38 protein-coding genes and 1 pseudogene (2 of these 39 cut by a window edge) are annotated in these 57,671 nt (G+C 42.9%); 28 read left to right on the top strand and 11 right to left on the bottom strand.

Annotated features, from left to right (window positions below; all coding sequences use genetic code 11):
- Window positions 1-103, bottom strand: partial view of a DUF4890 domain-containing protein gene (locus BWI44_RS12555; protein WP_138292642.1) — the 5' end (the start) only. It extends 233 nt beyond the left edge of the window; the window shows 103 of its 336 coding nt (coding positions 1-103); its start codon is at window positions 101-103; its stop codon lies beyond the left edge, outside the window.
- A 1,073-nt stretch (window positions 104-1,176) separates the two neighbouring features.
- Here BWI44_RS12555 and BWI44_RS12560 point away from each other — a divergent pair.
- Both BWI44_RS12560 and BWI44_RS12565 read left to right on the top strand, forming a co-directional pair.
- A complete protein-coding gene (locus tag BWI44_RS12560) occupies window positions 1,177-2,487 on the top strand; it encodes an ATP-binding protein (RefSeq protein ID WP_138292643.1) in 1,311 nt (436 codons plus the stop codon).
- Window positions 2,488-2,728: 241 nt separating this feature from the next.
- Window positions 2,729-3,256, top strand: a complete 528-nt coding sequence (locus BWI44_RS12565; protein ID WP_138292644.1) for a hypothetical protein — start codon at window positions 2,729-2,731, stop codon at window positions 3,254-3,256.
- Between the two features lie 76 nt (window positions 3,257-3,332).
- Here the strand turns inward: BWI44_RS12565 and BWI44_RS12570 are convergent, their stop codons facing one another.
- Window positions 3,333-7,139, bottom strand: coding sequence for a hypothetical protein (locus BWI44_RS12570; RefSeq protein ID WP_286814275.1), 3,807 nt, complete (start codon window positions 7,137-7,139; stop codon window positions 3,333-3,335).
- 217 nt (window positions 7,140-7,356) lie between these two features.
- Between BWI44_RS12570 and BWI44_RS12575 the strand changes: the two genes are divergently transcribed.
- The 5 genes and pseudogenes from BWI44_RS12575 to BWI44_RS12595 all read left to right on the top strand — a co-directional run bounded on the left by BWI44_RS12575 (window position 7,357) and on the right by BWI44_RS12595 (window position 17,292).
- Window positions 7,357-10,728, top strand: a complete 3,372-nt coding sequence (locus BWI44_RS12575) for a family 43 glycosylhydrolase (RefSeq protein WP_195209317.1) — start codon at window positions 7,357-7,359, stop codon at window positions 10,726-10,728.
- Between the two features lie 234 nt (window positions 10,729-10,962).
- Window positions 10,963-13,308: an alpha-L-arabinofuranosidase family protein gene (locus BWI44_RS12580; protein ID WP_229036186.1), complete on the top strand. Its 2,346-nt coding sequence runs from the start codon at window positions 10,963-10,965 to the stop codon at window positions 13,306-13,308.
- Window positions 13,309-13,494: 186 nt separating this feature from the next.
- Window positions 13,495-14,052: pseudogene (locus tag BWI44_RS12585) on the top strand (glycosyl hydrolase family 28 protein); the annotation flags it as partial.
- A gap of 93 nt (window positions 14,053-14,145) precedes the next feature.
- The gene (locus tag BWI44_RS12590; RefSeq protein ID WP_195209318.1) at window positions 14,146-15,588 is read left to right on the top strand and encodes a TlpA family protein disulfide reductase; all 1,443 of its coding nucleotides are present in this window, start codon (window positions 14,146-14,148) and stop codon (window positions 15,586-15,588) included.
- A 90-nt stretch (window positions 15,589-15,678) separates the two neighbouring features.
- A complete protein-coding gene (locus tag BWI44_RS12595) occupies window positions 15,679-17,292 on the top strand; it encodes a hypothetical protein (protein ID WP_117707179.1) in 1,614 nt (537 codons plus the stop codon).
- A gap of 124 nt (window positions 17,293-17,416) precedes the next feature.
- On the opposite strand, the gene BWI44_RS12600 is transcribed toward BWI44_RS12595, so the two are convergent.
- Complete coding sequence (locus BWI44_RS12600; RefSeq protein ID WP_195209320.1) at window positions 17,417-19,348, bottom strand: glycoside hydrolase family 97 protein; 1,932 nt, start codon at window positions 19,346-19,348, stop codon at window positions 17,417-17,419.
- A 340-nt stretch (window positions 19,349-19,688) separates the two neighbouring features.
- Between BWI44_RS12600 and BWI44_RS12605 the strand changes: the two genes are divergently transcribed.
- The 5 genes from BWI44_RS12605 (at window position 19,689) to BWI44_RS12625 (ending at window position 28,262) form a co-directional block, all read left to right on the top strand.
- Window positions 19,689-21,287, top strand: a complete 1,599-nt coding sequence (locus BWI44_RS12605) for an alginate lyase family protein (protein ID WP_195209321.1) — start codon at window positions 19,689-19,691, stop codon at window positions 21,285-21,287.
- A gap of 52 nt (window positions 21,288-21,339) precedes the next feature.
- Window positions 21,340-23,265 (top strand): glycoside hydrolase family 127 protein, encoded by a 1,926-nt coding sequence (locus BWI44_RS12610; RefSeq protein ID WP_195209322.1) that lies wholly within the window; start codon window positions 21,340-21,342, stop codon window positions 23,263-23,265.
- A gap of 21 nt (window positions 23,266-23,286) precedes the next feature.
- Window positions 23,287-25,230 carry a glycoside hydrolase family 97 protein gene (locus BWI44_RS12615; RefSeq protein ID WP_195209323.1) on the top strand — a complete coding sequence of 648 codons (1,944 nt, stop codon included), beginning with the start codon at window positions 23,287-23,289 and terminating at the stop codon, window positions 25,228-25,230.
- Window positions 25,231-25,375: 145 nt separating this feature from the next.
- Window positions 25,376-27,025 (top strand): glycoside hydrolase family 43 protein, encoded by a 1,650-nt coding sequence (locus BWI44_RS12620; RefSeq protein ID WP_195209324.1) that lies wholly within the window; start codon window positions 25,376-25,378, stop codon window positions 27,023-27,025.
- Between the two features lie 13 nt (window positions 27,026-27,038).
- The gene (locus BWI44_RS12625; protein ID WP_195209325.1) at window positions 27,039-28,262 is read left to right on the top strand and encodes a glycoside hydrolase family 88 protein; all 1,224 of its coding nucleotides are present in this window, start codon (window positions 27,039-27,041) and stop codon (window positions 28,260-28,262) included.
- A gap of 18 nt (window positions 28,263-28,280) precedes the next feature.
- Here BWI44_RS12625 and BWI44_RS12630 read toward each other — a convergent pair whose 3' ends face one another.
- Window positions 28,281-30,608: a sensor histidine kinase gene (locus BWI44_RS12630; protein WP_138292655.1), complete on the bottom strand. Its 2,328-nt coding sequence runs from the start codon at window positions 30,606-30,608 to the stop codon at window positions 28,281-28,283.
- Window positions 30,609-30,747: 139 nt separating this feature from the next.
- Between BWI44_RS12630 and BWI44_RS12635 the strand changes: the two genes are divergently transcribed.
- On the top strand, window positions 30,748-31,041 hold the full coding sequence (locus BWI44_RS12635) for a hypothetical protein (RefSeq protein WP_007665187.1): 294 nt from the start codon (window positions 30,748-30,750) through the stop codon (window positions 31,039-31,041).
- 47 nt (window positions 31,042-31,088) lie between these two features.
- Here the strand turns inward: BWI44_RS12635 and queF are convergent, their stop codons facing one another.
- From queF to BWI44_RS12650, 3 genes are read right to left on the bottom strand one after another with little or no spacing between them, the layout of a single operon-like run.
- The gene (gene queF, locus BWI44_RS12640) at window positions 31,089-31,544 is read right to left on the bottom strand and encodes a preQ(1) synthase (RefSeq protein ID WP_021967186.1); all 456 of its coding nucleotides are present in this window, start codon (window positions 31,542-31,544) and stop codon (window positions 31,089-31,091) included.
- A gap of 11 nt (window positions 31,545-31,555) precedes the next feature.
- Window positions 31,556-32,212, bottom strand: a complete 657-nt coding sequence (gene queC / locus BWI44_RS12645; protein ID WP_021967187.1) for a 7-cyano-7-deazaguanine synthase QueC — start codon at window positions 32,210-32,212, stop codon at window positions 31,556-31,558.
- Between the two features lie 6 nt (window positions 32,213-32,218).
- Window positions 32,219-32,899 carry a queuosine precursor transporter gene (locus BWI44_RS12650; RefSeq protein ID WP_007665191.1) on the bottom strand — a complete coding sequence of 227 codons (681 nt, stop codon included), beginning with the start codon at window positions 32,897-32,899 and terminating at the stop codon, window positions 32,219-32,221.
- Window positions 32,900-33,734: 835 nt separating this feature from the next.
- Here BWI44_RS12650 and BWI44_RS12655 point away from each other — a divergent pair.
- The 8 genes from BWI44_RS12655 (at window position 33,735) to BWI44_RS12690 (ending at window position 46,883) form a co-directional block, all read left to right on the top strand.
- Window positions 33,735-36,953 (top strand): SusC/RagA family TonB-linked outer membrane protein, encoded by a 3,219-nt coding sequence (locus BWI44_RS12655; RefSeq protein ID WP_115502874.1) that lies wholly within the window; start codon window positions 33,735-33,737, stop codon window positions 36,951-36,953.
- A gap of 12 nt (window positions 36,954-36,965) precedes the next feature.
- Window positions 36,966-38,771 (top strand): RagB/SusD family nutrient uptake outer membrane protein, encoded by a 1,806-nt coding sequence (locus tag BWI44_RS12660; protein ID WP_007665195.1) that lies wholly within the window; start codon window positions 36,966-36,968, stop codon window positions 38,769-38,771.
- A 22-nt stretch (window positions 38,772-38,793) separates the two neighbouring features.
- Complete coding sequence (locus tag BWI44_RS12665) at window positions 38,794-39,699, top strand: hypothetical protein (protein ID WP_021967188.1); 906 nt, start codon at window positions 38,794-38,796, stop codon at window positions 39,697-39,699.
- A 6-nt stretch (window positions 39,700-39,705) separates the two neighbouring features.
- Window positions 39,706-41,577 (top strand): glycosyl hydrolase family 18 protein, encoded by a 1,872-nt coding sequence (locus tag BWI44_RS12670; RefSeq protein ID WP_195209326.1) that lies wholly within the window; start codon window positions 39,706-39,708, stop codon window positions 41,575-41,577.
- A gap of 132 nt (window positions 41,578-41,709) precedes the next feature.
- Window positions 41,710-42,339, top strand: coding sequence for a DUF4369 domain-containing protein (locus BWI44_RS12675; protein WP_007665200.1), 630 nt, complete (start codon window positions 41,710-41,712; stop codon window positions 42,337-42,339).
- Window positions 42,336-44,066 (top strand): DUF6057 family protein, encoded by a 1,731-nt coding sequence (locus BWI44_RS12680; RefSeq protein WP_195209327.1) that lies wholly within the window; start codon window positions 42,336-42,338, stop codon window positions 44,064-44,066. Before BWI44_RS12675 ends, BWI44_RS12680 begins: the two co-directional genes overlap by 4 nt.
- Window positions 44,063-45,526, top strand: coding sequence for a TolB family protein (locus BWI44_RS12685; RefSeq protein WP_195209328.1), 1,464 nt, complete (start codon window positions 44,063-44,065; stop codon window positions 45,524-45,526). The genes BWI44_RS12680 and BWI44_RS12685 overlap by 4 nt, the downstream gene beginning before the upstream one ends.
- 76 nt (window positions 45,527-45,602) lie before the next feature.
- The gene (locus BWI44_RS12690; protein WP_286814349.1) at window positions 45,603-46,883 is read left to right on the top strand and encodes a DcaP family trimeric outer membrane transporter; all 1,281 of its coding nucleotides are present in this window, start codon (window positions 45,603-45,605) and stop codon (window positions 46,881-46,883) included.
- A gap of 79 nt (window positions 46,884-46,962) precedes the next feature.
- Here the strand turns inward: BWI44_RS12690 and BWI44_RS12695 are convergent, their stop codons facing one another.
- Entirely contained in the window at window positions 46,963-48,294 is a 1,332-nt protein-coding gene (locus tag BWI44_RS12695) for an OmpP1/FadL family transporter (protein WP_007665204.1), read from the bottom strand.
- A gap of 604 nt (window positions 48,295-48,898) precedes the next feature.
- On the opposite strand from BWI44_RS12695, the gene BWI44_RS12700 reads away from it, so the two are divergent.
- From BWI44_RS12700 to BWI44_RS12720, 5 genes are all read left to right on the top strand, one after another.
- The gene (locus tag BWI44_RS12700) at window positions 48,899-49,906 is read left to right on the top strand and encodes a 2-hydroxyacid dehydrogenase (RefSeq protein ID WP_117692591.1); all 1,008 of its coding nucleotides are present in this window, start codon (window positions 48,899-48,901) and stop codon (window positions 49,904-49,906) included.
- Window positions 49,907-50,009: 103 nt separating this feature from the next.
- Entirely contained in the window at window positions 50,010-50,714 is a 705-nt protein-coding gene (locus tag BWI44_RS12705) for a pirin family protein (RefSeq protein ID WP_138291629.1), read from the top strand.
- Between the two features lie 81 nt (window positions 50,715-50,795).
- Entirely contained in the window at window positions 50,796-51,527 is a 732-nt protein-coding gene (locus BWI44_RS12710) for an MBL fold metallo-hydrolase (protein WP_138291630.1), read from the top strand.
- Window positions 51,528-51,539: 12 nt separating this feature from the next.
- Entirely contained in the window at window positions 51,540-52,670 is a 1,131-nt protein-coding gene (locus BWI44_RS12715; RefSeq protein WP_195209330.1) for a DUF4468 domain-containing protein, read from the top strand.
- A gap of 19 nt (window positions 52,671-52,689) precedes the next feature.
- The gene (locus BWI44_RS12720) at window positions 52,690-53,067 is read left to right on the top strand and encodes a VOC family protein (protein WP_117694197.1); all 378 of its coding nucleotides are present in this window, start codon (window positions 52,690-52,692) and stop codon (window positions 53,065-53,067) included.
- A gap of 101 nt (window positions 53,068-53,168) precedes the next feature.
- On the opposite strand, the gene BWI44_RS12725 is transcribed toward BWI44_RS12720, so the two are convergent.
- On the bottom strand, window positions 53,169-53,351 hold the full coding sequence (locus BWI44_RS12725; RefSeq protein WP_044155084.1) for a hypothetical protein: 183 nt from the start codon (window positions 53,349-53,351) through the stop codon (window positions 53,169-53,171).
- A gap of 111 nt (window positions 53,352-53,462) precedes the next feature.
- Between BWI44_RS12725 and BWI44_RS12730 the strand changes: the two genes are divergently transcribed.
- Window positions 53,463-54,194 carry a class I SAM-dependent methyltransferase gene (locus tag BWI44_RS12730; protein WP_044534191.1) on the top strand — a complete coding sequence of 244 codons (732 nt, stop codon included), beginning with the start codon at window positions 53,463-53,465 and terminating at the stop codon, window positions 54,192-54,194.
- Window positions 54,195-54,217: 23 nt separating this feature from the next.
- On the opposite strand, the gene BWI44_RS12735 is transcribed toward BWI44_RS12730, so the two are convergent.
- Complete coding sequence (locus tag BWI44_RS12735; protein WP_138291631.1) at window positions 54,218-54,757, bottom strand: TlpA family protein disulfide reductase; 540 nt, start codon at window positions 54,755-54,757, stop codon at window positions 54,218-54,220.
- 24 nt (window positions 54,758-54,781) lie between these two features.
- Window positions 54,782-56,647 carry an SLC13 family permease gene (locus tag BWI44_RS12740; protein ID WP_195209331.1) on the bottom strand — a complete coding sequence of 622 codons (1,866 nt, stop codon included), beginning with the start codon at window positions 56,645-56,647 and terminating at the stop codon, window positions 54,782-54,784.
- Between the two features lie 241 nt (window positions 56,648-56,888).
- Here BWI44_RS12740 and proA point away from each other — a divergent pair, with 241 nt between their 5' ends.
- A protein-coding gene (gene proA / locus BWI44_RS12745; protein WP_229036187.1) for an anti-phage protein ProA crosses the window boundary here: on the top strand, window positions 56,889-57,671 show its start. The gene runs 5,010 nt beyond the window's last position; 783 of the gene's 5,793 nt are visible here — the first part of the coding sequence; the start codon lies at window positions 56,889-56,891; its stop codon lies beyond the right edge, outside the window.

Consider the following 57,671-nt stretch of genomic DNA (forward strand, 5'->3'; position numbering starts at 1 on the left):
TGCGTTTTGATGGATCAGGACGTTCTCCTCTGTTTTCCTGTGCCATACCTACAGCCGTTCCCAAAAACAGGGCAAGGGCCAAACTTAAAATTTGCTTCTTCATAATTCTATTCTTTTAAAAGTGAGTTAATTCCATTCTATATATGAAACACGTATCTATGACAATATTCCCGGGATATAGTTTAATCCATAAATAGAAAAATCGACTAACAGAAGTTTTTTATCGATGAAAAAGAAAGTATTTATAACCAAAAACAGCATTCAGTCAGCAGGGCTACAAATAAAAGTTAGCCTCAACCTACTCCCACTACTCTCACTTTAAAAATAAGCCACTGATAATAAAAATATTAAGTGTGAGTGAGAGTAAAAAGCAGCGTGAGGGCAAGTGCCTTACTCTCACGTTTTTTTTATATTTTCATGTCACAACTTCCTCTGTTATAACGTAGTACCCTACATTTGGCGCATATATCGGATAGGTCTGAATCCAACGTTTTTCAGCCTTCCTTCCCCGCGTAAACGGCAGATATGCCCCATTGCAGTCAATTTCATCATGCCACACCCCTTTGGAAGTCACTTCTTGTCATCATGTGGTACTGACTAAAAGCAAAGGTATTAATTTGTTTTGCATTAGGGACTATTCTGTTTCCTCCTAAGGAACATCCCGTTCACCCTTAGGAATGATTGGGTGTTAACCTTGGTCAACCGCCCTGTTAACCTTGGTTGCTCGGCCTGTCAACCTTCATTAACGAGCCTGTTGACCAAGGTTAACACCCAATAAGACTTACTACAAAGACACAAAAGAAGCAGGGCAAAGTCAAGTGACTCCCTGCATATTTCTCAATTACTATTGAAGCTTTTACTCTGATATAAAGGGGATTTCAACTCCTACTCCACTTTATCATTCAGGAAACTTTCAAGCTGCCCTGCATAATAAAATGAAAGGTTATACAACTTAGAGCTAATCGTTGAAGTATAGACAAACATTTAATATAAAAAGACTGAATAAAGTCTAAAACCAAAGGGAAAATAGAGTTATTTTAGGTCAAAACCAAAGCTAAACTCAAGAAGAAAGAGCTCCACATTCTATTTTTGGCAACAAAACATAGAAAAACACTGAGTATTTCCTTTCATTTAGGAAAGAATTTCATATTTTTGTCCTAAATAAAAGGAAATCCCATGAGAAAAGATGTTATTAAGTCGCTTTTTGCTATCAAGCAGAGTGAAATTCCTTTCGATGTAATTGAACGCGATACAAAGTTACCGATAGATCGCAAAAAAATTATCACTATCCCCGGTGTGCGGCGCTGTGGTAAATCTACTTTGATGGAGATTGCCATAAATACGCTTGTCGAAAAAGGTGTGCCAAAAGAATATATTTTATGGTTGGGATTCGATGATGAACGTCTGAGAAGTATGACATCCGAAGAATTGGATGATGTCATTGCTTCATATATGGAGATGTATCCCAATATACCTATTAAAGATGTATATATGTTCTTTGATGAAATCCAACTCATCAAGGATTGGGAATATTTTATATTGCGAGTTTACAAAACTTACTGCAAAAATATCTATGTATGTGGTAGCAATGCAACAATGCTCTCAACGGAACTGAGTTCGGCATTGAGGGGATATCCACTTGAATATGAAACATATCCACTTTCATTCAATGAGTATTGCCGTTTCAGAGGAATCAGTACAAACAGCTACCTCGAACAGGACAGGGCAAAGTTGAGAGTCGCTTTCGAAGAATATAACCAAGAAAGTGCATTCCCAGAAATTGTACTGACCACCTCCCAATCAGACCGATTGAAACTGTTGCATGGCTATTTTGATACAATGTTATTGAAAGATTTGGTTGAACACTACAAAATATCAAATATAAGTGTAGTAAGATATTTTGTAAAGCGTATTATGGCGAATCTCACAAAACCAACATCAATAAATGCAATATATAAAGATATCAAGTCACAGGGGTTGAAAGTTGGCAAAGATGATCTATATCTATGGGCAAACTACATTTGTGACATATTTATGTTTGTTCGTATTTCCAAATATGATCGATCTTTGATTAAGGAACAAAAATCACTCGATAAGTATTACTGTATAGACAACGGCATACGGGGTGCAGTACTCCTGCCGCAAAGTAATGATAACGGAAAAAATTTAGAGAATACTGTTTTCATGCAACTGAATCGGGCAAAATTACCCTCAGATAAGATTTCTTATTACCAGAGTAATGGTGAATGTGATTTTGTACTCCAACGCAATGATGCCGTAGTGCAACTGATACAAGTAACCTGGGATATGTCAGATGAAAATACTCGCGAAAGAGAGATTGACGGAATTCTGGAAGCTTCAACTGCAACCGGATGTGCCAATCTGCTTATCATCACCAAGGATGAAGAGACAGTTATCGTACGAAAAAGTAAGCAAATCGGTGTTGTGCCAGCCTGGAAATGGCTATTACAAAACAAGTCTATTTAGGACTAAAACCAAAGCTAAACTCAATTTGCCAAATAAAAATAATTAGCAGAATAGTGAAACAAATCTATGTTTTCATTGTTGGATTGTGAAAAAACGTATCTTTGCAACTGAACGTGCGACATGATGTATCTTGTATATATACATGTCCTCTTCCGATGATTGAGTAACGCCCCGTACCTTTATAATATAAAACCATTATAGCCGTATAGGGATTGATTTAAAACTTATAATCAAACACTATATGGCTAATTGGGTATCTATAAAATCAGTAGCCGAAAAATACGGCATACCGGAAGAGCAAATCCACGAATGGATCAGGCTCCGTTATTTGACATGTTCCTCTATAGACACAGAACCTTACGAAGACGAGAATCCGTTAGTAGATACTGACGAACTTGACAAGGCTCTTGAATTTAACTCACTAAAATCTTGTCCTGACGATGCCCTTATGGAGAGAGTGCGAAAAGAGCACTTGAGTTGGCTCTATCAGGAGAAAGCACGCTTAGAAAAAATCAACAACTGTTTATTTGAGATCAATGATTATCACACCCAACGGGAAGCTGAGTTGGAAGAGAATTTTGAAAAGTTGATGAATTATACCAATGAAATCCTCGCGTTACATAAGAAAATAATAGAAGATTATGAGAACATGATGAAAAATCACGAGAACATAATGAAAGATTGCGAGAACATGATGCCTGAAAAAGGGGGATTTTGGTCTTCCCTCTGCCACTTGTTTGTCACGAAAAAGAACAAAGCCCTCATCTAACCAATATATACCCCGTTTTTACAATCCTTTTCATCTTGTGAATACGGAGCTCGTGATGAACTCCGCATTCTTTTTTTTAATCGCATACTGTATGTTCTTCACGCAGCAGCACACCTTCTTTCCATTCTGCCATTTTTACAGCAGGTATACCTCCCTCCTCTTCCATTCTTGAAAAATAGAACCGTTGTTCCCTGCCATCCTTCAGTGTTACAATCAGTTCATCTGCCGAAGGAGCAAATACAGACTGTACGCTATTCTCTTTTTCAAAAGGCTCTATAACAGTCAGGTAACGAACTTGAGCAGCGTCCATGCGCACCCCGAAAGTAATGCGCCTTTCAGCCTCATCACCCAGAGGATAATCTCCACCGATAACTGTTTTCAGACGGACGGCCTGAAGCCCATCCAAATCAAAGGTATATTGAGCAGGAGTTTCAAAACCTGCATTCACAGGCTCGGCAGGAAGCCCCCAACTGTAGTTTTCTCCACTGATATTGATGCGGCCATCGGCATAGTCTCTAGTATTCCCAAAAGGATTCTCTTGCACGTTGTTCTTGACAACCGGAAGATCAGCAAGGCGAATTTGTTTACCGTCTTTCGTTTCCAGAATGGCTTCTGCCCAGAACAGAGTTTTAGAACGGTTGGCATGTTGAGTAGCGGAGGACAGAGTTAGTTTCCGGATACCCGTAATATCAACATCCACCTTTCCTTCGCCCAGAATCCAAGCACCGAAACTACCTTCGGCAAGTAGTTTACCATCTCCCTCTACCATGTACTTCAGGTTGCGCTGCGTTCCGTGATCTTCGGGAGCACGCCCAGTGAAAGCTGTGCGTTGGGTATTGGGCCAGGCATTGTAAATGTCCATATAAAGATTTCCCGTTTCACCGGATATGCGCGTTCCACGGTTGTCGGCATCCGGACCGAACTTCGTCAGGAAGCTGGCTTTCAAAGTTCCTGTTACGGAATAGTGGTTGACATCCGTCACCAAAGGGGCGGCACTTAAAGGGTCAGTGCCGAGCTGTGCCGTATGAGAGATATGCTCTTTTTGATCCGCAGTAAGTCCCAGCAAGCCTTTCACTTGGAACAGTAGGTCGAAACGGTGCTGCTTGTCCTCCATGCTCTTGTCATAGTCGGCAAGAACAACATAATCATCGGTAACCACCATCAACCGGCGTTGGAAAATGGGTTCGGTAAATCCGGTCAGCACACCGAACTCCGGATGTTTATCGGGAATAGGGAAATAGCGGGCTTCCCATTCCGTCTTTTCTTTAAAATCTCTCGGACCTTTCATGCTGTGGCGGAGTCCGCCGTATGCCGGATAACTCCATGCGGCAGTGCCTTCTACACAACCCGCCTGAAACAAATCGCCCGTATGGAACAGGCTACGCTTACTATCGTCAGCTTCCTGCTGTTTCAAGTCGACGGTAACCATGTTTTTGGAGATGCTGGTCTGCACATAGAAGTTGTACATGTAGGGGGCATAGCTGTACCATACCATTTCGGGATTGTAGAAGCTACGTCCGTAGCGCATCAATGACAGTAATCCGGTCCGGTCGAAATGTCCGTGATAACCTCCATGGGTTCCATACTTCAATACAGCCTGAATCTTCTCGCGGGCATCCTTTTGAGTGGAACGCAACATCAGTGCTCCGGCATTGTCGGCATAAGCTCCGCGCACTTCGGCGGGTTCCGCATCGGGCAGTTCCGGTACACCGTAAATCAAATCGTTCCTTTTAGGCGTCATACGTATGAATGCCGCATATCGCGGATCACGAAAAGCGTAATAGGCCATTTCGAAACTGTCTCCGCCCACTTCACGTTCCGTAGCGTCGTTGATGCCGAATATCCAACCGCGATAATCAAGGAAGGGAAGCAAGGCATCGGACATCATCTTGATGGTGACATAAGGCTGATGAATAGGGCCGCGAATACGGAAACTATGACCGTGATGCAAATTACGGCGATCTGCGTCTTCATTAGCACCTACCTTATCATATTCAGGGGTAAGATTATAATCTACCGGAAATTTCTCTGTCAATAAGGAATAGCCGAAAGGATTCAAAGCCAACCCTATCTGTACATATTCACTTGCCACCCACAGGTTGTAACTGACGGTACACTCGTACCACCATCCATCGGGCATAGTGTAGGTGCGGAATTTATCTATCAGACAGGAGGGAGCATAAAGCACTTCATCCACAAGCTGGAAGTCCTGAATGGCGAGGGCGCAAAAGAAAACACCTGTCAGTTGGGATACAGCCCAGTTGGCGCCCCCAGTACTTTTATAACGGAGAAATAAGTCTATATAGAGCCGGAACGTATATTCAATTTGCGTACATTCCGCATCAGTCAGTATTCCGGCATCCTGAATCAAATCGTATGCCTGCGCCAAATGCTGGAAAAAGTGCCCCTCTTGAACAGACGACTGGTGGGAAGCTTTCCGGGTAAGCGGAAAACCGTTCTGATAATCGCTTATCATCAACAAGAACTGCTTCACTTTGCGGGCATACTCCAGGCTACGGGTCAGTTGCCAGGCTATGGCGTTATTCATCAAACCATGTTCGTGGGTGGTGGCACAAAGATAAGGAATACCGTCTCCATTAGCCACATAAGGAGGACGCAGGGGCACAATCCATGCTTTGGCATCCTGTATATAACGCTCTTTACGATCTTTCGCCCAATCATAATTTTCAGCTTTCCTTCGCACTTCATCCCATCCTTCAGCCGTATGGATGGTAAACGGATGCGGCATGCTGCGCAGGGTGGTAAACGTTAATGTCCGGACTGCGGCCGGATTGGCAGAAGGAAGAATCTGCAAAGTTTGTTTTTCCCTCCCTCCGGCAGGGATACCCGGTGGGACTATCACGCGTACATTCACTTTTCGGGTTTCACCGGAGGCTAATTCCAACTGTGCAGGTTCAACGGTGGCAGGAAAAGCCTCCCAACCATATTTCTGAATGGAAAAGTAAACAGACTGCGATGTCGGTTCACAATTGGTGACGGTCACCGGATAAACAATGGTATCGCCGGGTTCACCGGGTCTTGAATAACAGTCAGCTGTTGTTTTCACAGAATTTCCTTCCAGCAATCGGGTGGAAAGTACTTTAACTTTGCCCCCACCTTCACCGGACAGGCGGAAGGCAATGGACTTTATACGCCGGATGGTACTCTGTGACGCTTTGGGAGTATCAAAAACGGAAAAAGGAATAAGTAACCTGCACTCTCCATTCTTCTGCCTTTGCAGAGTGAAACGGGCACACCGGGTATCGTATATATTTTCCTTGTTCAAGTCCGTTCCTACTTTCAGATTTTTGGCGGAAGCAAAAACTTCCACAGGAATATTATCCACACCGGTCAGTTTCAGATTAACTTCCAGAGCGTAATAAGACATCAGATCAATGACGGACTGATTGACATAAGGATGTCGAGGCCCGTCCGGTTCCGTATAAATAAAAGTGCCATCAGAAGAGCACGTCCAGTCTTTAGCCAAGCCCTGCCAGTTCTTTCTGTCGGTAAAGATTCCGGTCTCCAACTTTTGACGAACTATGGAAACATCATAAATCTTGCCCACGGACGCCGTCTCGTCATACGCTTCAAAACGAACAAGTGCGGAAGACTTGCCCTGCAAGACAGAATCCGGAATGGGATATACTACCTCAAACAGTCCGTGACGGTTTCGGTTTAATCCTTCCGTATAAAGAAGAGTACCGTTTACGGAAATATTAAATAAGAACTTCTTTCCTTTTTCGGGTTTATCCTCACCGGAATATTGAACCACCAATAATTGCGGATCTGTGCCCGAAGTCTTCAACTGAAAGGTATTTTGGGCGGATGCACATAAAGCAACAAAGGTACATACCAACGTTAATAATGTCTTTTTCATCATGAAGTATCTATTGATTATTTCAATAAACTACGAATGAAAGCGATTTGTCACTCATTCTAATTGCTATCAAAGATACATTTTCCACCGGAAAAACAAATGATAGCCATATTATTTCAATTGGTAGTAAGTGCAATTCATTCTCAGTTCGTATTAACAAGAAGAAAGGAACCGAAAACAGATAATAACTTTAAATATAATTTTAGTACAGATGTATATCATGAAACAACTCTTACTACTTATTCTGCTTGCCTTAACGGCAATGCCGGCAGACGCACAGGAATATCCGAAAGTGATTTTGCCGGGTGATTATCCCGACCCTTCCATCATGCGCGAGGGGGAAGATTATTACATGACTCACTCCCCTTTCTTCTATGCACCGGGATTTTTAATCTGGCATTCAAAAGACCTGGTGAACTGGGAACCCGTGTGTCGTGCATGCCCCGAATACGAAGGTTCGGCCATGGCTCCCGATTTGCTGAAATATAAAGATAAGTATTACATCTACTACCCTACTTCCAAAGGCGAAAATTACGTCATTTATGCCGACAACATCCGCGGCCCGTGGAGTAAGCCTGTAAAGCTGGATGTCAGGGGAATTGACCCGGGACATGTGATAGGTGAAGACGGACGCCGTTATCTTTTTACCAATAATGGCTGGGTAGCACCACTGAGCGATGACGGGCTAAAAATAACAGGTGAAAACAAGAAGGTTTACGACGGATGGGTATATCCCAAAAACTGGGAAACAGAAGGAGATGATATGTATCTAGAATCTCCCAAACTTCTATTCAAGGATGGCTATTATTATATGACTTCCGCCGAAGGAGGTACAGCCGGACCTGCCACCAGTCACATGTGCGTAATGGCGCGTTCCAAAAGCATCCTTGGCCCTTGGGAGAACTCTCCTTACAATCCGGTGGTACATACGTACAGTGCCACCGACAACTGGTGGTCAAAAGGTCATGGCACACTGATAGATGATGTCAACGGTAATTGGTGGATGGTATATCACGCTTATGCGAAAGGTTATCACACCCTGGGACGGCAGACTTTGATAGAGCCAATGGAATATAGTCCTGATGGATGGTTCCGCCCGACCAGGACTGCTGCATCCCTCCCCGCCGATCCGAACATCAAACACGGATTAAATCTGAATGATGATTTTACGGAAACAAGTTTAGGCATGCAGTGGACTTTTTGGAAAGAGTATGCTCCCGGTCAGCTCTCCTTCAAGAATCATACACTCCGGATGAATGCTAAAGGCAGTTCGCCGGCTGACGGCCGTTTGTTACTCATTACACCCGAAGATAAATGTTACGAAACCCAGGTCGATGTACAGGTAGGCAAAGACAATAAAGCCGGATTAGTGCTCTTCTACAATGAAAAGGCTTTTGCAGGCGTGATATCTGACGGGAAGAACTTCACTGTATATAGAAACGCTGAACAGACCGAAACCATTCCCAATAAGATAGGACGAAACTTTAAGGTGAAATTGCTAAATCAGGGGAATAAAGTGAAAATGATGGTCAGCAAAGACGGTAATGCCTGGACTGTATTGGCAGAAGATGTAGACGTCTCGGATATGCACCATAATAAATACAAAGGATTCTTTGCTTTGCGCGCAGGGTTGCTTTCTTGCGGAAAAGGAGATGCCGGGTTCAGTCAATTCCGTTACCGGAATGCCGTTCCGCAAGAGAAAGACATGAGTGCGTATCTGATGGTTTTTCATAAAGATGAAACTCACGGCCTGTACATGGCTGTCAGTCATGACGGATACACTTTTACAGCCTTGAACGATGGTGAACCGGTGATTGCCGGAGATACAATTGCTTATCAACGAGGAATACGTGACCCGCATATCTATCGCGGACCGGACGGAGCTTTCTATCTTGCAATGACAGATTTACACGTCTTTGCGCAAAGAGACGGCTACCGGACCACCCAATGGGAACGGGACGGCAAATATGGCTGGGGGAATAACCGCGGACTGGTACTTATGAAATCATGGGATCTGATAAACTGGAAACGCACGAATATCCGCTTCGATAAAATGTCGGCAGGGATGAGTGAAATAGGTTGTGCCTGGGCACCCGAAGTGACTTACGATGCACAAAAAGGCAAACTGATGATTTACTTCACCATGCGTTTTCGCAATGAGGCAAACAAGTTATACTATGTTTATGTGAATGATGAATTCGACACCATCGAAACACTGCCCCAGATTCTATTCGAATATCCGAATGAAAAGACTTCGGCCATTGACGGAGACATTACGAAAGTGGGTGACAAATATCACCTGTTTTATGTTGCCCATGATGGTCCGGCGGGTATCAAACATGCTGTTTCGGACAGGACGAACGGAAATTATGAGTTCGACCCGCGATGGTATGATTTTGAACCCAAAGCATGTGAAGCTCCTAACGTATGGAAGCGTATCGGTGAAGACAAATGGGTATTGATGTATGACGTATATAGTGTTACTCCACATAATTTCGATTTCATTGAAACATTCGATTTCGTAAACTTTAAAAACCTGGGACGCTTTAACGAAGGAGTGATGAAAACCACCAACTTTACAGCTCCCAAGCATGGAGCAGTCATCCACCTGACAATGGAAGAAGCAGAAAGGTTGGAAAGCTACTGGCAGAAGAATAAAAGAAAGTATGTATCTACGGCCTCTATCCGAAAGAATCCGATACTCCCGGGATTCTACGCCGATCCGGAAGTGATGTATTCCGAAAAAACAGGAAGGTATTATATTTATCCTACGACTGACGGAATACCGAACTGGGGAAGTACAGCTTTCAAGGCGTTCTCCTCGGACGACCTCGTGAACTGGAAAGAAGAAGGAGTTATTCTGGATTTAAAGGATGTATCCTGGGCTAAGAAAAATGCATGGGCTCCCTGTATTATTGAGAAGAAACAGGCGGATGGCAATTATAAGTATTATTACTATTATACGGCAGAACAACAAATCGGAGTAGCCGTTGCCGATAGTCCGACAGGACCTTTCATAGATTCGGGCAAACCCCTGATCGACAAAGTACGCCCCGGAGGTATGAGTAAGGGACAGAACATCGACCCGGATGTCTTTACGGACCCTGCAAGTGGCAAGACGTATTTGTATTGGGGGAATTATTATATGGCTGTATGCGAACTGAATGAAGATATGGTGTCAATCAAACCAAATACAACAAAGATTCTGATAGACAATGATGCTTACTATAGCGAAGCGGCCCATGTGTTTTACAGAAACGGTTACTATTACTTTACCTGGTCTAAAAATGATACCCGCAGTCCAGAATATCAGGTACGCTATGTACGTGCCAAGTCTCCGGTCGGTCCTATTGATGCATCTAAAAGTGAAGTCATACTATGCAAAAAGCCTGAGCAGGGAATTTTCGGTACAGGACACCATTCTGTACTGCCACTTCCGAATAAGAATGAATGGCGTATAGTCTATCACCGTTTCAAATTTCCGGATGCTGTGACCATGGGAAGAAATGCCGGATTCCATAGGGAAGTATGTATTGATAAGCTGGAATTTGACGAAAACGATTCTATAATAAAAATAGTGCCTACATTGTAAATTATAACAAAATGAAAAGACATCTTTTATCTGGACTTTTATGTATATGTGGAAAAAAACGATTTTTGGGGACCAAATCCAAAGCAAGTAATACTAAATCTGACTTCAATTGCGAAGATTAACAAACAATTCCACCGATTTATTGAGTGTATTTCAAACAATAATCGTATATTTAGAGGCGAAATCTATTTGATACACTGAGGATTGACTTTATCCCACTAATAATTATACCATATGAGACACACATTTATCGCTTTAATGGCCTTGTTGGCAGCAGGCAATTTATCTGCCCAACCAGAGACTCCTATTCGCATTGACATCAATGCAGGAAAGCAGATCGCAACCGTTACCAAACGTTTTAACGGTACTAATATCGAAGACCTCAACAATCAGACTAATGGAGGAATGTTCAGCCAGCTGATTCATGGGGAAGCTTTTGAAGAAAACATTGATGTGGATTTCCTAAACCTCGAGCGGAAAGACTATTCTAAAATCTACGTCGTGCTGGATGAAAGACGTATTCCGCATCTCTTGAATCAATCTAATGTGTACAGTAGGATCAACTGGAATAATCTTGGTGAGAAATATGATTTCAACTCTAATGACATTTATTCTGCCGGAAGATATGGCGCACCTGAGAATCTTTCGGGATGGATGTTCCCCGGTCGTTTTCTGGTCTATGATTCTCTTCCCGAAAACATTCAGAAGATTATGATGACACGGATCAATGGCAACGAACAGGTTTCAAAATACTGGTCGAAGCTGACTTCCGGAAATCCTCAATATAAATACGAATTGATACGTGACGGAAAGGCTTATATGGGACGCCAGACACAACGCATCTCTTTCGCCGCCGGAAACGGTGAGGTCGGTATTACCAATCATGGCCTTTATCGCTCGGGGATTATGTTCGAAAACGGGAAGTCTTATGATGGCATCCTGCGGATAAAAGCTGATAAACCGACTACCATCTATGTATCCCTTCGTGATGAGAACAACAATATCCTAGCTGAAAAGCCTTATCAATTGAAAGGTGACGGTTCTTATGAAAAGGTTGTTTATGAACTGACACCGAACGGGGCTACTATTAATGGCAGCTTCGGCATCTCACTCAAAGCTCCCGGCACCGTTGACCTCGGATTTGCCTTCTTGCAACCGGGCACATGGGGACGCATTGAAGGTGGATGGCCTATTCAAACTAAATTCACTGATGCACTGAAGAAGCAAGGCATCACCGCCTTCCGCTATAATGGCTCTATGGTAGACGTTGGTGCGGACACCTATCTCTATCGTTGGAAACTGATGCGTGGACCGATAGACGAACGCCGGATTACCTTCCGTAGTGGTTTTAATCCTTATGCTACCCATAGCTTTGGGTTCATTGAGATGCTTCAGGCAGCCGAAGCCATTAATGCAACAGCCATCATCGGTATGAGCATGAACGAGAGTTACGAGGATATCCGCGACTTCGTAGAGTATGTCAACGGACCGATAAGCTCGAAGTGGGGAGCCTTGCGTGCAGCAGACGGACACCCTCAGCCCTATAATCTTAAATATATTCAGGTAGATAATGAACGTGGCATCTCCAGAGGGTATGTAGAGTGCATGAAGAAGTTTGCAAAGGCTGCGTGGGAAGCTGATCCCAATATGTCGATTATGACTTCGCTGAATATTGGAGGCAATGGATATAAGCGAGGTGGCACGGAGCAGCAGAAGCAGGAGATTGCACGCCTACGTACACAATTGACTGAACTCGAACAGGCACCTTCAGGTAAAGAGAGAGAAATACGCCGGATGCAACAACAGATTCGTCAGCAGGAAGAGAACCTGGGTAGACAATACGAGCTTTCTTCCGAATTGGCAGGATGGTTCGTTGCTCAAGGTAAAGGCGACAAACTGGCTTGGGACCCTCACTACTCGGGAGCTCGCGAGTTTGCCGACAGAGGAGATGCCTTCCTGAATGAAATGGGTATCAACCTGCAACGGGAACTGGCTAAGGATTATCCCGGCTTCAAGCTAAAACTGCATCCGATGGAAGAGAACGGCAGCCGTTGTGACTGGGATCGCGGATTGGCACATGCGCACAACTGGAATACCCTGCAACGTTACGGAGATTGCTTCCAGATGCTGGGTACCGCAAATACCTTCCAACCACACGGACTACAATATATGTGGGATCAGGGACGCATTCATTACACGCCCGATGCTATATGGTTCCAACCTTCCGCTCACATCGATGAGATGATGATGAAGACCTGGAAACCAAATGTGGTACAATCATCGAGCAGCGACCAAAGCCTGGACGTAACAGCTAAGATAAATGATGCAAAGACGGAAATGACCATCTATGTAGCCAATATGTCCGACCAACCTCAGGCAGCAATCCTGAATATTGAGAACTTCCGTTTCGGTAGCCGCGCAGAGGTGCAGACCATCGGTAATTGTGAACTGACGGAGTATAATACGTATGAGAATAAGGACAATGTAGTGTTTAAGTCTTCAAAGGCTTCTATTGCCCGCAAGAATGCCAAGTATGTATTCCCTAAATATTCGTATACGGTTATTACACTGAAGAAGTAGATTTCGACTTGCTTGTGATGGAACAGACAACGGTTATTCTATGTATAGGGTAACCGTTGTTGTTTTCTTGATAACTATCATTCTCACAACAGATACTAAGGAAGGATTGAGTAGACTTCGCTTTTCATTCGTATGATATAAAGTCAGAAAATCAAAGATTTATGAAACAGATATTGAAAATAGCCCTCGGATGACTGCATAGCCCTTTATAACCACCGCTGGAACTGGTGGGACGGCTCGGGCGACATCACTGTGCAGAACTCCATACTTTGGGCAGATGTAGCGCATCCTATCAACGTAGGTGGTCATGGCGATCCGGACTCTCCTACGGGAGAGGTGATTGAGAACCTGATTTTCCGTAACATAGATATTCTGGAACACGATGAAGACGCCCCTCCCTACCAAGGTTGCATGGCGATAGACTGCGGTGACAAGAACCACGTTCGCAACATTCTGTTTGAGAACATCCGGGTAGAAAGCATTCAGGAAGGACGACTGTTCTACGTGAAAGTGCGTTTCAACGAGAAGTACGACAAAGTACCGGGTAACAGCATCGACGGAATAACCTTCCGCAACATCACTTATACGGGAATTGGCGAAAATCCCTCTGTCATCGAAGGACTGGACAAAGAACGAACCGTAAAAAACGTGACATTTGAAAATGTAGTAATCAATGGAGAACGGATGAAAGACCTGAAAAGAGTAGGAACCAATGATTTTATAAAAGGGATTAGGATAAAATGAACAATCACGGAGAAATAGCAGGAAATAATTGTCCCGGTGTAACCTTATCACTATTTTAGCGTCTCAGATTATGAACCAAATGAAAAACAAATAATGAAATTTATCAAAACTTTATGCCTTGGCGGCATAGTAACCACTATGCTCTTGAGCGGATGTACCCAGAAGAGCATTACTTTAGAAGGCAAAGTAACGAATACATCCGGCGCTCCCATTGTATATAACATCACTACTGATGACATTTACTTACCGAACAAGATTGATACTTTACGTTTAAATGCAGACAGTACGTATCAGATTACCTTACCTGTAAACGGTAACGAAAAGCTGTCTCTTTTTCTATATGGTGAGCGAAACTTAGGTAGTATCTATCTTGCTCCGGGAAAACAGACGCTTGATATCGATGCTTCCAAATTTAATGAACTAAACCCGGTTGACGGTTTGACGAAAGAAAATAAAATCCTCAAGAAGTTGGCTGATCTGAATGAAAACGTATTTAATCTGCGTGCACGCCGGGGAGATATCTTTAACGTCGGTAAGGACACAGTTGCCTCATCCGTATATCAGAAGCTGACAGACTACGCCACTACATTAGAAAAAGAAGTGGCAGGGGTGGACGATCAGTTCAGGCAGAGAGCCATACAGGATATACGCTTACAGGCTTTGATGGCATATATGAATCAATATTTCGGTAACTACCGGAGAGGTTCCGAAACGGTCAAGAAGGAATGGGACGACGCTTACGCCCAGATGTTGGATTTTGCAAACGTCGGTCAGGCTGAAAGCGTGTTCTCTCCTGCATTTGCAGATGTCATATCGAATATGGCAGGCATAGATATTTTCATGCAACATGAAAGGCGCACGAATGATGACAATGAACGCAATCAGCTGTTATTCTATTGGTATAAAACAAATCTGCAAGGCCGGGTACAGGAGGCTGCAATGGGACTTCTCATTCTGGAAGACGAAAGCCGTGAGTATTTTGCAACCGGTATTCCTTCATTGTATGAGGAATTCAAGACATTATATCCCCAAAGCGTGCTAATGCCGAAATTAGAAACAGCGATACAGAAGAACAAAGCGTTCAATGAAACCGAACTTCCGAAAGACATTCATATATTGAATACGGACAGTGTACGCACCTTTAAGGAAATTACTGACTTATACCCGGGTAAAGTGATCTTCATCGACGTATGGGCTACCTGGTGCGGTCCTTGCCGTGCTTCGTTTGCACACATCAAACCTTTGCAGAAATATGCTGCTGAAAATGATATCGTGTTATTGTATGTTTCCATCGATACTCCCCAGAAAGCTGAACTCTGGAAAAAGATGACAGGGCACTATAACTTAAAAGGAGAGCATGTCATCATCAACGAGGCTTTCAAAATGGAAATTTATGAGAAGTTCGGGCGGAACAGTATGTTATCAATCCCGCATTATGCCATCGTCAATAAAGAAGGAGAGCTACAATTCCCATCGGCAGCCAGCCCGGAAGATATGGATAAGCTGACGGAACAACTGAAAGAAGCCTCTAAATGAACGATTATTAACGAATACTAAGACTCATCGAAATACAGCAAAAACAGGCTTATTCTTCGTTCGTATTAATACTGTAAAAAACAAAGAACCATGAATAGATATAGACTGCTTTTTTCAATCATCCTCTTGCTGTTCCTCTCTCCCTGTTTGCGGGCAGGGGAATGGCAATGGTCTGTGACTCTTGATGGGTTTGTCTCTAATGAAACGAACCGGAATCCTACAGCTTTCTTGTGGATACCCGCTGACTGTATGCAGGTAAAAGCAATTATTGTAGGACAACACAATATGAGCGAAGAAACTCTTTTTGATAATCCCCTTTTCCGCGAAAAGATGCAGAAGCTGGGAATCGGCTTTGTATGGATAACTCCCGGTATCGATCAGCAATGGGATGTATCGAAAGGCACACAACAGATATTTGAGAAAATGATGTTCTCCCTGGCAGACGTCAGCGGATATAGTGAACTGAAAAATGTCCCCATCGTTCCCATAGGCCATTCGGCTATGGCTACTTATCCCTGGAATTTTGCCGCATGGAATCCGGAACGTACTTTGGCTATCATTTCCCTACATGGCGATGCTCCGCGTACGAATCTTACCGGCTACGGGCGTGAGAATCTGGAATGGGGACGTACTCGTAATATCGATGGAATACCCGGACTGATGATTGAAGGAGAATATGAATGGTGGGAAGCCCGAGTAAATCCGGCACTGGCCTTCCGCATGATGTATCCTGAAAGTTGTATCTCATTTCTGTGTGACGCAGAACGGGGACATTTCGATGTGGCAGATGAAACAGCCGCATACATTGCTCTATTTCTGGAAAAAGCTATCAATCAACGGCTGACGGATGAAGTAACGAAAGACGGTAAAGTAAAACTGAATCCGGTAAACCCAACCAAAGGCTGGCTGGCAGAACGCTGGCATCCCGATCAGAAGAAGCGAGTCAAAGCCGCCCCCTATTCACAATATAAAGGTGATCCTCATGATGCTTTCTGGTATTTTGACCGTGAAATAGCGGAAGCGACTGAAGTACGGTATACGCAAAGCCGCGGAAAGAAAGAACAGTATCTGGGTTTTGAGCAAAACGGCAGTTTACTGACATACGACAAGAAACAGCATGTACGTGTACAGCCCCGCTTCAATCCGGAAGCCGATGGAATCACTTTCCACCTGAAAGCCGTATGTACGGATTCCCTGAGAACCAAACTATCTGATGAGCATACAGATGCGACACCGATAATCAGTCGCATCTGTGGACCAGTAAAAAAGGTAAATGACACCACATTTATGGTATCTTTCTATCGGATGGGTATGAATAATCTGCGCCGTACCGGTGATATATGTCTGTTGGCAAGCCAGGCAGGAGACCGGAAGTATAAAAGTGCTGTTCAGGAAGTCAGTATCCGCATCCCCTACCGGAATACGGAAGGACAAAGGCAGTATATATTATTTCCAAGATTACCCGATGTGAAAGCGGAAAGCAGTTCTTTATCTTTAAAAGCCACAAGTGATTGTGGACTGCCCGTCTCTTACTACATCAAAGAAGGTCCAGCTGAAATAGAAGGAGACCAAATTGTATTCACTCCTATCCCACCCCGCAGTAAATTTCCGGTAAAAGTAACGGTAGTTGCCTGGCAATATGGTATTGCTGGTAAAGTACAGACGGCCGAACCGGTGGAACGTAGTTTCTACATCCTGAAATAACTGTAACCACCCAATAGAGGATGTTTATTTAATAGGTTCGGCCGTTTGAATCTTAGGTGCTGCACTCCTACCATACTGCCACACCACTACCGTAACTTTTTATCTATCTCTTTTACATGTTTCATCACAACTTCTGTTGTTTATAGGTTTTCAAAGATTTATCCTTAGTCACTTCAGGCACTAAACGAATGGCAGAACCTCCCGAAGCCCTCAGATTAAAATACAGAACAGTCTTGGCATTGACACGGAATTTTGAGACTCTGACTTTCGTTCGTGTAGGAATAGATTTGTCGCCATCTGTATAAATTTCAGCTACATAATCTTTTCCTGCAGGCAGAAAACTCAAATCAACCGGTAACGTCCGTGCATCATTATTTGTAATTGAGCCTATGAACCATTCCTCTCCTCTCCGGCGAGCCACAGTAATAAACTCACCGACTTCACCTTGTAAAACCTTCGTATCATCCCAGGTGGTGTACACATCATCAAAGAACTTTAATTCCGGTTCGTCCTGCGAATCCGAAGGCTTATCATACCAATATATATATTGCAGGGGACTATAATAGACAGCTGCTAATGCCAATTGATGCGCCGGTGTAGTCTGAATGGACTTAGAACGGGGAACACCATAATTATCTTTTTCAACGTTCAGCCTGCCAAAGTCCTGGCGATAGTAACATATCGTATAATCGGCTGCTCCGGCTACAAAGCGGGTAAAAGGCAACGTAACATTATGAGTGGCATCCGGAAATTCTTCATTGCCGCGAATACCTTCCTGAGTCATCAGATTAGGATAGGTACGACTAAAACCTGTCGGACGATATTCATCATGAATGTCTACCATCAGCCCATAATCAGCACACTTTTTCACGGCTTCGTGCATCCATTTAGTCCACACCTGTGAACCTACCTGCACGAATCCAAACTTAATTCCCGAAATTCCCCATGATTTATACAAAGGGAGTATCTCATCCAACTGTTGCTGCAAAGCCCGCTGATTAACATAGAGTATAACTCCGATGCCATGCTGCTTCGCATAAGTAACCACTTCTTTCAGATTCAGAGCATCTATTTTCGGATTCCTACGCGGATCAAGTGTTACGGTAGTAGCATCTGAAGCCTTATCATACTCAAAACCATACCAACCGGCATCAAAGTGGATATATTGCAGATTCCGTTTTACAGCAAAGTCTACCAAAGCTTTTCCACCTTCTGTGGTCAAGGTCACTTCACGCATCACTTTTCCTGGTTTAATCCAGGAAGTATCCTTAATCCGACATGGCGGATTCAAATTTAACAGAATATCATTGTGTTCCAAAATCTCACCCGGATTGTCAGCACACATGATTACACGCCACGGAGTAGAATAAGGAGCAATATCTTCTACCGGACCATACATAGCCGATATAATCGTATTCTTTTTAGTCGGTGACACATTGAACTTCGTACGTACATAATCCACCACTTGGGCTTCAGCTAGGCAGACATATCCTCCATCTGCCAGTGTCAGCAGTAACGGACGGTCCGATTCACCCGGCCAGTTTTCAAGAGGCAGATAAGAATACGGGGTCTGGGCTTTGGGGGTAAAATAAGCTTTAGTACCTTCGGGCATGGTATATTCTGTATACTCATCTGTAATCTTCAGATATTGTCCGCCCGGAAAATGGTAACGGAAGGCAATTCCCTCATCATAAGCACGGACATCAAGAATCAGCTTATCACGTCCGTTCTGACGGTTGACAACTATTTTCCATGCATGATAGCAGTCTTTAATTTCACTTCTTTCCCCATAAACCGGATGCCAGATCGTATCTTTCCGACTACTATCCACAGTTCCTATTTCAACTCCATCCCGCCATTCTACATTTGCATTGATTCCCAATAAGGAAGGTTTTACTGTCTGTTTGCCATTCCAAGTCAAAGAATAGTGTAACTGTCCACCGCTATCACTCAACGTAAACTGGTATTTTCCATCCGGTGATGTCATATTCACCTCTTTGCCCTGTACACTCAGAGACAAAGCTACACATAATACGCCTACAAATAATTTTTTCATTTCAGAATTCTACTTTATATTATTACTTTACATATCAACCGCCTCAAAGATGCTTTCATACCATAATTCATATTTCAATGTTATTAAATTATAGTTCTTCCAGACCAGCATTTAAAATAAAAACGAATAAGCAAGCTCTTTTACTCAATATGGATCGTAACTAAATTCATCTATTTCCGCCTGAAAACACATTTTAACCTCATAATACACTATTCATAGAATGATTTTCCATAATAAAACTAAAAAGTATAATACTGCTTTAGGTAAATTCGCACATAATAAGCTATATAATACATATTGACTTCTATCTAATATGTATTAACCTTATTATTTTAAGAATATGATGAAAAAGAAATTTATTCCGTTATTTATTCTTCTCTTTTATATGCTGAATATAAACAGTCAAGAGTTTATTCATCCGGGCTTACTTCATTCTGAGTCCTCATTAAAAAGAATCCGGGAACTTGTTAGAAATGAGACCCAACCGGCTTACGGTTCATTCAACATCATGCGAGGAATGCCTGAGGGAAAAGCTGATTATCGCATAAAAGGACCTTTCGAAACTATCAGCCGTGCCGGTAAATATGGTTATACCAAAGATCCTTGTGAACGAGATTTTAATGCAGCTTATTACAATGCCATTCTTTGGATAGTCACAGGAAAAGAGCCTCATGCAGACAAAGCAATGGAGATTATCAGAGCGTATGCAAGTACCCTAAAGAAAATAGAAGGTCCGGACGATCCGCTTTGTGCCGGCCTTCAAGGATTTATGCTGGTAAACGCAGCAGAAATCATGAGATATACATATACAGCAGATAAATATGCCAACGGATGGGATGTAAAAGATACGCCCAAAGTAGAAAACATGTTCCGAAATGTATTCCAACCTATACTTACTACTTTCTACAATACCAAACCTTACACCAACGGTAACTGGGGAATTGCAGTAACGAAGGCACAAATGGCATTCGGAGTATTTCTAAACGATAAAAAGTTGTATGAAGACGCCATAGAGTTTTTTCTGAAAGGCCATGACAATGGAACTCTTCCCAACTACGTAGCAGAATCCGGCCAAATACAGGAAAGTGGACGTGACCAACAACATGCTATGTTAGGGTTAGGATGCCTCTCGGAAATTGCTGAAATAGCCTGGACACAAGGCAAAGATCTGTATAATGCTTTGGATAATCGCCTTATGAAAGGTTATGAATATCTGGCCAAATCCAATCTGGGTTATGAAGTACCTTTCTTTACTTGGAAAGATATAACCGGAAAATATTCAAACTGGACTACGTTAGGGGAAGAAGGAATGGGACGTTTCCGCTCATTATTTGAAATAGCATACAATCACTATGTTGAACGCAAAGGGTTAGAAATGCCATATACCCAAATTGTATTGGGTATGATACGTCCTGAAGGACCGGGATTTACCTGTGACAACCCGGGCTTCGGCAGCCTGTTGTTCTATTTGGGAAAGGACTCAAATGAAAGAAAAATTCCCGGACAAATAAATGAGGATCTTTCTCAACTGGAAGGATGGACTTTCGCCAATTGCTCTTATAAGCAGGTAGATAATCTAATGTCATTTGTATCATCCGGAGTAAATATGCAAAAGAAAAGGATTTCCTACCAGGCAGGGAACTATCCGTATATTGCTGTAAAGGCACCCAAGATTCCAGCATCCGCAAATAAAGACTGGTTACAATTAAGCTATAGTGTTGCCAGTGCTCCGGAATTTTGGAAGTTAGATTCAGATAAGGCTAAAAAGATAGAAAAAGATATCTATGTATTTAAGATTACAGACTATCTGTCAAATAATGGAACGCACTTCACAGAAAGGCCAACAAACATTACTCTTATTCTCAATTTTGGGAATATCAGTAATGAACCAGTAATTGTGGAATGGATTCGTTCATTTGAAAAGCTGGAAGATATTTGAGTAATATATTTCTCTCCTTCGTATATATAAAGAAAGAATTAATAAAAAAGTTATGAGAAATAAGAGTTTAATCCTAATAACAATCTGTGCGGCTCTATCAACCGGTCTTTCCGCTCAATCCATTTATCCCGGACAGCATACCGGGAAAATGAAAAAAATGACAACCGCACCGATGCAGGTAGAAAGTTTCGACTTAAAAGACGTACGTTTATTGCCAAGCCGCTTTCGCGACAATATGATGCGTGATTCTATTTGGATGACCTCCATAGCAACCAATCGTTTGCTGCACAGTTTCCGCAACAATGCCGGAGTATTTGCCGGACGTGAAGGCGGATATATGACCGTAAAAAAACTGGGCGGCTGGGAATCACTGGACTGCGAACTGCGTGGACATACAACAGGGCATTTACTATCAGCCTATGCGCTCATGTACGCATCTACCGGAAGTGAAATATTCAAGTTGAAAGGTGACAGCCTTGTTACAGGTCTGGCAGAAGTACAAGCAGCTTTGGGAAACGGGTATCTCAGTGCATATCCGGAAGAATTGATTAATCGGAACATACGTGGGACAAGTGTATGGGCACCCTGGTATACATTACACAAGCTCTTCTCCGGATTGATCGACCAATACCTCTATACAGATAACAAACAGGCATTGGAAGTAGTTACCCGCATGGGCGACTGGGCTTATAATAAACTTAAACCACTGGATGAAGCCACCCGAAAAAGGATGATACAGAATGAATTCGGCGGTGTGAACGAATCTTTTTATAATCTTTATGCCATCACCGGCGACGAGCGTTATCAATGGCTTGCTGAATTTTTCTATCACAATGATGTTATCGATCCGCTGAAAGAACAACGCGATGATTTAGGAACAAAGCACACGAATACCTTTATCCCAAAAGTTCTTGCCGAAGCACGCAACTACGAGTTGACGCAGGATAATGGCAGTCGGAAACTGACTGATTTTTTCTGGCATACCATGATAGACCATCATACCTTTGCACCGGGATGCAGCAGTGATAAAGAGCATTATTTCGATCCACAACAATTATCCAAACATCTGACCGGATATACCGGTGAGACTTGTTGTACATACAATATGCTGAAACTCAGTCGCCACCTGTTTTGCTGGACAGGAGATGCCAAAGTTGCCGACTACTACGAACGTGCACTCTATAATCATATCCTTGGGCAACAAGACCCTGAAACGGGAATGGTATCCTATTTCTTGCCTTTGCTCTCCGGCTCGCACAAAGTTTATAGTACCCAGGAGAATTCCTTCTGGTGTTGTGTAGGCAGTGGTTTCGAAAGCCATGCTAAATATGGAGAAGCTATCTATTATCACAATGACCAGGGAATCTACGTAAACCTCTTTATCCCGTCAGAAGTAAACTGGAGAGCGAAAGGAATAACTCTGCACCAAGAAACAAGTTTCCCTGCAGAAGAAAACACAGCATTGACCATCCAAACGGACAAACCTGTCACCACTACGATTTATCTGCGCTATCCATCATGGAGTAAAAATGTGAAAGTAAACGTCAATGGAAAAAAAGTATCGGTAAAACAGAAACCGGGATCATACATTGCCGTAACCCGCCAATGGAAAGACGGTGATCGTATTGAAGCTAATTATCCGATGAACCTGCAACTGGAAACAACGCCGGACAATCCACAAAAGGGAACCCTGCTATACGGACCGCTGGTATTGGCCGGTGAAGCGGGAACAGAAGGTATGCAAGCTCCGGCACCATTCTCTGATCCGGCATTATATAATGATTACTATACTTACAATTATCATATCCCGGCCGAACTGAATACTACATTACAAATAAACCGGAAACACCCCGAACACAGTTTACAACGTACGGGTAAGGAACTGATATTTAAAGCATCACAGGGCAATGTTCTAAAGCCACTGTATGACTTACATCACCAACGTTATGTTATATACTGGGATTTAATAGAAAAGTAGAAATAAAATAAATACAAAAATATGAAGACTATCGGCTCAGCAATTATTATGTTAGCTCTCGCTCCTTCCCTCTTTGCGGACAATAGCAAGGAACTGAAGCTAGCATCTCCTGACGGAACACATGAAATAGTATTTTACCAAAAGCAGGTTTCACCCGCGGTAAACGAACTTTGTTATCGGGTAGATTACAAATCACAACCTGTAGTCAATGAATCACGTGCCGGACTGGAACTGGACAACCGGATATGGGAAATGGCTCTGGGAGCACGAAACCTGAAACAGCCTGCCTGCTGGATGGACAATCTGGAAGTGGACTCTGTGACCTACCAACCCGAAACAGACATCACCTGGCAGCCACTTTACGGTGAACGTAGCAGTGTACGCGATCATTACCGGGCCGGCACCCTTTATCTCTCCAAGAAAGATAACTCCGGCTACCAGCTCAACATTGAGGTGCGTGCCTATAATGAAGGAGTAGCTTTCCGCTATTTCTTCCCGGAACACCCAAAGGCTATCTTTCATAAAGTAGTAGGTGATCTCACAGAATACGCCTTACCGGCAGGTACAAAAGCATGGACCGAACAATGGGCACAGGCTTTCTTTGAGTACCTGAACATTGATGATATCAAACATCCGGTAGAACGTGCCCTTACGCTGGAACTCCCGAATGGTAAATGGGCGGCATTGGCAGATGCTGATGTAGACGACTGGTGTCTGACCAAATACCTTGCCTCCACAGACAAGAAGAATACACTGACTTCTGTAATGTATAGCCCCGTGGATGTAGTGACTTATTATGCCACTCCCTGGAAAATAGTCATGGCAGCCGACAAACCGGGTGAATTGCTTGAACACAATGATATCATCCAGAATCTGAATCCGCCGTGTGAAATTGCCGATGCCGCTGCATGGGTGAAACCAGGCAAGATTATGCGCGAAGCAACTATCACAACCGAAGGCGCTATTGCAACCATCGACTTCTGTGCAGCACATAATATCCCTTATATGCTTTTCGACTGGCAATGGTACATGCCCTGTGCTTCACATGACGGGGATGCCACAAAGGTGGTTGCCCAACTGGATATGCCTCGTGTAATAGCTTATGGCAAGGACAAAGGGGTTGGCGTCTGGGTGTACGTAAACCAGCATGCACTTATGAAACAAATGCGTGAACTTTTCCCATTGCTCCGCAAATGGGGAATTGTCGGGGTGAAATCCGGTTTCGTACAATACGCCAGCCATCGCTGGGCAACCTGGATCCATGATATGGTTCGTTTAGCGGCAGAAAATCATCTGCTGATGAATATCCATGATGAATATCGTCCTTCAGGCTTCAGCCGTACTTATCCGAATTTATTGACTCAGGAAGGTATCTGTGGAAACGAAGAATTTCCCGATGCAACTCATAACGTCACGCTCCCCTTCACTCGTATGATAAACGGTGCAGCCGACTATACGATCTGTTATTTCGACAAACGCCTGAAAACGACTCATGCTCACCAATTGGCAGCATCACTCGTGTTCTACAGCCCTCTGCAAACTATCTTCTGGTATGACAAACCATCGTTCTATCACGGAGAACCGGAAATAGAATGGTTTGAGAACTTGCAAACCGTGTTCGACGATACGAAAGTATTGGATGGCGCTCCCGGCAAAAACATAACAATGGCACGCCGAAAAGGTCAGGAATGGTTTGTTGCAGCAATGACCAACAATGAAGGTTCTGAAGAAGAAATACCTCTCACGTTCCTCGATAAAGAAAAGAATTACCTCGCCTGCATCTATACGGATGGGGGAGAAAAGATAACAACAAGTACACAGGTGAAATGTACTTATCTGCTTGTCAACGCTTCACAAACTATGAAGTTCCAGCTGAAACCCAGTGGTGGAGCTGCCATAAGACTGGTACCTATAGACAGGCAGGAAATGAAGAAATATAAAAAGTACAAAGGAGAAAGATTATAAAATATGATATGCCATTGAGTGAATAAACAGATTCGCTCGTATTAATAGGCAAATAACACATTAAGATTATTTTCAGTAGATAAAGGTAAGAGTTTGTATAGGTAAAATCTTTGTTTTCAGGATATTTAAAAAGGTAAATAAAAAGATGAAAAAGATATTTCTGCTTACGACATTGCTATGCGCTGCCTGTTGGCAGGCGGAAGCCCAATATGTATCCAAAGCCTGGGTATCTGACCAGAAGGATGGCACATACATCAATCCGGTGCTGCATGCCGATTATTCCGATCCGGATGTCTGCGCGGCAGGCGAAGATTTTTATATGACGGCTTCCAGCTTCGGATGTGCTCCCGGTTTGCCCATTCTCCATTCCAAAGATCTGGTTAACTGGAAATACGCAGGCTATGCGCTGAAACAGATAGAACCCATCGAGTTCTTCAATGCCCCCCAGCATGGAAAAGGTGTTTGGGCACCATCCATCCGCCACCATAATGGAGAGTTTTATATCTATTGGGGAGATCCGGATCATGGCATCTTCATGGTAAAGACCAAAGACCCTGCCGGAGAATGGGAGAAACCGATATTGGTAAAAGCCGGTCGTGGCATGATAGACCCTGCTCCATTATGGGATGAAGATGGAAAAGTATATCTGGTACACGCATGGGCAGGAAGTCGTGCCGCACTGAACAGTGTTATCACAATTTGTGAGATGAATGCAGAAGGAACAAAAGTAATCAGTGACCCGGTACTGGTCTTTGATGGTAACGACGGCATCAACCATACAATTGAAGGCCCCAAACTCTATAAGCGGAATGGCTACTACTATATTTTTGCCCCGGCAGGCGGAGTAGCAACCGGATGGCAGTTAGTATTGCGTTCGCGGAATATATACGGTCCTTATGAAAAGAAGATTGTCATGGCGCAAGGTTCTACCGACATCAATGGTCCCCACCAAGGCGCATGGGTTGACACGCAGACAGGGGAATCCTGGTTCGTTCACTTTCAGAATAAAGCCATGTATGGGCGTGTCGTTCACCTGAACCCGATGAAGTGGGTAAACGACTGGCCTGTAATTGGAGAAGATAAGGACGGCGATGGTTGTGGCGAACCCGTACCCCGTTATAAAAAGCCCAATGTAGGCAAGAATTATCCGGTAGAAACACTTGCGGACAGTGATGAGTTCAATACCCGCCAGTTAGGACTACAATGGGAATGGCATGCCAATTATCAGGATACATTCGGATATACTTCCGACCTGGGATTCATCCGTATTTACGGACATATTCTCTCCGAGAACTTTGTGAATTTCTGGGAAGTACCGAACCTTTTATTGCAGAAATTCATGGCAGAAGAGTTCACAGCAACTACCAAACTAAAAGTTTCCGCCAAAATGGACGGACAGCAATCCGGATTGATTGTAATGGGCTGGGACTATTGTTACCTCGGAGTAGAGAAAGAGGGCGATAAATTTATACTGAAACAAGTGACCTGCAAGGATGCAGAGCAAAAGACACCCGAAACAGTCACTCGCCTGGCAGAATTACCTGCCAGCAGAAAGTACGAAGCCGGTTTGTTTCCCAACTACGAAAGGGATATCTATCTACGGGTAAAAATAGAGAAAGGCGGTATCTGCCACTTCTATTACAGCCTGGATGGTAAGAAATATAAAGCAATAGGTATACCTTTCACAGCCCGTCAGGGAAAATGGATAGGTGCCAAAGTAGGGCTATTCAGTACCACTCCTTATGGTAAGGAACGGGGATGGGTAGATGCCGACTGGTTTCACATAGATAAATAAAAAGACTGATTATATGAAAACAAAAGAACTACTGTTCGGTGCATGCCTGTGCATGTTTACGGCTTGCAACATGCCCGAGAAAGGAATGGATGTGGATGTATATGAGGCGCTGGATTACTGTGACGCCCAAGTACAACGCACTTTAACAGAATTAAAAGCAGCAAAAGGTACTATCGACTACTCGATGATGCCCCGTAACATCATGGACAGCCTCAACACTTGGCATTGCCGAAAAGCGACAAAGGATGAATGGTGCAGTGGTTTCTGGCCAGGAGTTTTATGGTATGATTACGAATATACCGGTAAAGCAACCATAAAGGAAGAAGCAGAGAAATTCACAGAACCGTTGAAGTTCCTGTCACAAATTCCGGCATACGACCATGACCTGGGTTTTCTGATCTTTTGCAGCTACGGCAATGGATATCGGTTGACACATAATCCGGAATACAAACAAGTGATTCTGGATACAGCAGATTCACTGGCAACCTTGTTCAGACCTCGTGTAGGCACTATACTTTCATGGCCACGTAATGTAGAAATGTTCGGTGGACACAATACGATCATGGATAATATGATAAACCTGGAAATGCTTTTCTGGGCTGCCAAGAACGGAGGAAACCCATATCTGGCAGATATAGCAGTGTCGCACGCTGATAAGACTATGAAATATCAGTTCCGTCCCGACTACACTTCCTATCACGTAGCGGTTTATGATACTTTGACGGGCGACTTCATAAAAGGAGTTACACATCAGGGATATGCCGACAACACTATGTGGGCACGTGGACAGGCATGGGCTATCTATGGTTATACGGTAGTTTATCGGGAAACGTTAGATCCCCGCTATCTGGATTTCGTACAGAAAGTAGCCGATGTATATCTGGAAAGACTGCCGGAAGACTATATACCTTACTGGGACTTTGATGCCCCCAGTATTCCGAATGCGCCACGTGACGCCTCTGCTGCAAGTGTAACCGCATCCGCTTTACTGGAACTATCTACATACCTACCGGATAAGAAAGGAGATGAATATAAGAATGCCGCCATAAGAATGTTAACAAGTTTGAGTTCAGACAAATATCAATGCGGCAAAAGCAAACCAGCATTCCTCCTCCACTCCACCGGACACTTACCGAACAATTCAGAAATAGACGCTGCCATCATTTATGCAGACTATTATTATATCGAAGCCCTGATTCGATTGAAGAACTTGATTGAAGATAAAGCTGTCATATAGGAACAACGCTTTCCCCGCTTACTGCTTCGGTTTGAGGGGAAGCGTAAACCAAAATGTAGATCCTTCTCCCAATTTTGAATTTACTCCAATCTCTCCTCCCATATTCTGAATAATAAGTTGGCAAATAGGCAGCCCTAAACCAGTGCCTTGCTTGAAACTATCCAACTTGATGAAACGTTCGAATATAAGATGGAGCTTATCTTCCGGAATACCTGTCCCTGTATCGGTCACATAATAATAAATCTCTTTCTCACGAACTTCATATCCATAACGAATACTCCCGGTTGAAGTGAATTTACAGGCATTGGTCAGGAAATTCAAAACCAGTTGCTGAAGTCTGTTTTTCTCTGAACAAACAACATAATAATCTGGCATTCCAGGTTCAAAAATCAGCTCAACACTACTCTGTAAACGTGACTCAACAACTCCTTTCAAAGTCATTAGTACTCCATTTAGTGCAAATTCCGAGTAATACAAATCAAGAACTCCGGCTTCTATCTTAGACAAATCAAGAACATCATTGATAAGCTGCAACAAAATTCCGTTATTTTTCTCTATGATGCTGACATACTCTTTCTTTTCTTCTTCATCTTCAGTCATGGTCAATATGCTGGAAAAGCCAATAATAGCATTCAACGGAGTACGGATTTCATGGCTGATATTAGCAAGGAAGGCAGATTTCAGACGGTTGGACTCTTCCGCACGTTCTTTGGCGGCAATGAGTTCACGTTCCGCCACTTTACGTTCTGTAATAAACAGCGATGAGCCCACCACGATTAAAGGATTTCCTTTTTCATCATATTGTTCCACGAAAGCACGAGCCTCCATCCAGTCTTCCGAATCGTCTGGTTTACCCGGACGATGAACCCGATATTCTTCTTTAATTTTATCGACTTTATTGGCACGCACATCCTTAAAGACTTGCCGGATACGCTCCCTATCCTCCTCACTGACAAAGGTGAGGTAGTTGTTTACATGGGTAGCATAAGTCATTTCTGAGACTTCCTTTTTGCCTTGTTCTATTGGCTTGTAAGAACTATACGTGATTTCATCCGTACGTATATCCCATTGCCAGGGAAGCAAATCAACGACTTCTAATGCCATTGCCATTTTAGAATGGGTGAAGCGCTGATTCTGTTCCACCAACTGAAGACGTTCCAGTATCTTATTCCTGCGAAGCTGAAAAAAGAGGATTACCAACAGTAAGACAATGCTGCCTACTACCAAGGCAGACTGATATTTTTCAAGGAAAGTAGGAGGAGCATTTAAATAAACTGTTCCCGGAGGACAATTTTTAGGAGATAAACCAAAATCCACCATATAAGGATAGTTAAAAAGAACAATGGGGTCCGGATTATAAGGTAGGATACTCCGTGCCTGTTTACCATCAGCTATTGCATTAATAGTTTTCACGATTTCCTCACAATACAGATTCATGTCATATACGCACCCACCAATAATAGTCCCATCTTCTTCAATACTTGAAATGGAAGAAGATAACGCAAAGAACGGGCAAGGCAATGTGGAGTTAGCAATCACTTTATAAGAATTGGCCATCATAAGCATATTACCGGCAAACATTCGTTTATGAAACCATGAAGCAAACAAAATACCGGTTTCCTCCGGAACTACCTGCCGCAATGTATCTAACAACTGGTCCGGACTCCAAGTACTAGCTGACAGGTATTTATAAGTAAGATCTGAATGCTCCGTCTTGATCAATTCAGAAAATTGCTGATCATAATCGATATCGCGGTCAGTCTGGTCACCAATCAACAACAGACTTTTCATCTTCGGAATCATACGGCGTATCAGTTGAACACTCTCGGGGATAAAAGCACGTGCATTCAGAAAAGTCATATTGTACTCGTCACGCAGATCATTCAGATAGATACGATCCTTTTGTGGAACAACCTGATTGTACATATAGGTGGAATCAGGTCCTATATAGCTACTCTCAGCACATACTATCAAAGGTATATCCCCCCAATGTTCACGCATTTCATCCCGTAATATCAGAGGAGCATTACCCAGCATCAACACAGCTTTAGGAGGATTGTTTCCATAAGTTGAAAAAAGATTATTTTTATATTGATTCAGTATTTCAGGAGTCTCTATCGTCAGAATATTCATATACTCTACATTCATGCTCACATCTTTCCGGTCATATTCCTTTTGCATGATATGCGAAATGATAGTCTGACTCCACGGAGCACCTGATACATAACTGCTGATAATCAGCAAATCCGTACCGGAACTTACCTTCTTGGCTTCAGCCGATACCGAAGAAGAGAAATATAATAAGAAAATACACAAAAGACACTTTATATGCAGAAGTATTCTCATGATTTCGCAATTAGTCTTTTAGACTAACAAGTCAAGAATCGCTTTTGTTCAAAAATGGCAATTTTTTCCTTAGGAAATCAAATTCATGTAAGAAAAACATTTATATTTGTATTCAATAATAATCACAAAATTATATATTATGAAAAGGTTAACCTATTTATTTGTTTGCTCACTTGCAATAGGAAGCATTGTCGCCTGTAAACAAGAATCTAAATTCCAAATTATCAATGGAATAGTATACGATGCTACTATGAATAATATTACTCTGATAACCGGCAAAGGAGACACTGTCAATATCAGTACAATGGATGCCAATAGAGATAAAGTATGCGGGGTACTATTGGAAGACAGTGTAGAAGTGGTTTGTATCAAAGAAAAGATGGAAGGAAAAGAAATCTTAAAAGCTGCTGAACTGACAATCATTAAAAAATAATTCAATAAACAGCAATGGGAGTGTTTCTTATCACCCCCATTGCTGTTTTATTCTCTATTCATCAACCGATGTTCCGCCATGTGTTCATACTTCGTATCCGGACGCCCATAATTAGCATAAGGATAAATAGAAATACCACCGCGTGGGGTAAAAACACCTGTAACCTCAATATATTTAGGATCCATTAGTCGAATCAAGTCTTTCATTATAATATTCACACAATCTTCGTGGAAAGCACCATGATTACGAAAACTGAAAAGGTAAAGCTTCAGACTCTTGCTTTCCACCATCTTAATATCAGGAATATAGCTAATACGGATCTCCGCAAAATCCGGCTGCCCTGTTATGGGACACAAGCTGGTAAACTCCGGGCAATTGAAACGTACCCAGTAATCATTTCCCGGATGCTTATTATCAAAAGCTTCCAATACTTCAGGTGCATAATCCTGTTTATATTCAGTCTTTCTTCCCAAAAGGGATAATTGGTCTTTCAATTCACTCATAATATAAAGTTTTAGCATTTACGACTTAAATACTTCTCTAATCCTTCACGGCGTAACTTACATGCCGGACAATGCCCGCAGCCATCCCCCGGAATACCATTATAACAAGTCAGGGTCTTATTGCGTATCAAGTCAAGTACTCCCAATTCGTCTGCCAAAGCCCAGGTTTCAGCTTTATCGATCCACATCAGCGGAGTATGAATTACAAACTGTTCATCCATAGCCAGATTCAAGGTCACATTGAGCGATTTGATAAAGGCATCCCGGCAATCGGGATATCCACTAAAGTCTGTTTGTGACACTCCCGTCACAATATGATTGATGCCATGTTCACGAGCATACACGGCAGCAATACTTAAGAAGAATAAATTGCGCCCCGGTACAAACGTATTAGGAAAACTATCCGTTGGCTTTTCCTGATCCATTACCATGGTAGTGTCCGTCAAAGAATTATGTCCCAACTTACCGATGAACGATACATCCATTACTTCAAACTTCACATCGGCATCACGAGCTATTTCCCGTGCCAGTTCCACTTCCTTCTCATGTTTCTGTCCGTACAAAAAGCTCAGGGCAACCACTTCTCTGAATTTACGTTTCGCCCAAAACAGACAAGTAGTAGAATCTTGTCCACCACTAAATACTACTAATGCAACTTCTCTATTCACGCTATTTTAAATATCTTTGATTTTCAATATATTATAGGAAATATCCTCATCATACACATCGCTACCGTCTATCCGTTTAATAGCTACTACTACACGGATAGTGACCGGAAGAATCAATACTTCATACAAGGATTTCAATACGATCTGAATACACATCATTACAAGCAATTCACGCCAAGCAATAATACCACCAAAAGCTACAGGGAAGAATATAATAGAATCTGCCGTCTCCCCTACTATTGTCGACCAAATAGCACGGGCAGAAAAATTTCGTCCACCACTTGTCACTTTCATACGGCTCATGACATAAGCGTTGAGAAATGAACCTACCAAAAATGCGGTCAGACTTGCTACAACAATACGCGGTGCCATCCCAAAAACAAAATTGAAATGGGCTTCTCCTTCCCAAAACGGTGCAGCCGGTAGTGCAACGGCTATCAAGCCAAGCATTACCACAAAGAAGTTCATGGCAAAACCACTCCAGATAATAAGACGTGCTTTACGGAAGCCCCACACCTCAGCAATGCAATCGTTTATAATATAAGAAATAGGGAAAACCAATAATCCGGCTGTAACGGTTATACCAAAAACCTGAATAACCTTGGTTTCAAGAAGATTAGCTGCAATCAGGCAAACATTAAATAAAATACCCAGCAGCATAAAAGGTACAGATACTTTTTGCTTCATAAATCCTGTTTTTTACGTGGTGTCCTAGAATACACGACCGCTATTCACGGCATCTTACATTTTAATCCGGGTGCAAAGATACGATAAGTTTCTAAAACAGACAAACATTCCTTATTTCCGGAATAAATACATTCGATTCGAACCGTGCCAAGTCCGTGTTTGCTCCGTATCTATACAGACGGACCAGACACGGAGTTGGTACGGCTTGGTACGGACTTGGTATAGACCGGGTACTATTAAGATGAAACAGTAACACCTCTAATAATTAAGCGAAAAGAATCACTGATCCGCTAACTCCTCCAATGAGTAAACATTATACTTTTTAACTAAAAGTAGAGAAAAGCATAGCCCATTCATCCCATCATTCATTTCAATTTGAAGGGCAAAAACAGTTAACGAACTTTAAAAACAAAACTAAAACAAAGAAATATACGAACATAAAACAGCGCAACATCCAACATAACAGCATGATTATAAATCATATAATATCAAAATAACACATTTTTCAAATATGCAAGCAAGTTGCATCTAAATCAATATTTTATTCACGCAAGTTTCTTAAGCAAATAAAACGACATATAACAGTTATTAATATAATCCACCATTTATTTTAAGTAACGAAAATACGAATTATATTTGGAGTAGCAAGATCAGACAAGACATAAAATAACTTCTGATTCAGAATGCTGCAACTCCTTAATTTATAATATCAACCTAAGAAAAACAAATGCTTATGAAAAAGGAAACAATGCACCCAGACATTCTATTGTCCATCTCATTTTCTATCTAGTTTATTTAATATTCCAATTTAGCTTTAAACAAAAATCATCAAATCATGAATGAAAGTCGCGAACGAGGAACACTACATTACAAATTCCTCACCACTATTGCCATTGTAGCTTTACTAATAGGAAGCAATACCGCCCTGGCAATCGGTACTAATTCAGAAGGTTTATCTGAAATTGCAGAACAGCTACAATCGCAAGTCGTCAATGGCACGGTAACAGATCAGACAGGCGAACCTGTTATCGGAGCAAGTGTTCTGGAAAAAGGAACAAACAATGGTATTATTACCAATATAGATGGTAAATTCTCTCTTACCGTGAAAAGAGGTGCTACTTTGGTTATCTCTTTCGTCGGATATAAGACACTGGAAGTAAAAGCAACCCCCAAGATGGAAATCACGCTGACAGAAGATTCCGAATTACTGGAAGAGGTAGTAGTAGTTGGCTATGGAGTTCAGAAAAAGAAACTGGTAACCGGAGCTACCGTACAAGTGAAAGGTACTGATATCGCAAAACTAAATACAACAGATGTTCTGGGCGGTCTGCAAAGCCAGGCACCTGGTATAAATATCACATCAAACGGCGGCTTCCTCGGACAGGGATTTAAAGTCAATATCCGTGGTCTCGGAACCAATGGTAATTTTTCTCCTTTATATGTAGTAGATGGAGTGGTCAACGGCAGTATAGATGGTCTAAGCCCTGCCGACGTTGAATCTATCGATGTATTAAAAGATGCCGCATCTGCTGCGATCTATGGTTCACGTGCCGCCAATGGCGTTATTCTCATCACTACCAAGCAAGGCAAAACAGGTAACTTTGAGGTTACTTACGATGGTTACTATGGCATTCAGAACCTTCCTAAAATCGCCACCCTGCTGAATGCTAAGGAATATATGATGATAGAAGATGAAATGCACATGATGGATGGTACTTCGCTTCTGAACTGGGAAAAATGGTTACCGGCAGCTGATTATAAAGCTATTCAGGAAGGAACCTGGAATGGTACCAACTGGATAAAAGAGATCTTAAATAATGATGCGCCCATCCAAAGCCATTCATTGAACTTCACTGGAGGTACAGAACGTTCCAACTTCTCCGTCGGTTTTACCTACTTCAATCAAGAAGCTACCATGGGAGCTCCTGGTCGCATTGCCAGTATGGACAGATACAATGCACGTATCAACTCTAATCATATTGTCAAAAAGATAGGGAACCTTGATGTACTCAAAATTGGGCAGACTCTTAATTACAAGTACCAGCAGACTGCAGGTTCTTTCGCCACCACTGGCATTTACTGGAATGGTACACGTGATATGTTAACTACTCCCCCATTGATGCATGCCTATAATAGCAAAGGAGAGTACTACTTATATGATGATGCACAAGAAGAAGGATATGGGGAAAACACCACAAATCCAATAGCTTATATGGATTACTACACAAGTCATGCCTTAAGCAAAAGCCATTACTTACAATCCAGTTTTTATGCAGAGCTGCAACCAATCAAGAATTTACGAATCAAGTCACAATTCGGATACATCTTGTCAGCTTCAAGTTATCGTTCATATATCCCCAGTTATCGCCAGCTAAGTCAAAGCCTGACGACACAAGAAGACAGGGTAACTCAGTCCATGTCACTCAACCACCGCTGGTCCTGGGAAAATACAGCCAGTTATAATTTCACTCTTAAAGACCATCATTTTGACGCGGTAATCGGGCAGAGTCTTGAAAAATACGGAATGGGTGATTCCATGAGTGCCAATGCAGAAGGTTCTGAATTCTCAGACTTTAAACATGCATATCTGAGCAACATAAAGTACGATGATAAAAATAAAATTAAAACTTTAACAGGAGCTCCCGGCGCAGCAGGGCAAATGGCTTCCTTCTTTGGTCGTATAAACTACAACTATAAAGAAAAGTACATGGCAACCGCCATTATGCGTGCGGATGGTTCTTCTATTTTTGCCCGTGGTCATCGATGGGGATATTTCCCGTCTTTCTCGGCAGGTTGGGTCGTTACAAACGAAAGTTTCATGCCGGAACTCAATTGGCTGGATTTCTTAAAACTGCGTGCATCTTGGGGACAGAATGGTAATAACGCCGTAAACACCTTTGAATACATTTCACGTATCACTGCCAACAACGGTAATGGAGGTTATTCATTCGGCGACTCCATGGATCAGGTTTCTATTGGTTCCTACGCATATAAGCTGACTAATCCGGATCTTTCATGGGAAACCCAGGAACAGCTCAACATAGGTCTCGATGCACGATTCTTCAATGGTCGCCTGGCACTCGAATTCGATTGGTATAGAAGGTTAACCAAAGACTGGCTTATTACCCCACCCGTACTCTATTCATTCGGTTCAAGTCCGGCTGCCATCAATGGTGGAGTTATTCGGAATACCGGATTTGAAATCGGTCTCCACTGGAACGATAACATAGGTAAGGACTGGAATTATGGTATCAATCTAGCTCCTGCATTCAATAAAAACAGAATTACCGAACTTCCCAATGAAGATGGTATCCTCCATGGACCGTCGGGCAATTTATGGAATGCATCCGACGAGTGTGCACGCGGAGAAATTGGAAAACCTTTAGGATATTTTTATGGCTACAAGAGTCTCGGTATTTTCCAGAACCAAAAACAAATAGACGAATATAAAGGTGCTAAAGAAAATGGTGCTCAAACACAACCGGGAGATGTGATCTGGGCAGATATTGATAAGAATGGAATCATTGACTCGAATGACCGTACAGAAATTGGTAATCCTCACCCGGATATGACACTTGGATTCTCTTTCAATGTCAGCTGGAAAATGATTGACCTATCGGTTACTACTTATGGAGCCTTCGGCCAGCAAATACTTAAATGCTACCGGGATTATGCCAGTTCTCCATTGCAGAACTTTACCACAGACATCCTGGAACGTTGGCACGGAGAAGGAACTTCCAACAAGTTACCACGCCTGGCAAGCACTGGTGGAAGCAATTGGTCTAAAGTTTCCGATATTTATGTAGAGAATGGAGATTATCTCAAAATCAAGAATATTACGATCGGAGTTGATATCAAGAAGATTTTCAAGAAAATCCCTCTGCAACAGCTCAGACTTTATGCTACAGTCCAGAACTTATACACCTTTACCGGATATTCAGGTATGGACCCCGAAATCGGTTATGGTAGTGATTTTGGTTGGGTACAGGGCATAGATTTAGGATACTATCCGGAAGCCCGCACATGTATGCTTGGTTTAAATGTCAAATTCTAATAATATGAAAATATGAAAAAACTAATATATATACTATCTGCACTTTTCATACTCACGTCATGTGAAAGTTTCCTTGACACTGAGTTACTTACAGATAAAACAACAGAGAACTTTCCGGAAACGGAGAAAGATGCCAACCAAATGTTGACGTCTATCTATGCCAAGTTATTGTTTGAAGATCCTGAAACATCTTCAGAATACTATACAGCCCAATTGGCCAGTGATGATTGCTTAGGCGGCAACCTCTCTTATTCCGGCAATTGCGCCACAAACTTCTTGCTTTATCAAGGAAGCCTGAACAGTAGACTTGGTATCTGGGACCGTTGTTATCAACTCATAAATCGTGCCAACAATACGATTAACACGCTCGATAACGTAAAAAGCTGGTCAAGTGAATCTGAACGTTTACGTCACTTCGGCGAAGCTTATTTCCTCCGGGCATGGACCTACTATGAATTAGTAAAGATATTCGGCGGCGTTCCCCTTCGTACCACGATTGAAGCTGTAAACCTCCCGCGGGCGTCCGTTGATGAAGTATATGCCTTGATTGCTTCTGATATAAAGAATGCAATTGAAATGATGCCTAACCAGATATATCCGGCCGGGAATGCCATGGCAGGTCATGCTACCAAGTATGCAGCCGAAGCACTTGCAGCGCGAGTATTTCTATTCTATACCGGACGTTATGACAAGAAGACTTTACCTCTGACTCCCGAAGGCGAAATCACAAAAGAACAAGTTATCAGTTGGTTGGAAGACTGCATAGATCATTCCGGACACAACCTAATTTCCGATCAACGCAATCTATGGGGTTATACAAACTCTGCCACTAACAGTACCAGTTCCAAGAAGCAATACGCATACGCAGTGAAGCATAAACTCGCTTGGGATGGCAATTCTTCTATCGAAACACTCTTTGCCAACAAGCACAACCTGACCTCCACATGGACCTACACATGGTTTGCCAATACATGTGCAATGTTCTACTCCCCTTCCGGTGACGATGCCGACTGGAAAGAGGAAAGTTATCCATTCAACTTTGGTTGGGGTGCAGGCCCGGTATCTCCCAGTATGGTTCAGGACTGGAAAGAGTGGTCTAAACAACAAACATTCTTGGATGGATACACTGAAGACCCGCGTATATCCGGTTCTATTTGGTCGTACAAGGCTATGGACCCCAACAATGAAGGAAATGTTTTGGCAGACTTCCGTTTAGATGATTCGGAACCCGCATATACCGTTTCTTACCGCTATTACGAGCAGACCGGATATTTCAACAAGAAATACATCAATATCAATGCATATAATAGCAACGGAGTACTTGAAGCTTTCGGTAAAACATTACATCCGGGCATATCCAGCCAGACTTCCCCGCAGTTACTGAATATTACCGATCTTATCCACATCCGCTTTGCCGATGTACTGCTGATGCATTCCGAACTAAAAGGAGATGCAACCGGTTTGAACAGAGTACGCCAACGTTCCCACTTAGCCCCTATCTCATACACATTGGATGCACTTAAACAGGAACGCCGTTGGGAGTTTGCTTTCGAATCCATCCGTTGGTGGGATCTGCTCCGCTGGTCTGGCCCAAGTCTGGAAGAGGCAGGAAATGCACTAAACCGCCAGACAGGCTTTGAAGTTATCAATGCCGCTGCTCTTACGCCTATGGTCAAGTACGATTATAAAAAACGTCTACAGCAAACCCAGGGTTACTGGCCTATACCTCAAATAGAAATAGACCGTTCCAATGGTGTACTCGAGCAAAATCCGGGTTGGGGACCTGATGCACAATTCAGTGATTGGACAAAAATGTAATGCCATTTAAAATCTCAATGATATGAAAACATTAAAAGCAATACTATTATTATTCGCGGCAATGGCTATAGTCACAGCCTGCGACCCTATGGAAGATGAATCCTTACGCGATAAATACATTACTAATGCCGGAGACCCTATCAGCAAGGAAGAACTGAACAACATATTATCCGTTACCCAGCCTATTCCCAACCAGGATGACGCTGTAGAAGGAGATCAATATGTAGTACTCAAAAACAACCGTCCTGAATTGGGAGGTATCTGGCACTATGGAGTCGGCACAAAGATTACCGGTAGCGATAATGATACGATCATATATGGTGCCAACGGAACTTATGAGATATATTATGAAGCTATTTCTAATGGTAAAATTGTAACCAGTGATATCTTTACCGTGACAGTCACCAATGTGTTTGACGAATGGATGGGGCTATTTACCGGAGCCAAAGACAAAGCTGATGCCGATGCAACCAAAGCATGGGGATTCCGCGAAGTAAAATGGGGATCAGTCTGCAACATGGGAGCACACGGTGGATGGAAATATACCAGTTCAGGATATACTCCGGAATCTAATTTTGCATGGTGGGGATCAGTAAACCTTGCACAGGCAGGAGATCAGAAGATAGTATTCGAAATTCAGGGAACCAAAGTGAAGACTTATGACAAGAGCGGCAATCTGATGAATGAAGGAACTTTCGGATTCGACCGTGACCAACCGGAAGACTTGGTTCAGGGCAGACTGACTACCAATATTCCTGTTATCGGCAGCAATTATGATGACCTAGGTCAGAGCAAAGGAAAAGACAATGTTTTCTGGATACTTACACTGACTGATGAATATATCACCCTGTATCACCCACAAAAATACACAGGTGGGGGCGACTGGGACGACTATGGTTGGTATGTATATTATGAATCCAAAGAATAATGCCTTATGAAAAAGATTATATTTATTGTAATAGCTATTATATTAGGACTGAGTTCCTGTCACGATGACGACTACATCACAGGTGTACCCAGTTTCGGACCTCCGGAAGTGAACAACATGGCAGAGAGAGTTAACGGACGCGTCGCATTAGGTTATGTGACCTACTATGGCAAAATGCTTCCTGACCCCACTTACATGACGCATATCAATTATGCTTTCGCCGAACTTTATGTTAAGAACAATGTCTATCAGAAGTTTGACTTGCAAGGTGACAAGGAACGTTTCAATCAAGTGAAGAAGTTAAAAGAAAGAAATAGCAATTTAAAGATATTACTCTCTTTTACAAATAGTGTCTCTAATACCGGTAATTCCCAAGACGGTGGTTTCTCCGCCCTGGCAAAAAGTCCCGAGATGCGTAAACAGTTCGCACAAGATTGCAAAAAGTTCGTTCAGCAGGAAGGCATAGACGGCATTGATATCGACTGGGAATTTCCCGGCATGACTTTCGGCAGTAACGCCTACGACCCGTTGGTTGACGTAGAGAATTTTACTCTGTTAATGAAAGATTTACGCGAAACACTATCAAGTTCCACTTTACTGACCTACGCCGGATATTGCAAGAACAAGCAACCGCAAGGAGCAGGATGGAAGTATATCGATGTGAAAGCTGTAGACCCCTATGTGGACTTCGTCAACATTATGACGTACGACTTAGTAGGTGCCCCCGGCCATCAATCACCATTGAACAAACCAAGTGCTACTTGGGATTGCCAGCGTTCAGTCAACGAATATCTGAGTGCCGGTGTACCTGCCAATAAATTAGTCCTGGGTATTCCATTCTATGGAAGAGCACATTTCAACTCCGGTGGTTCTATCAATTACAGAGACATTGTCGACTTAAGCGCAGGCGAAGGCTATGTCATTGATAATTGGGATGAAGAGGGCAGCGTTCCGTACGTTACCAAGAACGGAGTATTCTATTGTGGTTATGACAATCCCCGAAGCATTGCCGCAAAAGGTACATGGCTTTTAGGATTAGGCATGAAAGGTATGATGTTCTGGGATTACGATGGTGATGATAACCAGGGAACACTACGCAATGCACTCTGGAATGCCGTAATGCAGGAAGACAAAGACGCCCAATTACATGACTTCATAAACAATTCGGATGGTTACAAAGCACTCGTCACCAGTTGCGACAAGATAATCAGCACCGGTCAATACATGGCGGGAACACTGATAGAGGAAACGACCACCTATCCTAATTATGAAGGATACCCGGTTAGGCTTTACGAATATTCAACCGGCAAGGACGTGCAAACCGGCGTTCAGAAAAAAGGCAAGGTATACATGCTCAATCCTACAGCCGAAAAACTTGCAACCTGGATTGCAACTGCCGTATGGAAAGCAAAAGGTGACACCGATACGGATGCGATGGCAGCTGTATTGAAGCATATACAATTGCAATCGGGAGCTCAGTTCCCAGTATGCGGCATTGTATATGAAGACATGGACAACTCAGGATATTATCCTTATCTCTTCAAGGACGGAGTCACCGTGTATGCAGCAGACCGTTCCAAGTGGGCTACCGAAAATCCTGCCCATCCGGGAAATTACAGTTGCACGGACGATCAACTCAACTACGATGTTAAGGTAACCAACAATGACCTGAACACATATACCGGGACCTATGCTCGTATTTGTGGTACCCTGCGTGAAGATTATAAAGCATACGGCGGCGCCGTTGATGTAGGAACAAGTGATTCTAAAGAGACCCGCAGCATTAAGTGGCTCGATGTGGTACGCGACCTTTATAAGGAAGCTTGGAACTCCAATGAAAACAAACTGATTACAGCATGGGCCAAAGCAAACTTATAATACTCTAACTTAACACGGATACAGGAGGTTGTTCCACCCACCGGATGATTTTGCGATCTTCATTCATGAGTGAAAAAATATATAAATGGAGCAGCCTCCTTTTTCTAAAGATAACAGAAAAGACAAGCCGATATGAATAAACATTTCTTTTATCTTATCTTACTATTTTGCATCAGCAGTTGTCAGCCGATAGCAAAGAAACTGATGAATATCGAAGGAGTGGTATCTTCGGAATACAACGGGCAAATCATATATTTGGTTCCACGCCCCCATCCCACTCCGGAAACAGTAGATTCTGCCTATATTGTAAACGGAACTTTCTCCTTTTCCATTCCGGCAGATTCCGCTATTTACGATATTGTTATCAGCAGGCGGGCAAATGCACCTATACAACGTCTGCTCGTTGTGGCAGAAGAAGGAACGCTGCATGCCAACATGGGTATGAATAGTTCCGGTATCGGCACTCCACTCAATAACCAACTGCAACACTGGAAAGAACAAATGGAATCTGCCGGTGAAAAAGCAGCCTTACTATCGCAGAAAATCAATAAAAATAAGAAAGACAGTACCATTACAGCAATCCTGAAGAAACAAAGGGATAGCATCTACGAAAGTTTTGGTGACTCTACGTTCTGTTTCATTAAACAGAATCTGAATCCGTTAGGAGGATACTTATTCATGACGCTTGAGCACATGTTCAATGAACAGCAAGCCAATGATTTAAAAAGACTTGGAATAGAAAAATGGAAACCCGAACCATGAGAAAACAAATAAACAGTATCTTTGTCTACCTATTCTTTATAGCCTGCTGGATATTCTTCTTTTACTTCTATCCATATCATCTGCATTATAAAGAACAGATAACACTATGCGTACTCCAACCGGACTTTCTACAAACGTACTTACAGAAACCGGCATTCCTGACCGAAATCTGTGGCGATTATCTTACTCAGTTTTTCCTGTGGACAGGTGGTGGAAGCAGTATATTAACCCTCACTTTTGTGTTCACCTGGCTGGGACTCCGGATAGCATTACGTAAAACCGGCATCACCAGCCATGTATCCCTCTGGGCATTACTGCCCATAGTTGCCGAATGGGCGTTATCCTGCCATTTAGAATATCCCCTTTCCATGTCACTTGGACTAATGTGCAGCGTCTGGGCATTCTCACTGTCAACATTGAGCACATCAACACATACGAGGGGAATACTCCACGTAGTTATGCTTACCATCCTCTATTGCGCCGTAGGGGCACACTTCTTTGCATATGTCATTTTAGCCACAATTTATGAGTGCAAGCACTTCAACAATTACAAGTTATCCTTCTTTCTGCTACTCATCTCCCTCCTCATACCTATCGGAGGTAGTTATTTCTATTTTTTAACTCCCCGCCAATCATACTTCTATCCATTGATAAGCGGATACATGCTGCGTCAGCCTTTTGTATTCCTCCTGACAGAAGTTTTTCTGCTACTCTCCCTCCTGCCGGTTTTTATTTCCCGGCAGTGTAAGCAATGGATTGCACTATTTACAATCCTTACCCTGGGTACAATTACCATAACCAAGGCACACAACGCCTCCGAAGAAAAAACACTCGCCTTTTCATCCGAAGCCTACTTCGGACACTGGGATAAGGTAATCCGGCTCAACAAGGATAACTCCTACCCGACCTATCTCAGTGCCTACTATACAAATCTCGCTTATGCCCGCCAAGACAAGCTCTGCGATGAATTAATGCTACATTATCAGCCAGCTTTCCATGGGCTTCTACTACAAATCAACGAATCAACAGGCTATATATACGCCATGGCAAGTCCCGATGCCCTCATGGAATGCGGTGACATGGCACAAGCCCAGCACTCTGCCATGCTTGCTATGACATTTACCCCGCATCAGCGTTCTTCACGCATGGTACGGAAACTGGCGGAAATTGCCATTATCAACGAAGATTATTCAGTTGCCCAAAAGTATCTACGCATGTTGTCCCATACTTCCTTGCACCGGAGCTGGGCAAAGGAGCGATTGGAACTTATTAAATCCGGCCAATGTGATTCCATCCCTTACTGGATTCATAAACGTCGGATGCTTCCACAACAAGATACGTTGTTCTCCGCCAATCAATGGCGTACTTCACTGGCTAATTTAATCGAAAGCAATCCTCAAAACAAAATGGCTGCCGACTACCTCTTATGCTTCCACCTATTGAATAAAGATCTGCAGCTTTTCAAGAAGGATTATGACCGTTACTATTATCCGGCATTCGGTTCGTTTCCATCCCGTCTCTATCAAGAAGCATTGATAGCATGTATGAATGAGAAAGAAAACCCGCAGGAACAACTGAAGCATTATCGCATCTCTGCTAAAGTTTACAAAGACTGTCTGCAATACCTCTCCATATACGAAGATGCCAAAGGAGACGGGCGGGCTTTGGAAAAGTTATTCGGAAAAACATATTGGTTCTATTACTATTATGCACAACTGAAACCATGAAAAGAGCTATCATCCTGTTCATTGCAACCCTGACGCTTTTCTCCTGTGGAAAACGTTTACTTCAGGCTTACACCGACTGTCCCGAACAGCCGCTCCTGTTTCCTGACTATACAGATATCACCGTACCCTGCAACATCGCTCCGCTGAACTTCCAACTGGAAGGTGCGGCAAACCTCTCCGTTATTATCCAGGGAAAGAAAGAGTATCAATTCGACAGCCAGTCCTACAGGCTCCAGTTCCCCATAAAGAAATGGAAAAAGATGCTTGCGGATGAAAAAGGGGATACACTGTCTGTGTCTGTCTATGCCCATATCTCGCAACAAAAGATACATTACAAAGATTTCTACTGGTACATCTCACCCGACAGCATAGACCGATATCTCAGCTACCGCCTGATAGAGCCGGCTTATGAGATATGGAACATGCTGCAAGTTTGCGAACGTAACCTTGAGAATTTCGATACCCGCCTTCTGGCCGATAACAATATTACAGATCATAGCTGTATCAATTGCCATACATCCAACCGTGCAGCCAATCCCACTACATTTATGCATATGCGTGGCAGTAAGGGAGGTACAATTTATAGTCGTGACGGGCAATTACGGAAAATCAATACTAAAACAGATCATACAGCCGGTGCTGTCTATGGAGAGATTTCCCAGGACGGGCGTTTCGGCATATTCACCACAGCCGAAATTATCCCTATTCTGCACAGCTATCGCACCGAACGTCTGGAAGTTTTCGATAAATGTAGTGATCTTATCCTGATAGATTTTGAACAGGGAACGGTTACCGATAACCCCGGTATCAGCGGAACGGAATATCAGGAAACCTTCCCTTGTTTCTCTGCTAATAACCATACTATCTATTTCTGCCGGGCACCCTATATCCCTCAGCCGGACAGTACCCGTCATATGCGCTATGACCTCTACTCCATCTCCTTTAATCCTCAAACCGGACAATTGGGTGATAGTATTCACGAAGTCTTCCGAGCTTCATCCGAAGGGAAATCCGTAAGTTTTCCCAAATGCTCACCGGACGGCAAATACCTGCTGTTCTCCGTATCCGATTATGGTACTTTCCCCATCTGGCATCCGGAAACAGACCTTTGGATGCTGGAGCTTTCTACCGGAAAGATTGATAAAATGAAAGAAACAAACGGACGGTACTCTGATTCCTATCATTCCTGGAGCAGTAATTCCCAATGGATAGCTTTCGCCTCCAAACGAGACGACCGGGTATATGGGCGTCCTTACTTTGCCCATGTATCCCAAGATGGAAGCGTAAGTAAAGCGTTTCTTCTTCCACAAGAAAATCCGGAAGTTTATCTGAATACGTTCAAGTCTTATAATATACCAGAACTTTACAATACAGCCGAGACGTATGATGCCCATGAATTGCAAAAAGCCTATTTCGGTAAAGAAACGGAGAACCTCCGCTACAAATCAATCAAAAAATAACATATCCGTCATTCTTCTACTCAACCTTTTTTCATTTAGGTTGTTCAATGGGCATTCACCAAAACCTAACTTAATAATGAAGACAATCTTTAAAGTAATGTTTCTGTTGTGCACCATCGGCCTTGTTCCGTCTGTGGCTAAAGCACAAGAAAAAGTGATTATTGACGACGAAGCATCTAATGGCATCGTCATGGTTACCATCGACAAAGCAGGCGACGAGATCATCCGTATCATGAACGAATCACAGTTCAGGTACATCCACGATCCACAGGCACCCCGCTTCCTGTTGATGGATAAAAAAGGAAAATTCGCCCTTGGTATCGGAGGATATGTGCGTGCCACTGCCGAGTATGACTTTGGCGGCATTGTAGATAATATGGATTTCATCCCGGCCTACATTCCGAATGCCAGTAAAGTAAAGAACCAGTTCCAGATGGATGCAAGCACTTCCACCATCTTCCTGAAACTGGTAGGACATACTAAGCTGCTGGGTGATTTCGTAGTGTACACTGCCGGTAACTTCCGTGGTGGGGACAAAGTATTCCAGCTGCGAAACGCATATATGTCGTTCCGCAATGTGACAGTAGGTTATACCTACGGTAGTTTCATGGATTTGGCTGCATTACCTTCCACTATTGACTTCCAAGGCCCTAACGGTGCTACTTTCTATCGCGCCACTCAACTGGCTTACACTTACAAAGGCCTGAAGAACTGGCGTTTCCATGCATCCATAGAGGTGCCCAGTGTAGATGGTACTACAAACGATCAACTCAGCGTAGCCCAACAACGTATGCCGGACTTCACCGCTTACGCCCAATATGGTTGGGGAGCCAACAGTCATCTTCGTGTAGGTGGCCTCGTTCGCAGCATGACATACACCAGTACGCTCAGCGATCATGCATCCGACGTTACCGGATGGGGTATACAGGCATCTACCTCATTCAATCTCAGTAAGAAATGGGAAATCTTCGGGCAGGCTACTTATGGAAAAGGTATCGGACAGTATCTGAATGACATAAGCAATCTGAATGTGGACATCGTTCCCAATCCCGAAAAAGAAGGTAAGATGCAGGCATTGCCTATGCTGGGCTGGTTTGCCGGGGCACAGTATAACATCTGCCCGAAAGTGTTTGTATCCACTACTTACAGTATGTCCAGATTGTATTCGGAGAACGGTTATCCCAACGATCAACCAAGCAGCTACCGCTACGGACAGTATCTCGTAGCCAATGTATTCTGGAATGTTACTCCGAATATGCAGGTAGGTGCTGAATACCTTCGCGGTTGGCGTACAGATTTCAATAATTCAACTCACCATGCAAACCGGATGAATTTGTTGGTGCAATATTCTTTCTAAATCAGATACATAAATCAAAGAAGCCGCCTCAAAACAATGTTTCGAGACGGCTTCTGCTATATATAAAGTAATTATGAAATCAGAATCTGTAGTTGATACTAGCGCCAAACACCTTGTTTGTACGGCTGTAGATATTTGTACCACTCAATCCGGTATTATTATAGTTCTGAGATTTTTTAGTATAATCATCATAAGTAGTCCACATGTACCCAACGTTCAGGGCAGCTCTTTCAGTTAAATTCAACTTGGCACCAAAACCCAGAGTATAAGAATCACAAGAGAAACTGGTGTCGCTCTGGTAATTGTCAGACAATCCATAGTCTGTGATCTGACCTCCACAACTCAAAGTCAGATGTTTGGTTACATCCCACTCAATACCGGCCAGATATTCGTTTGTTCCCTTTGTCAGAAACTCCTGCTTGCCACCAGCCATTCCTGCACTTTTATCATCAAAGAAGTGGTATTCTACAGATGCACGCAATACCGGAAGAAACTCATATGAAGCAGCTATAGAAAGCATGGAAGGGATATCATTCGGAGTATTCACACCATGCTTGTAATCCGCCAATTCAGTTTCAGCGGCACCAATCATGCGAAGCGAGTTCGCTTTAGTGGAATTTTCAATGTTCAGGTTAGTCATGAACTCATACTTTGCACCAATGTTCAGCTTGCCCCACTTGGCATCCAAGCCGATAACCGGAGTAAATCCCCATCCGGTCTGGTCACAATCCAAGTCTATGCCGATAAGCTCCGTACCAACAGGTATCGTTCCTCCGGCAGGAGAAGGCAAATCTACGGCAGCACTGGCTTTCAATGCACCTTGGTAACCACCCGTAAAGTAGTTCATCCGACCACCCGCAAAAGCAGAAAGCCATTCCGTTATCTTATAAGTCAAACCCAACTGTACAGAATAGATGTACTGCTTGCCATCCATGTAGCTTTTCAGCGAATAGGCATTGCTTGGAATTTTTTGGGCTCCCAATCCGCCTATCACCATAGCATCGAACATAGGAAGACCGTCGTCAAACGAAGCCTTTCCTCCGCCACCGGTAATACCGAAAAAGCCGGAGATCGTCCAGTCACCCATCTTATAAGCAGCAAACAAACTGGGGATGACAGGCGCAGATGCCTTACCCTCATAATACTTATTCAGCCCCAGACCTTCGCACGAAGCATCGATATTCCTTGTTTGGAAAGCACTCTGAATACTCAAAGACATATGAAAACCGTCATTCGGCAAAAAGGCTAAACCTGCGGGGTTGGACAACGCACCGTCTATTTCAGTGGTAGCACCGCGAGATAGCATACGAAGAAAAGCTGCATGCTGATTTGTATTCGTAAGAAGACCTCCTGCAAAAGTTGAAGTTGAAACGATTAGCATCATAAAGCTAATCAACGAAAATTTTCTCATCTAAATCTTTTTTAATTGTTATCGGGCGCAAAGTTACAACAATATTGCACATCAGAAAGTATTTTGTGCAAAAAGATCAGATTGCTTCTACAATTAATTGAAAACAAAAACTGTTTCTAATGAAACGAACCTAAAAAAATAATAATCATTCTGCCGTTTCATCTGTATTCACCCATTGACAAATCGGATGGACTGAGCGTACGCTTAACCACTTGTCTGCTCTACTCACGGGTATATTCAGGGATAATTCTCCTTTCTTTAGGATGCATCTACCTTCAGTCCGGAAGATAATAGAGATGAGTCAGTAACCGGGTATACCATCAATGCCAATGATGATAGGAATCAATGGCATTGATGATAGGAATCATTGGCATTGATGATATACTGTCTCCCAAAGACACTATAGATGAGTTATACTCAAAGGGAATATAAGTTACCCGTTAGCGGAATGAATTAATTCCGCCAACAGGTATAAGTCATATTCCGACGTTAGAAAAGGCTATTCAACGGATAAGATCCGTAAAGCATCTTTCTTTTTGAACTTTATCAGCCGTACACATGTTATTTTTAAGTAATCAAGAACATTCTAAAAACTCCATAAACTATGGCATATACAATTGCTTTTTTCGGCAGTAAGCCCTATGACGAAGCTTCATTCAATGACAAGAACAAAGAGTATGGTTTTGAACTTCGTTATTATAAAGGTCATCTGAACAAACACAACGTGATACTGACACAAGGTGTAGACGCTGTCTGTATATTTGTAAACGACACCGCAGATGCGGAAGTGCTTCGCATGATGGCTGATAATGGTGTTAAACTATTGGCACTGCGTTGTGCCGGATATAATAATGTAGACCTGAAAGCTGCCGCAGAATGTGGCATAACAGTAGTACGCGTACCTGCCTACTCTCCGTATGCCGTAGCAGAATACACCGTTGCCCTTATGCTATCGCTGAACCGGAAAATACCCCGTGCTACCTGGCGTACCCGTGACGGTAATTTCTCTCTCCACGGATTGCTCGGCTTTGACATGTATGGAAAGACAGCCGGCATTATCGGTACCGGAAAGATTGCCAAGAAACTGATTATGATTTTGCGAGGTTTCGGCATGAACATACTGGCATATGACCTATATCCTGACTATAACTTTGCCCGCGAACACCAGGTGGTATATACCACACTCGATGAACTCTATCATAGTTCGGACATCATTTCTCTGCACTGTCCGCTTACGGAACAAACCAAATACCTCATTAACGACTACTCCATCAGCAAGATGAAAGACGGCGTAATGATTATCAATACCGGACGCGGACAACTGATACATACCAATGCATTGATAGAAGGACTGAAGAACAAGAAAATCGGCTCCGCCGGACTGGATGTATACGAAGAAGAAAGCGAATATTTCTATGAAGATCAGTCCGACCGCATCATTGATGATGATGTACTGGCACGCCTGCTCTCTTTCAACAACGTGATTGTAACTTCGCACCAAGCCTTCTTCACCCGCGAAGCACTGGAGAACATTGCCACCACCACCCTGCAGAACATCAAAGACTTCAAAAGTGGAAAGGTATCGGAGAATGAAGTAAAAATTCAGAATTAACAATAAAGATATTCAATAAATAAATGCTAACATTCGACTACAAACATTTTCATAGTCAGTTTGTTATTTATGTATATCAAACATTTAAAGAAAGGAATAAATTATGAAAAAAGTAATAGACAAAGCGGAAAGCCGTGGACGTGCTCTATATGATTGGCTCGACAGCCACCATACATTCAGTTTCGATACATATTACAATCCCCGCCGCATGAATTTCGGTGCATTGCGCGTATTGAACGACGACCGTGTGGAAGCTGGTAAAGGCTTCGGTACCCACCCGCATAAAAACATGGAAATTATCTCCATCCCCCTGAAAGGAAAGCTGAAACATGGTGACAGTAATAAAAACAGCCGCACCATCACCATAGGAGACATACAAACCATGAGTGCCGGTACCGGTATTTATCACAGTGAAATGAACGGCAGCGATACCGAACCGGTAGAATTCCTGCAAATCTGGGTAATGCCGGAGAAGTTGAATACACCGCCCGCCTATCAGGATTACAACATCCGTCCGTTCTTGCGGAAGAATGAACTGGCACTGATCGTTTCGCCGGATGGCGATGCCCCTGCCAAGATGTTGCAACAAACATGGTTCTCCATCGGAGAGATAGAGGCAGGAAAGAAGATCGGCTATCACATGCACCAATCTCACGCAGGTGTGTATATCTTCGTGATTGAAGGTGAGGTGAAGGTGGATGATACCGTACTTTCACGCCGTGACGGCATGGGCGTATACGATACCCACAGCTTTGAGCTGGAAACCCTGAAAGACTCGCACATTCTGCTGATGGAAGTGCCAATGTAAGTCTTTTAGATAAAAATAACAGCAAAAACCAAAGGTTTGTGTAGCGTTTTTCGTAATATTGCACTATAAATTAACCCGTGCATGAAACTTGATTACATTTACCATAGCGGCTTCGCGATTGAAGCGGACAGAGTGACGGTCATTATCGATTACTACAAAGATTCCTCTGAAACGGAATATAATAAAGGTATCGTTCATGACTATCTGTTGGGAAGACCCGGAGAACTATATGTGATCTCTTCTCATTTTCACCCTGACCACTTTAATCGCGAAGTTCTTTTATGGAAAGCCGAGCGCCCGGATATTCACTATATCTTCTCCAAGGACATCCTGAAACATCGTCGTGCCACGCGCGAGGATGCCACCTATATAAATAAAGGGGATGTGTACGAAGACCCGAATATCCGTATCGAAGCATTCGGTTCCACGGATGTAGGTATCTCTTTTCTCATTGACCTGCAAGGTGTCCGGCTCTTCCATGCCGGAGACTTGAATAACTGGCATTGGAGCGAAGAATCCACTCCGCAGGAAATCCGGAAAGCGGAAGGTGACTTCCTTGCCGAAGTGAAATGCCTTCAGCAAACCGCCCCATCGGTAGATGTAGCCATGTTTCCAGTGGACAACCGCATCGGAAAAGATTATATGAGAGGTGCGGAACAATTCGTGGAACGGATAAAAACTACTATCTTTGTACCTATGCACTTCAGCGAGGAATACAAAGGCGGAAATGCTTTCCGGGAGTTTGCCGAAAGCAAAGGTTGCCGTTTCTTGTCCATAACCCACCGGGGTGAAAGTTTTGATATTAATCAATAAAACATACGCATTATGAAAAATTTGACACACCTCCTTTTTGTACTCTTATGTATTTGCCTGCCTGTTGCAGTACATGCTCAAAAAGACAAGGACAAAGACGATGACGACAGCAAGTACCTAGCGGGCGCAGTACCCGAAGTAGATGGAAAAGTTGTATTTACCAAAGAATTCAGTATTCCCGGCATGTCTCAGGAAGAGATCTTCAACCGCATGCAGAAATGGATGGAAGCACGGCTGAAAAAGAATGAGAATAACAGCCGCGTAGTCTATACGAACCCGGAAGAAGGGCAAATAGTAGGTACGGGAGAAGAATGGATTGTATTCAGTTCAAGTGCACTCTCACTGGACCGTACAAAGATACTCTACCAACTGTCCGTGGTTTGTGCACCCGAGAAGTGTACAATGGAAGTTGAAAAGATTCGTTTCAATTACCGTGAAGGAAAAGAGAAGTATACAGCAGAGGAATGGATCGTAGACAAATATGCACTGAATAAGGCTCAAACCAAATTGGTGCGCGGACTTGCCAAATGGCGCAGAAAAACAGTCAACTTTGTAGATGACCTCGCTCTTGGAGCAGCAGAAGCTCTTAGTGCAAGTACTGCCAAGAAAGCAGCCGAAACAGAACAACCGGAAGCTAAGAAAGAGGAAAAGAGTGCTGTTAGCTCAGGTCCGATAGTGATTACTCCTAAAGCTGAAGTGGAAGTGAAAACCCCGGCTGAAACAGCCAAAGCAACCGTTGTACCTGCTACTCCGCTTACTCCGGCCACTCCTGTTGCTTCTGGTACAATGCCCGGCTATAAAGAAGTAACTCCGGATCAACTGCCGACAAATGCTATCCAAATGGGTGCAGGCAAATTAGTACTTGTAATTGGTACAGATGCTTTCAATATGACCATGATGACAGCTAATGCAGGTGGGTCATTGGGCAAATCCTCAGGTAAGCCTGTTATCTTCAGTTTCCTTTCACCTGATCAACCTTACGAACAGATGGAAGCTGCTGAAACTTACACCGTTCGCTTCTATCCGGCAAACCAGACAGAACCTTCAGTTGTTCTGGAATGTAAGAAGATGCCTTCACAGGCTCCTATGGAAGGTCAGCCACGCATGTATGTAGGCGAAATTCTAAAGGCATTCGTAAAATAATAACTAATTACTTAATTACGTGGAAATAAAAGCTAAATTCGATCATTTTAATATCAACGTCACCGATCTGGAACGTAGTATTGCTTTCTATGAAAAAGCATTGGGATTGAAAGAACATCACCGCAAAGAAGCCTCGAACGGCTCTTTCACGCTGGTTTACCTGACAGACAACAGTACAGGTTTCCTTCTGGAACTGACTTGTCTGAAAGATCATCCTCAAGCTTATGAACTTGGAGAGAACGAAAGCCATTTATGCTTCCGTGTTGCCGGTGATTATGAGGCTATTCACCAATACCATAAAGAAATGGGTTGGGTATGCTTTGAAAATACAGCTATGGGATTATACTTCATCCATGATCCGGACGATTACTGGATAGAAGTACTTCCAGCAAAATAGAGTATAAAATGATAGGGTGATAAGGTGATAGGGTGATAAAGTGATGAGCATACATTCCCCTATCATCTTATCACTTTATCACCCTATCACCTTATCACTTTCTATTTATGACGATTCGCCCTTTTCTTCCGTATATCCGCCTTCATCTTGGCAGCACCGGAACCATGTTTCCCGGTAATATACGATTTCTTCTTGGCTTTAGTCTTTACCTTTCCATCTTCCTTGGGCTTGTCTTTTTTTCCTTTAAAGACAATACCGCCCATTATTGCATCTTCTATACTCATATTCGGTTTCTATTACTATATATATTTATAAGCCGACACAAAGATAGTTTTTTTCTACCAATAGCCTGCATTTTTATTATCTTTGCGGACAACTTTTAAAGATTGAATAGAATGAACACTACGCTGCTTACTGCTGATAAAGACCCGATGGGGGCTGCTATTTACGACTATAACAAACGACACAAGGCCGAACAGCTACGGGTTTTCTCCTCACAATTCGATGAGGATGAAATTCCGGTAAAGGAACTCTTTCGCACGGAAAAGCAGATGCCTCTTCTAGAACGTACTGCCCTGCAACTGGCTGCGGGAAAGATTCTGGATGTGGGAGCCGGAAGCGGTTGTCATAGTCTTGCCCTACAGGAAGCAGGCAAAGAGGTACATGCCATTGATATTTCGCCGCTTTCAGTAGAAGTTATGCAACAACGCGGTGTACGGCATGCCACATTGCTCAATCTGTTCGATGAGCATTTCTGTGAGACATACGAAACGATATTAATGTTGATGAACGGTTCGGGAATCATCGGCAAACTGGAAAATCTGCCTGCCTTCTTCAAAAGGATGAAGCAATTGCTACAACCCGGTGGATGTATCTTTATGGATTCCAGTGATCTGCGCTATCTGTTTGAGGAAGAAGACGGAAGTTTTGTAATTGACCTGGCAGGTGACTATTATGGAGAAGTAGACTTCCAGATGCAATATAAGGATATCTTGGGAGAGGCATTCGACTGGCTTTACATTGATTTCCAGACACTCAGTCTTTATGCAGCCGAAAATGGTTTTCAAGCGGAGTTGGTAAAAGAAGGAAAACACTACGATTATTTAGCCAAGTTGACCTTAAAATAAGGTCAACCCGGACTTTCTGTTTGTTATTTCTTTGCCAACATTTCATCAATCTTCTTCGTTAATGCAGCAAATTCCTTCTCATTGTACAGGCGGGTCAGCATTACGATGCGTCCGTCTTTATCAATCAGTACATTGCGGGTAATTCCGGCATTGCGAAGCGCATATTTGGCAAAAATATCTGCACCGGGGTCCAATCCCAAAGGATAAGTAACACCAGTCGACTTACCGAATGCAATCACTTTGTCCAATGGTTCATCACGGTCTATGCCGATAAGGACAAATGCAGAATTATCTTTGTGTTTCAACCAGATATCCTTTTCTATAAAAGGCATTTCTTTGCGGCATACGCCACACCAACTGGCAGTGAATTGTAACATCACTACTTTTCCACGGAGTTCGGAAAGGGTAACTTTCTTACCATCTGTCAGGGTAATGGTAAAGTTGGGAGCCATCTCCCCTACTCTTACAATGTAACCGGTGCTATCGGCAGCTACTTCCTGCGCTTTGCCCGATAAACCACAAAGGACAAACAGGATAAACATCAAACTCTTTACTACTTTCATCAATCTTATACTTTTAAGTTATTCTTAAAACGGGAACAATAACGGAAGCACAAAGATCATCACAATTCCCATAATTATCTGTAAAGGCAAACCAACTTTAACATAATCCATGAATGTATAACGTCCCGCAGGCATCACCAACGCGTTGGGCGGAGTAGAAAACGGAGAAGCAAAACACATGCTGGCTGCCACGGTTACGGCAAACAAGAATGGATATGGACTCAAATCCAACTGTATGGCGGCCTGGAGGGCAATCGGAGCCAAAAGTACCGCCGTAGCCGTATTACTAATAAACATAGTCATCAGCGAAGTGGTGAAATAGATACCCGCCAACAATATATAAGGTCCGTAACTACCTAATCCGTTGACTAATGATTGAGATACCAAATTGGAGGCTCCGGTCTTTTCCAATGCCAGTGACATGGGCATCATTGCGGCAATCAATACGATACTTTCCCAATTAATGGTTTTATATGCTGCTTCTACATTCCGGAAGCAGCCGGTGAGCACCATCAGCAGACCTGCAATCATTACTGCCGTTACCGGAGCAATAGGGATGAAGTCGAACATCATCATTACCACCATTCCCAACATGATTATGGCAGCAACAGGTGCTTTATGATTCAATGTTACTTTAGCAGCCTCAGCAAGCGGTTGTCCAAGTACTACCCAATCGGAGGGATCTTCACTCAAACGCGCTATATTCTCCCATGTTCCCTGCACTAACAGCACATCTCCCGAATGCATCTTTTCATCTTTCAGATTTTTCAGGATATACTGGCGCTTGCGTTGGATACCCAAGATATTCACACCATATTTTTCCCTGAAACCTGAATCTTTTACCGGCTTATTTACCAGATTGGAGGCAGGCATCAATACAATTTCAGCAATACCGATTTCTGTAAATTCCAGTTCTTCACTTTTTGTTTCTACCGTACCTTCCGCTGCATGGGTATCCAACAACTTTAATGTATTTTCTTCGGCAAAATGTTCTACATTCGTAAAATCACCCAATACATACAGAATATCATTCTCTTGAATAACTGTATCAGCAGCAGCCATTTCCTGGCTCATCGTCTTAAAAAAGTGACGACGAGAAGAGGATGACTGACGCCGAACTTCCATTATACCTACATTATAGCGTTGTGGAATACTTAATTCCTGTATGGTCTTTCCAGTTAAAGGCGATTTACTTTCTACCTGCACCCGACACAAATTCTGAAATAGTTGGTACTCTCCCGCCAGTTCTTTCAGCGATTTGTTCTTTTTACCCTTACGGTCTTTGTCACCTTTCTTAGTCAGGAAAATTTTACTCAATGGAATTAAGATTATCAATCCGACAGCCACACAAACCAATCCTACAGGAGTAAACGAAAAAAATGTAAGAGGTGTATATCCTGCAGAGGTCAATGCTTCTTGAATTACAAGGTTCGGCGGTGTACCGATAAGCGTCATCATACCTCCCATACTACTGGCAAACGCAAGCGGCATCAACAGGCGACTAACATTAATCTGTGTCCCCATAGCCATACTGACTACAATGGGAAGCATCAAAGCTACTGTTCCGGTATTGCTGACAAAAGCACCGATAAAGGCAGTCACCAATACAATAAGAACGAAAAGTTTCAACTCACTGTCACCTGCCAACTTCAGGATACGACTACTTATCATCTTTGCCAATCCCGTCTGAAAGATAGCACCGCCCACAACGAACAATCCTATCATCATTATGACAACGGAGTTAGAGAAGCCTGTCAATGCTTCTTCCGGGGTCAGAATACCGAATATAATTAGTAACACCAGAGCACAAAGCGCAACTAAATCCGAACGCACTTTGCCACTCATAAAGAATATCGCAGATAGGAATAAAATAATGAGAGTAATATACATAAAGATATAAAATTTATCAGTTATTAAACAATTCAACAGTGATTTTTGTTCTAAGGCGTTACAAATATCACAAAAATCAGCACGATGGACAATAGGGTAAATCCTTTTTGAACTAAATAAGCGACAAATATCTCACTAAATTATAAATAAAGTATAGATTATTAGCATTATATTTATAACTTTGAATCCGGGAATGATAGTATGGGATCCCCCCTTTTATCAGTTAAATTCTATAACAGCAATGGGAAACGACAACACAATTACAGGCACCTTCAATGGAACAGTCCATCTGGAATACCTACCATGTATTAATTATGCAATGATACACAATCATGTGCCTTCATGCAATTTCTGCGAACTCATGAATAGTGATGAAGTCGACTGGAATAACATCAAAGTATCCATAGAGGGAGAACTTTTTAAATACTCAGAAAGCATTCTTGAGATAATCCCACCTGGACAAAACATACAAATCAACAACCTGGAGATATCACCTGAAAGTGAAAAACTAATCGAACTCACAGAAGGTATCGAAACTAATTTTCATCTGACTATTACGATTTCCGGTGAGATAGCCCATCAGCAAACATTTCCCATCAAACTGATGACATACGATCAGTGGACTGGTTCCAGGATCATGCCCGAACTCTTAGCGACATTTGTGACTCCCAATCACCCTATACTTTCAAGAATTAGTGTAAAAGCCTCACAATTCCTCGAAAAGTGGACCGGAAACTCTGCCTTAGACGAGTATCAGACACAAGACCCCAACCGGGTGCGTGCGCAGGTAGCTGCTATTTATGAAGCTCTACGGTCTGAGTCTTTAATATATTCTACGGTTCCGGCCAGCTTTGAAGCTTCGGGGCAGCGTGTCCGCCTAGTAGATAATGTACTCACCAGTAAGCTGGGTACATGCATAGACCTGACTTTACTCTATGCTTCCTGTCTGGAAGCAAATGGCATTCATCCTCTTTTAGTCTTATTGAAAGGACATATATTGGTAGGTGCATGGCTTACAGAAGAT

Source organism: Bacteroides sp. Phil13 (assembly GCF_001940965.1).
Classification (GTDB): Bacteria; Bacteroidota; Bacteroidia; order Bacteroidales; family Bacteroidaceae; genus Bacteroides; species Bacteroides intestinalis.

Excerpts from the sequence above, each read along its gene's own strand:
- BWI44_RS12635 (WP_007665187.1), top strand. The coding sequence starts at position 30,748 with ATGAAAAGGTTAACCTATTTATTTGTTTGCTCACTTGCAATAGGAAGC.
- BWI44_RS12690 (WP_286814349.1), top strand. The coding sequence starts at position 45,603 with ATGAAGACAATCTTTAAAGTAATGTTTCTGTTGTGCACCATCGGCCTT.
- BWI44_RS12615 (WP_195209323.1), top strand. The coding sequence starts at position 23,287 with ATGAAGACTATCGGCTCAGCAATTATTATGTTAGCTCTCGCTCCTTCC.
- BWI44_RS12730 (WP_044534191.1), top strand. The coding sequence starts at position 53,463 with ATGAACACTACGCTGCTTACTGCTGATAAAGACCCGATGGGGGCTGCT.
- BWI44_RS12660 (WP_007665195.1), top strand. The coding sequence starts at position 36,966 with ATGAAAAAACTAATATATATACTATCTGCACTTTTCATACTCACGTCA.
- BWI44_RS12580 (WP_229036186.1), top strand. The coding sequence starts at position 10,963 with ATGAGACACACATTTATCGCTTTAATGGCCTTGTTGGCAGCAGGCAAT.
- queF (WP_021967186.1), bottom strand. The coding sequence starts at position 31,544 with ATGAGTGAATTGAAAGACCAATTATCCCTTTTGGGAAGAAAGACTGAA.
- BWI44_RS12655 (WP_115502874.1), top strand. The coding sequence starts at position 33,735 with ATGAATGAAAGTCGCGAACGAGGAACACTACATTACAAATTCCTCACC.
- BWI44_RS12670 (WP_195209326.1), top strand. The coding sequence starts at position 39,706 with ATGAAAAAGATTATATTTATTGTAATAGCTATTATATTAGGACTGAGT.
- BWI44_RS12610 (WP_195209322.1), top strand. The coding sequence starts at position 21,340 with ATGAGAAATAAGAGTTTAATCCTAATAACAATCTGTGCGGCTCTATCA.
- BWI44_RS12565 (WP_138292644.1), top strand. The coding sequence starts at position 2,729 with ATGGCTAATTGGGTATCTATAAAATCAGTAGCCGAAAAATACGGCATA.
- BWI44_RS12710 (WP_138291630.1), top strand. The coding sequence starts at position 50,796 with ATGAAACTTGATTACATTTACCATAGCGGCTTCGCGATTGAAGCGGAC.
- BWI44_RS12740 (WP_195209331.1), bottom strand. The coding sequence starts at position 56,647 with ATGTATATTACTCTCATTATTTTATTCCTATCTGCGATATTCTTTATG.
- BWI44_RS12650 (WP_007665191.1), bottom strand. The coding sequence starts at position 32,899 with ATGAAGCAAAAAGTATCTGTACCTTTTATGCTGCTGGGTATTTTATTT.
- BWI44_RS12695 (WP_007665204.1), bottom strand. The coding sequence starts at position 48,294 with ATGAGAAAATTTTCGTTGATTAGCTTTATGATGCTAATCGTTTCAACT.
- BWI44_RS12735 (WP_138291631.1), bottom strand. The coding sequence starts at position 54,757 with ATGAAAGTAGTAAAGAGTTTGATGTTTATCCTGTTTGTCCTTTGTGGT.
- BWI44_RS12685 (WP_195209328.1), top strand. The coding sequence starts at position 44,063 with ATGAAAAGAGCTATCATCCTGTTCATTGCAACCCTGACGCTTTTCTCC.
- BWI44_RS12725 (WP_044155084.1), bottom strand. The coding sequence starts at position 53,351 with ATGAGTATAGAAGATGCAATAATGGGCGGTATTGTCTTTAAAGGAAAA.
- BWI44_RS12675 (WP_007665200.1), top strand. The coding sequence starts at position 41,710 with ATGAATAAACATTTCTTTTATCTTATCTTACTATTTTGCATCAGCAGT.
- BWI44_RS12595 (WP_117707179.1), top strand. The coding sequence starts at position 15,679 with ATGAATAGATATAGACTGCTTTTTTCAATCATCCTCTTGCTGTTCCTC.
- BWI44_RS12700 (WP_117692591.1), top strand. The coding sequence starts at position 48,899 with ATGGCATATACAATTGCTTTTTTCGGCAGTAAGCCCTATGACGAAGCT.
- BWI44_RS12705 (WP_138291629.1), top strand. The coding sequence starts at position 50,010 with ATGAAAAAAGTAATAGACAAAGCGGAAAGCCGTGGACGTGCTCTATAT.
- BWI44_RS12570 (WP_286814275.1), bottom strand. The coding sequence starts at position 7,139 with ATGATGAAAAAGACATTATTAACGTTGGTATGTACCTTTGTTGCTTTA.
- BWI44_RS12665 (WP_021967188.1), top strand. The coding sequence starts at position 38,794 with ATGAAAACATTAAAAGCAATACTATTATTATTCGCGGCAATGGCTATA.
- BWI44_RS12630 (WP_138292655.1), bottom strand. The coding sequence starts at position 30,608 with ATGAGAATACTTCTGCATATAAAGTGTCTTTTGTGTATTTTCTTATTA.
- BWI44_RS12715 (WP_195209330.1), top strand. The coding sequence starts at position 51,540 with ATGAAAAATTTGACACACCTCCTTTTTGTACTCTTATGTATTTGCCTG.
- BWI44_RS12590 (WP_195209318.1), top strand. The coding sequence starts at position 14,146 with ATGAAATTTATCAAAACTTTATGCCTTGGCGGCATAGTAACCACTATG.
- BWI44_RS12560 (WP_138292643.1), top strand. The coding sequence starts at position 1,177 with ATGAGAAAAGATGTTATTAAGTCGCTTTTTGCTATCAAGCAGAGTGAA.
- BWI44_RS12625 (WP_195209325.1), top strand. The coding sequence starts at position 27,039 with ATGAAAACAAAAGAACTACTGTTCGGTGCATGCCTGTGCATGTTTACG.
- BWI44_RS12680 (WP_195209327.1), top strand. The coding sequence starts at position 42,336 with ATGAGAAAACAAATAAACAGTATCTTTGTCTACCTATTCTTTATAGCC.
- BWI44_RS12605 (WP_195209321.1), top strand. The coding sequence starts at position 19,689 with ATGATGAAAAAGAAATTTATTCCGTTATTTATTCTTCTCTTTTATATG.
- BWI44_RS12600 (WP_195209320.1), bottom strand. The coding sequence starts at position 19,348 with ATGAAAAAATTATTTGTAGGCGTATTATGTGTAGCTTTGTCTCTGAGT.
- BWI44_RS12575 (WP_195209317.1), top strand. The coding sequence starts at position 7,357 with ATGAAACAACTCTTACTACTTATTCTGCTTGCCTTAACGGCAATGCCG.
- BWI44_RS12620 (WP_195209324.1), top strand. The coding sequence starts at position 25,376 with ATGAAAAAGATATTTCTGCTTACGACATTGCTATGCGCTGCCTGTTGG.